Raw genomic sequence first — 57671 nt, forward strand, 5'->3', positions numbered from 1 at the left:
TGAGGATGTGCGTCTCTTTGTTTCTACCGCCCTCCCTTTTCCTTCCCCCCCCCCCCCCCCCCAGCCCGGGTAATCGCACTGGATTACGGCTTGGACCGGCCGCTCCACGACTTGCTCACGATCATCCACTTTCCATCGATCTTCGACAGCGCGAGGTAATCCAGACCTTCCCACCGGGGATAATCCAGCATCACCCTGACCATTGCCGCGCTCTCGGTCACTTCCAGAATCTCGTAGCTGCGTTTGCGCAGCGCCTCGTCGTCAGCGGGCTTGCCCGGGAAACCGCTCGCCCACTCTTCGGCGGTTTGGGTAACCACGGCGCCCCGGGCCGTCGAGTAGCCCACCACGACCCCATCCTTTCTCAGAATCTCGAAGATCAGCTTCGGGTCGCCTGCTTCAAAGCCGCGCATCATTTTCTGCATGACGGCATTTACCGCCTCGCGGTCACCGCTCTGCGCCAGAGCCCAGCCGGGCGCGAGGAGAAGCGTACCTGCCACAACAACGGATCGGATCAGTGTCTTCATGGGTCTTCCAGTGGTCATCAAGGGGGTGAATGTGGCCGGCGGTCGCCGTTCATCGGCGCGGCCCCCGGCGTGTGGAGCACGGGTACTGCCGGTGGCGCCTTATTTCCGGGCGATGTCGCCGAGCACGCGGACCACGGCCTCCGCGACGGGGGCGGCGGACGCGTAGTTCTGGCCTGTCACCACGCGGCCATCGACTTCGATGTACGGCGCGTTGCTGTCTATCGCCCGGAACGTGCCGCCGCGGGAGACCACCGTCTGGCGGATCAGGAACGGGAACTGCCTGAAGTACGCGGCATCCTGTTCTTCGTGTTCTTCCGGATAGCCGGTGATCCGCTTGCCCGCGAGCAGGCTCCGCCCGCCGGACAGGGTGAGGTTCACCATTCCGGCGGTGCCGTGGCAGACGGCAGAGACGACCCCGCCATTGCGCTCGTACACATGCATGGCGATGCGCTGCAGGGCCGGATTCTCCGCCACCCCGTACATGGCGTTGCTGCCGCCGACGTAGTAGACGGCACGGTAGCGGGCCGGATCGATCTGTGACGGGGTGGCGGTGTTGCGCAGCCCGCGCATGATGCGGTCGTCCGACAGCCGGGACGCCACGTCCTCGCTCACATAGGTGTCGAGGATGGGCACGTCGCCGCCATCGGGGGAGACGAAGTCCACCGCGTAGCCCGCGGCATGGAAGGTGTCCCAGGCATGCACCACCTCACCGAAGCTGATGCTGGCCGGAAGGGTGGAGGTGCCGTGGACCTTGCTGCTGGCCAGGATGAACAGGATGCGGTTCTGGCCGGCATCGGCGGGAGGGCTGGCGAACGTACTGGCCGGCCAGGCAATGAGCAGGAAGAGGAGGGTCAGCAGAGAGCGGAGGGATCGGAGTGGATGCATGAGCGCTGGCTCGCAGGAAGGAGCCAGCACACTAGCCAATACCCATCAAATCAATGTCTTGCGATAGCTTTCAGGAGTGCTGGAATCGCTTTTCGGAGTCGCCGCTGCCCGCCCGGAAGGCCGCAGGCGTGACGCCGGCCCACTTTTTGAAGGCGCTGTGGAAGGACGACATGGACTGGAAGCCCGCCTCGTCGGCCACCACCTCCAGCGGCTTGGGCGGCACCTGCTGGAGCAGCACCTTGGCTTCGCCCACCCGCAACTGGGCCAGGTACTGCTTGAACGAGGTCTGGTTGTTGTCGTTCAACACCTGCGACAGGCGCGTCTGGGGCACGCCCAGCCGACGGGCGAGGCGGGGCAGGGTCAGCGTGGGGTCCAGATGCAGCCGCTCGCGTTCCATCAGCTCGGCCAGCGCCTGCAGATGGGTGGCGGCTTCGGTCTCGGGTATCCGGCGGTCCTGGTACGGCTCGATCGGCGCCTGTCCGGCGCGCAGCCGCAGATGGACCACCGCGCTGGAGGCCAGCACGAACGTGAAGGACAGCGCCCCGACGATGTAGGAGGTGTAACCCGCCGTGTAGTAGGCGAACCAGATGACCCAGATGGCGGCCACCGTCCCGGTCAGCAACCGGCCCGAAGGCGTTCCCGACAGCCGGCGGCGCTGCAGAAGCAGCTGGGCACTGGCGAGCAGCAGGTAGCCCAGCCACACGTAGTTGATGCCCGGGGTGATCCACTGCCGCCACAGGTCGGGGTGGTCGACATACGGCAGGAACACGTTCACGGCGACGGTAAGCAACAGGACCCCGCCGATGTGCCAGCGGTCGGCCCGCCCGGGGCCGGACATGTCGCCCTGGCTGGAGCGCACCAGAAAGAACAGGCAGGGTCCGATCAGGAAGCAGGCGGTAAGCCCGATCTGCAGGGCGATCCGGGGAATGTCCGGCCAGAAGTAGAAGACCACGGACTTGCCCGTGCGCACCGCCACCATCAGGATCAGCAGCGCCAGCCACCGCGGCGTAGGTGCGCCCTTGGCCCGCCACCAGAGGAACGAGGCGGCGGCGATACCGGTGAAGGCACCGAGCATGGCGAAGAAGAACAGGAAGTGTTGGCCCAGCACGATCGATCCGTCGAAGTCAGCTGCGGGGAACGGTAGCAGGCTGGCCGGGGAGGTGGAATGTGCCAACGCTCACTGGTCCACCAGGAACCGGCACGCATTGGCCCAAGCGAGCTCATATCACAGGCACATGCGTTGGTATTGATTGAATATGTGACGAGCATGCTTCCATTTTCCGCGATTATGTGGAAACCGGTGGCCATGTTATACATGGGGCGCGACAAGGGGTACACGGATGTCGCATCCACAACACGCAAACAGCTTCACCAGCGCGGCCGCAGTGGGCACCTGGTCCGTTTCGGCTGCGTCACGCAATTGAACGAAACCCCGAGCAATGGTCACTTACCATGGAGCAAAGGTATGTTCTCGATATGGACACGGCCCCTCAGCATCGCATTGCTGGGCCTCGCCGCCGCCAGCGCAAACGCGGCAGCGCCAGGCCGACTCACCGTACAGGAAACAAATGATCTGCGGCAGCTGATCGACAGTGCGCCGCCACACGGCGCGCCCGCGTTGATGGATCTGTCAAACCCGGCGCACGAACGCGCCTACTACGCCCTGCTGCGGCTGAACGGCATGACGCCCGAGCGGCGGCCGAACCTCTACCGTACGCTGGCCAAGGTCAAACAGACGCATGTTGGCCTGCGTGCAGACGGCGCCCCGTTGCCGGCACTGTCGCTGCAGAGCAGCGCCTTTGCGGGTACCGATGCACCCCGTAACGACTATGCCGTGTTGAACATCGGCACCAGCGACTGGAAGAAGATCGATTCGACAGCGTTCAGCACCATGTTCAACGGCTCCCACTACTCCAACACGATGGTGACCGTCACCGATTCCAGCGGTGATGTCATCAAGAGCAATGCGGCCGAGGAATGGGATGGCGGCCGCGATATGGCCGTTGACAGTGGCGAGGGCGAAAACAAGACCGGCGGCCTTATCGACGCCGTCGGAATCTATTATGGCGAGGACAAGTCGGGCGCGCCCTACGGCCCGGTCTACGCCGCCATCTCGGGCGGGTATTTCCCCAAGCAGGTGAACAACGACAGGCCGACCATCACCACGACCAACACCAACATCGTGGTCTGTCTCAATCGTGCCAACGCCGATCCAACCGCACCCACCGCCTGCGACTATGGCCCGACTGATCCAGGCCGGATGCCGCCCGACATAAAATTCCCGTTCAAGGGCTCGGTCCAGTACCACGACCCCATCGACATCGACCCGGCGACGGGAAAGCCACCCAAGGGTCTCTACAGCGTCACACTGTCGCTCACCGGCCGCAGCACGGGCGGCAACTGCAAGATGGTGGACATCGCCGAAAAGTTCATGAACGATCCGAACACGAAGATCAAGGGGGACACGATCACCTGGGATCTGGAACCGGCGAACTTCAGTACCGTGTGCTGGCAGAACAACGAGTTCTACACGTTGACGCTTGCGTTGATGCTCGGCGTCAAGAGCGTCCCGGTGTGGGCCACCATCACCAACGCGCCCAACGCCAAGCCCACGATCTCCACCCTCATCACCAAGCAGCTGCAACTGCAGTACGGCTGCATGCTGGAAGGCACGCCCATCCTGATGGCCGATGGCAGCACCAAGCCGGTCGAGAAGGTCGATAAAGGTGACCGGCTGCGCGGCAGGGATGGGACGGAGGTCATCGTGGAGTGGCGCACGACGGGCTGGGATACACATTCGGTGGAGCTCACCGACAAGGCAGGCGGGCGGGTGGAACTGACGCCGCTGCATCCGGTGGCCACGCAACGGGGCATGGTGCAGGCGCGCGATCTGAAGAAGGGCGATGTCGTGTACGGCCCACGTGGCCGCACGACGCTGGCAACAGTGACCCCGCGCGAGGCCCCGAAGGCGTTCAACGTCTTCAACCTCGGCGTGGTCAGCGCGACGGGTACAGCCATCACCCGGCGCGACGATGCCGCGTTCTTCGCCGGCGCACTGCTGGTGGGCGATGCCGCCGTGCAGGGCGAGCTGGCCGCTCGCCAGGCACTCCGCAGCGGGCGCAGCCCCGCGCAGCTGCGCGCTCGGGTTCCGAATGCCTGGCGTGCGGATTTCGACAACTGGACCCGGGAGCAGTCCGCACGGGGGACGCCATGAATGCCACCGCCCAGGGCGACCCGGCCACGCCGATGGAAATCATCTCTGCAACCTACGATGGTCTATCGCTGACCGTGAAGTGGAAGCCCTTCTCGGCGACCGGCCTCACCGGCTACGTGGTGTCCCTGCTGCATGACGGGGAGGGCATGAACAACGTGATGGTCGAGAACCCTGCGGCGGTTTCCTCGATGTTCGGCGTGCTGCTCAAGGCTGGCGACGTTTACAAGGTCTGGCTGACGCCCGTCCTGCGTCCAGGCCGGCCGGACACCGATAGCCAGAGCAACGTGGTCGAGATCCCGTATCCGGCTGCTACGGCGGCAACAGGAGGTGTTGCATGACGATCTGGACACTGCGTCTCTGGGCGTTGCCGCTGATCGCCGCATCGCTGACAGCGGGGGGCAGCCCGCCCGTTGCTGCCGCCCCTGGGGCCCAGGGTACGGCGGGCCTCACGCCGGCACCCGTTGCGCGTCGGCTGAACCTGGAGGATCCCGAGGAGAGGCGGCTCTACCAGGACGTGCTGCGGCGCGCGGGCGTGGCACAGGGCAATCCCCTCTATGGATGGGGCACCACGCCCACGACGGGCAAAAAGAGCAAGGCGAAAGGCGCAGCCCCCCAGCAGGTGTTCACGCTGCTGGGTTTCGGCAGCGACGATGCCGGTCGCCATGTGTCCAGTGGCGCCCTGTATGCAACGGATGCCGACGTCTACAAGATCACGCTGACGCTGGTGGTTACCGACGCTGACGACAATGTGGTCACCCGAGGGCTGATCGACGTAACCGACCGTCAGTCGGTCGTAGTGAACACCCCCACCGGTCCCAACCCCGAGGGCGGGGAGATCAACGCGGTGGCCGTGGCCAGCGTGCTGTACAGGGACGGCACTCCGGAGGTCTTCTACGTCAACGGCGAGGCGGCGAGCTATCCAACCAAGGTGACCCAGCAGGCACCCGCCCGTGACGCCGGCGGCTCGACCCGCAATGACGTACAGATCTGCATCAATCGCGCCACCGCCAAAGATGCACCGGAACCGCGGTGCACTGCCGTGCTCGCTTCGGCGGAGCAAGTGCCGTCGCTGCAGTTGCCGGTCATCGGTTCGGCGGTGTTCGGAGGCGACATCGACGTCGATGCCCAGGGCAGGCCGGACAAGGCCAGTGCGTCCCTGGTGATGGTCGCGGCGGACGGAACGCCAGCGTGCCATATCGCTGCATTGGGCGATGCGTTCTTCGCCGACCCGGAGACGAAGGTGGCGGGCAACACGCTCAGTTGGGCGTTCAATCCGCTGCACTTCGAGGGTTGCCCCATCGCAGCCGGGCCGTACAGCTTTTCACTGGCGCTACAGGTCAATGTCCAGGGCAAGCCTGCCTGGGTATCGGCCAGTAGTGCGATCGAGCACAGTACGGTAACGGCCCGTGCAGTTCCTCCCGTACAGGTGACCGCAGGCTGCCTGGCCAAGGGCACCGCCGTGGCTCTGGCCAAGGGTGGCACCGTGCCGGTGGAGGAGGTGAAAGCGGGTGACACGCTTGCAGGGGAGTCCGGCGGTCTGGTCGTGGCCGCCGTCGCATCGGGAACACGCACGCAATCGCTGACGCTCACCTTGGCCACCGGTCAGCGCATCGAGATGAGCATGATCCATCCGGTGGCAACCCATCGCGGCATCGTCCAGGCGCAGGACCTGAAACTGGGAGACGAGGTGACCACCCGCGAGGGTCGCTCGCGGGTCGCCAGTATCCTGGCCCAGGAGCTGCCTGCACCGTTGCAGGTCTACGACCTGGTCTTGACCCCCGCACGCGGATCAAAAACGCAGGGCTCGACCTTCTACGCGGGAGGCATCCTGGTGGGTGACGCGGCGTTGAAGGCCGGTCTGGTCAATGCAGGTTCCCCCGCCCAGGAGCAACGTCCATGAGCGACCATGACACGCAACACACTGCCAGCCACACGGCAGACGCCCACGCCGCCGCCGACACCCCGATGGTGGTGACGACCACTGCGTCCAAGGCCAACGTCGTGCACGTTCAATGGGCGCCGGCGAGCTACAAGAACTGTGACGGGTACGTCATCGGGATCATCACCGGTGCCACCCGGCTGACCAACTTCCAGGTGCTCGACCCCAAGGCGACCGACGACCAGGTGCAGTTCACCTGCGAGCCGGATGGCGTCTACTCGGTGGTGGTGGAACCCATCATCCGCGGTCGACCCAGGGACGCCCTGAGCTCGGCGCCCGTTGGCATCCCGTACCCCTGAGCAACAGCGTGCTCCGCCCTCCCTGGGGAGGGCGGAGCACGGCACTCAGCCCAGCGTGCCGGCAAAGGTCAGGACCAGGTGGATGCCCACCAGCTTGGCTGGGTCAAGACGGTCTCCGTCTCTCAACTCCCGTGGAATGTCCGCACGCGTGATCTGCAGCATCCAGGTGGCGCCCGGATCGAGATCCACGGCAAGTGATGTGGCCACCGACGTGCTGCCGGTGAACCCCAGCGCGATGGGGTCGGCCATGCCGGGAACGGTGAATGCCACCGGCATCGGGCCCACAAACAGCGTATCCGCAAGCTCCAGCTGCAGGTAGGCGCCGGACAGCGCCACCGGCCCGTTGAGGTTGAACGGGAACAGACTGCGCGGAACCGGGAACTGCAGTGTCTGCACGGCAGCATCCGCGGCCGGGTGCATGAACGCGTACCACGCACTGCTGTACTGGCTCAGCTCCAGCAGGCGCGCCCCCGCGACCTCGTTTGGCACCAGCTCGCCAACTGCCTTCTGGAACGCTGCGCCGCCGGCAAGAGCGGTGTAGTCGATCTGGAGGATGACATCGGAAATAGCGGCAAGGTTGAAGGCGTTGGTCCGCTGCGGCATGTCCAGCGTCCATTGCGAGACGGCCCCCGTTCCCTCGAACGGCACGTAGCGGTCATCGCCATTGTCGGCAGCGCTGCCATCGTCGTCGATCGCGCGTGAGATCGCGATCTGCTGCTGATTGCGCCAGTTCAGCCGCAGCACACTGTCCGCCGGCGCCGTGGCATCCACCCCCAGCAGGAACGCGACCGCAGCGGGATCGTCTTTCATCAGGATGGCGTTCGAGGTCTGGGTCAGCATGCCGTGCAGGTCCTGGTACGGACCCACCACGGAGGGGATGGTGACCCGCAGGCGCTGGATCCTGCGGCAGTAGTGCCCGGGGAAGTCCATGTCGAACAGCAGCTCGCTCAGGCCGAACGTGCACGCCCCGGTGCTCTGCAGGTCCAGCAGCGCCTTGGGGTCCATGTCGCGCAGCGAGAGGGTCTTGCTGATGCTCAGCCTGCGGGCGTTTCCTCCCAGGTAGCTGCGCTCCATCTGCCCCAGCCCCAGCAGCAGGCCCTCGCCTGCAAGGAGGCCCCTGCGCCCGCTGTCCCAGTAACGGAAATCGATGAACGTCGCCGCGCTGTCCATTTCATACTGGTAGGCCCGCTGTGCGGACATGGCCAGGTCGAAGGCGAGCTTGTAGGTCTGGAAGTACAGTGCCGACAGCCGCGTGGACATCCACGCATACAGTTCGGCACTGGTGAACTTGTCGAGCAGGAATCGTCCGGTGTCCTCCGCCTGGGCAACCTGCACAGTGTTGAGCTGCAGGTCGCGACGCGCCATCTCCACCCGGGCCTGCGCCGCCGCGATCTGGCTCTGCTGCTGGCTCACCTCGTAGCCGGCCAGCTGCGCCTGCAGCGACCACTCCTGGCTGCGCCGCTGATAGCCCGCCAGCACCGAACTCAGCGAGGCGGCAAAGTCGAAGTTGCGCGACACCGTGTCGTAGATCGCAGACGCTGCATCGAATGCGAACCCGACCTGGATACCGCCATAGGTCATGGCGAATGGCGACCCGACGTTGGGCACCAGGTGCGCCGCACTGGACATCGCCCGCATGACGCCGGACTGTGTCTGGAACACATTGGCCAACGCCATCATGGCGATGTTCACCTCTTCGGCCGGCGATAGCCCATCGTCCACCAGCGTGGCGTAGTACGTCTGCCGGTACGCCGCCGACGCCTGGGAGGTCTTCAGGCCCGCCAGTGACTGTTCGGCATCAATGATCTGCTGCTGCTTCATCTGCGTGGTCAGGTCCATCACCGCGCTTTCCTGGGCGTTCTGCAGCTGCGCCAGCGCCTCCGCGTCCTTCTTCTCAAGGGCAGACAGCAACGCACCGCCAAAGGCGATGAGCGTCTGGGTGAGCGATGCCGCCCGGTCATGCAGGGTACGGAACCGGTAGGCCGGTGTCGCCGCAGGGCTGTGGTCGAGCACGTCAGGCAGTTGCCCTCCGTTGCGGGCCACCGCGCTGACCAGCGCATTGGGGTCGATGGGCGGCTGGTAGAAGGGCAGCTGACGCACCAGCCCTGCCAGGTTCATGCAGTTGCGCAGCTTGTACAGCCGGTCCTCGATACGGGTCCAGTACGCCACCAGGTCAGCGTTCTCGCCGACACCGAAGTAGGTATGCAACAGGTTGAATGGCGCCGGGTTGTACTGGAAGGTCGCTCCGACGGGTCCCGGCAACACGGTTTCGAGGTCGATCAGGAACTGCGGAATGTGCCCGCCGTAGCTGTCGAGGATGTCCTGGAACGTCATGGGCGCCGGGGTAGGCATCGTGCCGCGGTCGCGCGGCCGGGGGCCCAGCAGGTCGTACGCCATCAGGTACAGCAGCAGCGCCTGGTTCAACGACTCGCGGGTGTCCAGGGAGAACTGCGCATCGCCCCAGTCCAGCAGGTTGTCGATGTAGTGCATCACCACCGTCTTCCGGAAGGCGCCGGGGCGCAGCGCCGCCACCGAGTAGGGGTCGAAGGGATGCTTGTTCCAGCGCAGGATGGCCGTGTTGTCCGCCAGTTCCTCTGCGATCGACGGCAACGAGGTGTCCTCGCGGAAGGGCTGGAACTGCCAGAACACGGCCGGCTCGGCGGTATCGGGGTCCTGCACCGCCGCCGTCGGATTGAAGATGAAGTCGTACCAGCGCTGCGCCTCGGCGAAGCGCTGGTTGGCGTTGAGCAGGGACGCAAGCAGGAACGGAATGTGGAAGAAGACCTCCTCGAAGTAGGGCCTGTACGCCCCCTTGAAGTCGACCTGGCCTCCGCAGAGCACGTCCGGCGGAATGGTGTTCGGCGGCGGCGGAATCCCGTCGCCGGCTGGGTCGCATGCCGCGGTGATGGTGGAGATCGGGCTGTAGAAGCGCGAGAAACACAGTGCGCCGGCGCCATGCGCGGTCTGCGTGCGATTGGACAGCAGCGCCTCGATGCCGCCACCAAACAGGACACGGCTCATTCGGCTTACCGCGCCGGCACTGAGTCGCGTGAACTGCACCACGGCGTCCTGGACGTTGATGGGGTCATCGGTATACGCGCCGCAGCGCAGGATCACCTCATCGGCGTCACCGCTCAACGTGGCGCTGCCGGCGGCCATGCTGACAATCGACTCGATCTGCCGGAACGAGGTGTCGGTGGTGACCGCCAGGAAGCTCTCGTCGCCGTTGTCGAACACCCACCAACCCGGCAGGTTGGCGACACCGATCACCTGCGCCTGCCGGGCAAGGCTGTACAGGCAGGTGGTGGTTACTCCGCCGGCGTACACGCGCTCGTAGTAGTCGGATCCGGCGGAAAGCATGTTGTCGACAAGCACGTTCCGGCTGGGAATCAGTCGGAACGTGCCCTCAAACGAGGTGGCGCCGAACGGTTGTACTCCCTGCGTCGGATTCTCGAAGAACGCCCACGCTTCGGTGGCCTCCAGTGTGTCGTCCAGCACCGCAACCGGCAGCAGCTGGACCGAGCCGGCGCTGCCGGCCGGCATGGCGTTGGCAGCAAGCGATGCGTTGTACACGCTGCGATTGAGCTGCGCGCGATCCTCCGCGCGATCCGCGGTGGCAGGCTTCAGATTCGAGGTGGCGCGTGCGGCATAGGCGTTGCCGAACCCCACCACCAGACGGTCTGACATTCCCTTCACACCCGGCACCACCGTGATGTAGGGGCGATACCAATAGGGCTGGCTGACATCGATGCCCTTCAACGCATCGTCGCTGGCGGTATCCACCAGCGTGGTGGCATACGTGTCGGGCGTCGCGTCGAAGACGACGCCCGACAGCGCCGGCTGTGGTGCAGTCCATGTCCTGTCCAGGCGCTGGTATGCGTAACGGACGGAGCCGCGCAGGCTGTCGACGTTGTTCTGCGTGGTCCCATCCAGCAGGCCGATGCTGGCCTCCTCGGTCTCGACCCAGAACAGGAACAGGCGGCCGAACGCATGCACCGGGGTGACACTGGGGGCTGGAATTTTCAGGTCGACCTTGTTCCATGCCGACCAGATCTCGCCGTCCTGCAGGGTCCGCAGGTAGTACACGAACGGCTCGCCCGCCGACCGGCCAACCATGACCAGCTGATCCACCTGCTCACCGGTGTCCGGATCCGGGGCGGTGCAGTACACCGACCCGACCGTGCGCAGGCTGGCCAGTTCGTCCAACGTTGCCAGGTAGGTCGTGAACGCATTGGTGACCACCGCATCGGTGATCTCGCCCTGCTGGAGCTGGTCGAGCAGGGTGGCAAACAGGGGGGTGCGCGACCGCATCAAGGTCGGGTCGATGTAGCTTTCCGGATAGAGGAATATCTTGCGGTTGGCTTCCCACAGGCGGTAGCTCGACAGCCAGCTCCAGGTCAGATCGGAGATCTCCGCCCTGGTTATTCCTGGCTCCAGTGCCATCCTGCAGCGCTGCAGGTACATCTGCGCCGCCAGGGTGAGTTCGAGGATGGGCGTGGTCATGTTGCAGCTGCAGGACTCCACGTCCATCAGCAGGTACTCGCTCAGCCCACGGGGCGAGTCGACCATGCGCACCTCCGGCCGCAGCACCAGCACCGCAAGCGCTACCAGCGCCCTGCGGCGGCTCTCGGCCACTGCATCGCGCGCCGGCCGCGACATCTCTCCCCAGGTGGCATCGCCGTACCTGGCCTTCAGCACATCCAGCGCCGCCTGCGCCACTTGCTGCCATTGCACCCAGGCGGCCGCATCACCGCCAGGCAGCGTGGGCAGCGGAAGCCGCGCGTAGCCGGCACTGCGGGCGAGCGCGAGCATCGAATCCACCTGCAGACCGGACTGGCTAGCCCGTTGGCCACAGAGCCGCATACGCTCAAGGCCGGGCAGGCTGCTGAACGCCTCGCTGTCTCCCCACACTGCCTGGATCAGTGCCGCGGACTGCGCGACCGGCCATCCGGTGAGTGCCTGCAGCGCAGTGAGCTTCAGCTCCGGCGGCTGCATCGGTGCAAGTAGATAGCCGGCAATCGTGAAGCCGCTGGTGGCAAAGGCCTTGAGCAGGCGGGCGTACAGGGACAACAGCCACAAGTCGTACAGCCGGGGGTGAGCCAGGTCGCGGAAGTCGAACGCACCGGGAATCACGCAGGCGATGTTCATGTCCCGTGCGCCGATACCCAGCCGGGCCGCAGCGAAGGCGAGGCGGTCTGCGTTGAGCAGCGCCTCGACCAGCGGCACGGGATCGGCCGGCGGCGTCAGCAGCAGCTGCTGCGGCAGCCCCAGCTCACCGACCGTGAGGGTGGCCACACCGCGTGCCATTTCCACCTCGGTGTCGAACAGCAGGGCCAGCTGCGTGTGAATGCCCAGCAGCTGTTCATCCAGTGCATTGCCGAGCACGGCGGCCACATGGGCAATGCCCCCACTGATCTCGATCAGACGGCGCTGTACCGCATCGATCAACCAGCCTCGATCCGGCAGATCCGGGAACAGGAAGGACAGATCGGTAGCGGACGTCACTTCCGTGGTGAGCGTGTCGCCGTCGAGCAGGCCCGCGGCAGTGAGTTGGGCGTGCGCCTGCGCGGCATTGTCGCCGGTCAGGGGACGCACCGCTAGCCGCGTCACGGTAACGGGCAGCAACGGCGCCACCACCGGCAGGCCGGGCGGTTCGGGAAGCAGCACGACGCCGGCGGCATCCAGATCACCGCGCTGGACCAGCGCCTTGAACAGCGCCTCGGAGGTATCCGCGTCGATGCTGTCGAACACGAATGCCTGGGGACCCAGCAGCCAGCCCTTGCCGAGCGCGCGCAGCGTCGCGAGGAACGCCGGCATGTTCTGCGGATCGAGCACGCCCGGCACCCGGCCGAGCACGGGTCCATCGACGATGTAGCCGATCTCATCCAGCGACAGGCCGCCCAGGTCGGCAGCGTCCTTGAACGCCACCAGCGCCAGGATGCCCTCAAGATCTGCCGGCATCCCATCGCCCAGCAGATCAATGGCCTGAAGAAGCGCGGGCAATTTCAGTTTGAGCGCACGGGCAAGCCGGGCCATGCCATACAGGCGCGAAAGCGTGGGCACATCCAGCGTGACAGACGGCCCTGCAGTGAGGCGGGCGACCAGCAGGCGCAGATCGGCCTCGTTGAGGCGCAGCGAGCCGGTCAGCCACGCCAGGATGCGCCGGTTGTCGGCATCCTCGTTTGCGGGTGACCAGACGATGGGCACGGACGTGAACAGCGGATTGCCCGCGAACGTCGGCCGGTAGGGCGTGCCACTGTCCAACACGCGCGTGCTGTTGAAGGTCCGGTCAAACAGATCCTGCGGACGGGCATCGGTGCCGCGCCCGAAGGTCTTCACCACGGAGAACAGCGCGCAGGCCTCGTCCACGGGCAGCGCGAGCCGGTCCTTGAGCTGTGACAGCAGGGCAAGCTTCTGCAGCGTGGTCTCGCCGAGCGCACCGTCCCCGCAGCAGGCGATGGCCCAGTCGAGATCGGCGAACGACCAGCCACACGCGGCGGCCAGCCTGAGGAAGCGGTTGATGCGGCCCAGCCGCACGCTGCTCAGTCCTACCAGCAGGTCCAGGCTGTAGTTGGCATCGGTCAGGTCGCTCGCCACCGTGATCGGCGCACCGTCGTCACCTGCATTGATGAAGAACCGGCCGGGCAGTCCCTTCTCGACCTCAAGTGGGCTCAGGTCCTGCTGCAGCAGCGTATAGACCGCAGGCGTGTCAAGACCGGTGACCTGCGAGAACACGGCCAGCTGGGCGACGCTCTGCGGCGGGCTGGCCTGGGCAGGAGCATCTGTCAGCGTCGCGGGCCAGGGCGTGTCCACGGTAAGCGTGCTGCTGTCGTCGACCCGGGTGATGACGCGCAGGGTGCCGCCAGCGTTCACCACCCAGCCGGTGATCGCGTCGCTGAACGAGGTCCCGGTCAACGCGTTCTTGCCGGCTACCGCCGATACGTTGCCCAGCGCGACCGGCAACGCAATGGGCGAGGGAGCGGACGACTGCGCCGGCAGACCGTAATACTGGGACAGGTGTGCGTCGGCGGTGTCGTCCGTGCACACGATGGCCGCCTGTTCGCGGCTGAGGCCCAGCGTCTCCCGCGCCACATCGATGGGCCCAGGCATGCCGGCGGCGCCGCCCTCCTGGGCCAGGAATGTGGTGTAAACCGTGGCGAGCGACTGTCCATCGATCCCCAGCGTGGCCCGCAGGCCGAGCAGGTGCAGGTTCTGCGGAAGGAAGAACGGAAAGACACGGGTGGCGATCGCCAGGTCCGCGTCATCGCCCAGCGCCGCGGCCAAGCGCGTGGCGATTACCCGGTTGGCCACCTCGACCTTGGACACCGGGTCCAGGGTATTGGCACAGGTAAGCCCGGTGCTGAACATGTCCGGCCGCCGCGCGGCGAGCGCGTAGGGCGGGGCTACGTCGGGGTTTCCGGCGACGATGGTTTCTTCGATCACCCGCATCAAGTCGACGTAGTACGCCGACGGCCCGAGTACCGACTGGCACTCGGGGACCTTCATGTAGTCCAGCGTACCGAACAGATCGGTGTAGCTGGGGAGGTCCGCGACAGCGGCCAGCAGGGCATCGTCGGGCCGCAGGTAGCGGTTTCCGCGCACATGCGGCGAGAACTGGTCGCGCAGCCGCGCCCAGGTATGGGTCACGCGCGACTGCACGCTGCAGGCCTCATCGTGCACCTGCGCCGCGATCCCGGCCGACCCGAGTGCGTCGCCATACCGGGCAACGAACCGGGCGCGGGGAACCGCTGCGATGTGGTGCGCGCTGTTCAACCCCTCGGCGTGCAGAACATCGGCAACAGACGGGGCCAGGCCCAGCTGGGCCATGCGCTGGTAACGATGCAGCGAGGTGCGCACGCCGTCTTGGTCATCGCCCTCCAGTCCCAGCGTAGCCAGTGTGTCGGGGCGCCACAGATCCAGCGTCAGCAGGTCAAGGTCGCCATTGGCCGCCGACAGTACGGCAAGCCGGGGATGGGCGTGGGCGGCGTCGGCCAGCGTGACGCGGGCGCCACGGCGCCCGGAGGGCCGCCGCGCGGAGAGGGGACTGCCGGGAACAGAGGAGTCGAGCATTGCCAACCTCGTTGCGCGAAGCAGAAAGACACGGTGGGTGACGCTGGAAAGCGGTCTACTAGGGGAACGTGGTACCGCCCTGCGAGTGAGTCGGGGTGTTCTGGGGAGGGAACGAATGCGTGTAGTTCAGCGGTTGCAGCACTGACGTGGGAACGTAGCTCTGCACCACCGACGGCGAAAAACCGAATGTGCCGTTCGAGCCGAACGGCGACGAGACGCTCGCATACGGCTGGAACGAAATCACCGGAGTTGGCTGCGGCGGCGGTGGTTTGAACGCGTCCATCGGGTCGGGACCGGGCAGCGACCTCAATCCCTGCCAATGCAGCATGAGCCCGGTGTAGGCGGCCAGCTCGTTGGTGTAGATATTCCCGAACTTGGCCGCCCCAACGGTGTGGAACGCGCCCTCATGCTGGCCGACGACGCCGTAGCTGCTGCCGCCGCGCGAAACCGCCCACAGGTTGTTGGCGTTGGTGGCATATTCGGGAAGGAACTGCTTCTTTGCACCGTGGTGCAGCTCCACGGTCCGGAAGTAGTCATCGGAGGCGACGATGTCGCCCATGTCTGTATCGTTCATTGCCCGGGTGAAGTAGGGCGAACGCATTTTCGTGTAGGACGATGTTCCACCCGTGTCATCATCCACCCCCGCGTTGGCCTGCGCGGTACGAAAGACAGCCAGCAACTCGGGATTTGACCCGATGTGCAGTGGCTTGAACGTTTCGAACATCGACAGTACCCGATACTCGAGCGAGGACGAGAGCCGCGAATCGTAGTACTGGGTTGCGCTGGTGTTGAACTTGTAGACGTAATCGTTGATGTCCTGGGCCAGTTGCTGGTACGACTGCGCCTCAGAGGCGGTCAAATAGCGATAGTTCGCTTCGAAGGTGGCAAACGTCGTTGTCGACGTGGTTGACGGCAACGTGATCTTGGCCTTGCACCCACCTGTCGGATCCACCCACGACAACGGGTTGCAGCCCACGTACTGGTAGAGGTTGGGGCTGTCGACCGGACCGTTGGGGTCGGCGCAGAGCCAGCGGGCCAGCCACGTCACGTAATAGCGGTCACCGAAGAAATACAGGCCGGTGACGTCATCGCACTCCTTGCCGCAGAACCGGTAGTCCTTCAGCTGGACGTCCGCCTGGGCATGGCCAGCAATGATGGCCGTGCCGCCATAGGGGAAGTACTCCTCGTAGCTGATCACCGCGCCATCGGCTTCCACCTCCAGCGCCGAGGAGCCGGTGACCGTGGCCAGCTGGAAGCGCCATTGCGATGCGCGCCCATCGCTATCGGGCCAGTAGCAGGCCATCAGCAGCCGGGCACCGGCGTCTTCGACGGAGATGCTGGTGCGCGTCACCTCCGGCGTGCCGGTGGCGGGCAGGGTGCGGACAAACTCGCATCCATCCAGGTAGACCTTGTCTTCCACCTGCAGCCCGCCTGCGGTCAGCCGCTGGGTCACGCGCCGGACCCGTTGCCCGGCACTGTTGTAGATGTAGAACTGCGCATCGTCATCCGCCCCGGACCGGGCTACCGTCACCGCACGGCGCGGGCGGTTGCACCAGTCCCACTCCATCGCGCGCAGGTGGTCGAACACCACCATGTTTCCATTGGCGTCATAGGCAGCATCCGCGTCGGCAGCAGGCCCGTCCTGCGGGTCGAGAACAACCCGGTTGGAGCACTGCGACACCGTGTACCGGCGTGTCCACGACAGCGTGGACTGTGGGGTTGCATGCTCGAGCTGCATCAGATTGCCGGCGTCGTCGTAGACGTAGCGTTCTGTGTAAGGCGTCAGCCGGGCAGCATCGAAGGCGTTCTGCGGGCACAACGGCGTATACACGCTCTGCTTGAATCCGGTGCGGTAGGTGCTCGCGCCGATCCCCGGGTTTTCGCGCCCGGTGGCCTGCAGCAGGCGGTAGATGGCATCGTAGGTGTATGACTGGCGCGGTTCGATGCGCGCCTGGTCGCAGAACACCAGCGGCACGGTTGCGTCCTCGGCGCAGGTGATGTTGCCCACCGGGTCGTATACATAGCGGATCTGCTGCAGCGCCTTGCCATCTCCGATGCGCGACGTCGCCACGGTCAGCAGGCGCCCGGTAGTTTCCTCGTAGCTGCGCTGGGCCAGCACCCCGCCGCCCAGCTGGGCCGAGACACGACGGCCCTCGGCGGAGTACGTCGCCCTGCTGACCACTGGCGTGGCCAATGGCGCCCCGGCCAGCGTCAAGGTGGTCCACGCCAGCCAGCCTGCGGCGTAGTAGTCGCTCTGCTGTCTGCTGCCGTCCACGCACACCTTGTCGATCAGCTGCTCGAAGGCGTTGCGGGTGGTCAGCGTGGTTCGCGCAGGTTCGAGCGCCACTGTCCTGCCCGGTGACCAGTCGACTTCTCCGCTGTAATCGACGCGGAGTTCGAAGCGGCTGCACGTGGGCTTGCCGCCCAGATCGAACGGCCCCTCATGCAGCACACCCGAGGCATCACGCAGTTCCACCCGGCGTCCAATCGTGTTGCTGGTGGCATCGGTCCCATAACACAGCTGTTCAACGCGCTGTTGGAGCCCAAGGGCACCATCCACGTCAACGTGGACAAGCCGGCTCATCGCATCATAGGCACGGCGGGAATGTACCCCGCGGCCGTCCCATTGATGCACCAGGCGCCCGAGCGCATCGCTGAACGCGACACGGGTACCGGCATCCACGCTGTCCAGCGTCATCGGGTTGCCCGCGAGGTCGTAGCGCGTGGTGATGTTCCAGGTCGCGCTACCCCCTTCGATGGAGCGGCGGCTGAAACGAGGATCAGCCAACGCGAGCGAGCGGCCGTCGATATCGAGCAGACTGGACGTCACCAGGGACACGACGCCGGGCGCGTCGGCCGTGCAGTTGCGTTGTTCAAGATCGACCGCGCGTCCAAGCGGGTCGAGCCAGCGCGTCAGGTACGTGCCCGCAAACAGCGCCGCCTGCTCAAGCGCCCGGCGCTCGTCCGCGAACCCGGGCGAGGTATCGCCGATATGGGCAAGGTAATAGGGCGAGGTTGTCACCGTGTCGTCCAGATCCCATTCGTCGCTGGACCAGGCACGGTAAACGGTGCGGGCGATGAAGCCCTTGGCCGTCAGCGTCTCCACCACACGGCCCTGTGCATCGAGCCAGTCGGTCTCGAACGGCCCGTCGGGGCGTGCGCTGTACTCCACTCCGTCGGTGAAACAGGCCGACCAGCGCCTGACCGCCGTGCCCTGGATGTCCAGTGCCACGTGGTCCTTGGACAACCAGGCGCCCTGCAGACGCCCACAGGCCTCGGCCTCGACCCACGTCTTGTTCTGCAATGCACGCTGGAGCGCATCGCTGTAGGTCGCCACCACCACCAGGCGCGACGACTGCCCCGGGGCCAGCTGGCTGACATGCAGCTGGCGCGCGACGCTGAGCACCACCGGCGGAAGGCCCGAGCCCGGCCGCTCCTGGTAAAGGAAGTAGGCACTGGCCTGTTGCAGGTACGCCGCCGGGTCGGCCAGCACCTCGGCCATGCTCCCGGCGGGCAAGGGCACGTAGTCGTCAATGCTGGCATCGCCCTGGCGAACGCCATTGGCCGGTGCGTGGAAGCGGGTGGCCACAACCACCCGCCCCAGCGCATCGGTCAGCACCTGGTCGACCACCCCGTTCACGTCGACCAGTGCCGCCGTCTGCAGCGTCTGGTAGTCCGGCACCGCGCGGGCGGTGCCGTCGGCATTGGTCATCGCCAGTGGCAGCAGCGCGTAGTCATCGTAGGTGATGGACACGGTGCTTCCCGCCGCATCCGTGGTGCTGATCGGACGGTGGAACCGGGCTGCATCGGAAAAACGGGTCACCGCATCGGACGCCCACCAGTAGCCGTCTTTAAACTGAAGCAGGCCCTCGTCCTGGATCTGCTGCGAGGTCAGCCGGCCGTCATACACCTGCGCCGCCATGCCCGCACTCAACCGGGTGCTGCCTGCGTGATGGCGCAGCGCCGGCCATGCCACCGCACCGTAGGGCAGGGCGGCGCCGCCCTCGGCATTCCAGTAGAAAAGCCGTGTATCCAGGCGACAATCCGGCTGCACCGCAATCTCCTAAAACTGATGCCCGGGGGGGCGCAGGCGCGCCTGCGCCGACGTGCCCGAGAACGGCTGCTCGGGCGGAATCACGTTCTGCAGCGCGAGCTGCGTGCCGGCCAGCATCGCATCGAAGTCCAGCCAACTGCCGGGGGCAGGGCCCACCCCGGCCAGCGCGTACGCTGCCTCGCCGAGTGCCGGCACCATGAAGGCGCCGGCCTGTTCCAGCGGCGCGGCAAAGCGGGCATGCGTGGCCGTTGCCAGCGCATTCGTCTGATACGCCGGCACAGGCGTGGGGGATGTAGGCGGTGTCGGCGCGCCCCAGCCCCGGGCATTGGCGATGTCGGCTGCCAGGATTACATGGCCGCAGTCGTCTACCTGGAGAGTGAACTGCTGGCTCACGCGCGGATCCAGCGCGTCGCGCTCGTAAACGGCAGTGACGGTCTCGCGGCCGGCCACCTGGAACGCAGATTCGTCCTCGCCCCGTCCAGGCTGCACTTCACGCACTGTGTAGCTGCTGCTCACCACCGTGCAGGGCACGTCCTGCAGCGCCCCGCCATCAAGCGCATAGGTTTCCCTGCGCAGCACCTGCCCCTTCAGCGCACGGTGCGCAACCCGCAGCAGCGCGGCATCGGGCAGGGCGGAAAGGGTGATGAAGCGACTGTCGGGCGCCGGCGGCTGGCGCCCCGCGACGCCCGGCCAATATTGGCCGGCATACTGCAGCGTTGCCACATCGGCGTTGATGAATGCACCGGTGTCGTACCACGTCCGCGTGTACGCCGGTGGCGCGTAGGACTCCTCCTGCACCACGCCTTCGGTCCATCGCTCCACGTAGCCGAATCCACGGAACGCACTGGCGACCGGGTCGTAGTACCCGTCGTGGTAGGCGATGCGCAGCGTCTGGCTGGCACCCGAGAATGGTTCGGTGCTGGTGATCCGGGTAACGGCGTGAACCGGGAAGGGCAACGCACATGGCCACGGACGGCCGGCCAGACTGTCTGCGAGGGCGAACTGGCTGGAAGTGCCGTATTCCAGCGTCGTCGTTGCCCCGAGATCGTTTCGTACCGCAGCCAGCAGCCCCGGCCTGCGTCCTCCGGTCAGATCGATGAGCCACTGCCCCTCGGTCGCCGTGCCGAGCAGAAGGTTCTGGCTGCCACCGCCCAGAAGGTCGCCGCTGCCTGCATAGCTGAGCTGTGTGTAGGCCACCGGTAGGTCGATCACGACCGCCGGGGCGAAACCCCCGCCGGTCTGGTTGAAGTAGAGATGGACCTGCCGTTCCCCGAAGTAGACCAGATCCACGCCGCCGCTACCGCTCAGATCCGCGAGCCGCAGCCGTGCTGCATCGAACCCGCCGGGGAACACGGGCGCGCCATCGAACAGGATGCGCTGGGCAAAATGCCCATAACCCAGGCTTGGCCAGCACTCCACGCTGCCGTCGCGGATGCGCACGATGTGCGCGCCCCCATCGCCGATCGGGTCGGCAAACGCGATGAAGTCGCGCTGCGATGCCATGCGTGGATCGGGCACGCCGGTGGGCAATGCCAACGCAATGGGATCACCATAGCCGTCGGTACCCTTGCCGGGGTACCAGCGCACCGAGTCCGGCCCCATGACCAGTAGATCCGCCACGCCACTTCCCGTCACGTCCACGTACTGCGCAGCCGCCGCGGCCGCTTCCGGCGCCCAGTGCGGGAACGACTGGAACGCGCTCCATCCTGCACCGCGCGTGTAGCGGTAGTACCCAGCCTGCGTGCCTTCGGCAACGACGCAGTCGAGTTGCCCGTTGGCCTCGAGGCTGGTCAGCAGCTGGCGGCCGGCAGACACGTCACGCTGCAGCGGCATGGCCTGTGGTGTGAGCGCCTCGGCGAACCGTCCGTCGCCGAGGTTGCGCCAGAACAGGCATGCCGATGGCGTGCTGAACAGCAGGCCAGGCAGCCCTTCGCCCAGAAGGTCTGCCACCACCAGCCCACCTTCCGAGAGCGGCGCAGGGAACGCGCCGCGCGCCGGCGTGACGGCACGGAACACCTGCCGCGCTGGAGTGAACGCCTGGTAATCCAGACTCAGGCCAGGCCGCTCAAGCATGGCGCGCGAGCCATCCGGCAACCGCCGGTACCCGCGCTGCACCGCGCGGCACAGCATCGACAGGCCGTCCTGCGGCAGGTAGTCGAGCACCGTGGCCGCCACCAGGCTGGGACGCGGCCCCAGCTCCGGCAGCGCATGGAACATAAGCACGCCGCGGCAGAGGCGATAGGTGCGCACCTCGAAGCCGCTGCGGTAGCTCGAAAACGCGTCCGGCCGCGCCGGCCAGGTGCGTACCGGGCGGTATGGGTCCGGGTTGCCCGGCCCGATGTCGTACTCGCCGTAGTCGAACACCATCCGCATCGCATACCCGGCGTCCGCATCGCTGCCCGGGTAGGCGCCATAGCGGATCTCGGCAATATAGCGGTTGGCGGTGTGGTCACGACCGGCATTGCAGGGCAGTGCCGGGATGTTCTCGGCGTCTTCAGGCTTGTAGATGTACTCGACGCGATCGCCCGAGGCATTCACCGACCGCTGGATCAACCAGGCAAGCACGCGCGCCGGACACGCCGGGTCGGCGATCCGCGACGCGGCATCGCTGCCAAGCACGGCGACGCTGCCGTCGGTACTGGCGATTCTCCAGTGTTCGTCGCCCCCATCCAGCCGCCGCCAGCGCTCGAAACGCGTCCCATCACCATCCGAGCGGCGACGGTATCGCCAGACCTCATAGTCCACGCCGTCGTCGGAACAACGGGCACGGATCGGCTGCCAGTCGCCATCCACCGCCTGCAACGTGGGCACCAGCACCTCGCCGCTGGCCATGAAAACGTCGGTGTCGTCGTAGCGCGGAATGCATGCGTCGGTGCGGCGCGCGATGCGCGGCAGGGCAAGATCAAACCCGAGGCCAAAGGCCCCGTTGCTGCCACCGCTTGCGTAACCCAGCACCAACGACGGCGTTACGTCACGGCAGGTTGATGTCGGAAGCGGAACCTGAAACGACGCCGCGCCGGTGAAGTCGTCGGCAGAGAAGCTTTCGCCCATCCCACGAACGACACCGCCACCGGCAGGCAGGGATAACTTGGGTAGTTCGACTGCGCTTGTCATGAGGCATTCCTTGCCTGGCAACAATCACGTCACAGAGTCCTTCGCAGGGAAGGTTCCCGAGCTGCTTGAATCATCGACTGCGGATCGAACCATACCACGGGATCTTCGGCGCGCAGATCCGCACCGGGGCCATGTGCACCGCTTTGCGTCCGACAACCTCATAAACCGTTGATGCGGAAGGACTTCGCTCAAGATCAGGGTTGGACCACCGCGATCAAGGCCAGTGGGAACGTGAAGGACGGCGCCGCTCAGGCGTCCACCCGGAACCGGCACGCGTCGAAGGGAATGATATGGACCTTGCCGTCATCCGTTGCACTGGGCGTACCGGTAGCGCCCCCTGCAGCTGTCCCATTGAAACCGATCCACCTGTTCCAGCGTAACGCCAACTTCCGGCCTATGTCGCCCACCGCGGACACCATGCTAGGTTGCGCTGGCCTTCGCTACCGGGGGCACTACTCCAGGGGTCTGTCGTGCGTATCCGTCGCTCCACCTTCCCGTTGGCGCTCATCGCCGCTGCCTGGGTTTCGCCGCCCTCGATCGCACACCCCCGATCCGCCGATCCCGTGCCAGCCGACCGCCATGCGCAGGTGGACGCGATCTTCGCGCCGTGGAGCAGCACCACCACGCCGGGCTGCGCGGTAGGCATCGCCCGCGACGGCGCCGTCGACTACATGCGCGGCTACGGCATGGCCAATCTCGAGTACGACATTCCGATTGCCCCGGATTCGGTCTTTCTCTCCGGGTCCATCTCCAAGCAGTTCACCGCGGCCTCCGTCGCGCTGCTGGCGCAGGACGGCAAACTGTCGTTGGACGATGACATCCGCCTCCATCTGCCTGAGATGCCGGACGTCGGCAGAACGATCACCATCGCCCACCTGATCCACCACAGCAGTGGCCTGCGCGAGCAGGGGCAGCTGCTGTACCTCGCCGGCTGGCGCAGCGACGATGAGATGACCCAGGCTGACATGCTGGCCATCGCGGTAAAGCAGCGCGGCCTGAACTTCCCGCCGGGGAGCGAAACGCTCTACAACAACCTCGGCTACACACTGCTGGCGTTGATCGTGGAGCGCGTCTCCGGAATGCCCCTGCGTTCCTTCGCCGACGCGCGGATATTCAAGCCGTTGGGCATGACCAGCACGCACTTCCAGGACGACCACACCGGGATCGTTCGCCGGCGCGCGGCCGGCTATCAGGCACACGTCGATGGCAGCTGGCGGGTCAGCAACCCGGCATCCGACTACTACGGCCCCACCGGCGTCTTCACCACCGTGGGCGACCTGCTGAAGTGGCAGGACAACATCATCCATGCACGGGTGGGGGGAACGGGCCTGGCGGCCTTCACGCAGACGTCGGCACGGACCCCGAGCGGCGAGGCGAGCGGCTACGGTGGCGGGGTGTTCGTCGGCACCTACCGCGGCCTGCCGACCATCGGGCACGACGGTGTGCACGCGGGTTATCGCGCGGACGCAGTGACCTTTCCCGATCAGCGCCTGTCCATCGTGACGCTGTGCAATGGCGCGTCGATTGCACCCCAGGCGCTCACGCAGCGCATCGCTGCGGTGTATCTGGGGGATCTCCTGGCGCCGCCACTGCCGTCCGTCACTACGCCGGAGGCGGAACTGGCCGCACTGGCGGGCATCTACTGGAGCCCGCTGACCGACGAGGTGGTTCGCGTCGAGATGAAGGATGGGTCGCTTCGACCGACAGGCGCGTCGTCGCCGCTGGAATCCCTTGGCAGTGGCGTGTTCCGGTCGGGCGAGACGGCGCGCTGGCAGTTCAGTCCCGCCAGCAACGGCACGCCGGACACGCGCGAACTGCGGATCTGGGATGCCTGGCCCACGCCCAGGGCATTCACCCGCGTCAACGCGCCGATGCCCGCAGCTGCGGCCCTGGCCGAGTTCGCGGGAACGTACCGCATCGACGAGGTCGGCATGCGCTACACAGTGCTCATGGCGGACGGAACGCTGCGGGTGCGGTGGCCTCGCCAGAGCGATCTGGTGCTGGAACCGGTGGGCGGCGACCGCTTTGTAAGTGGCCCGTGGACAGTGACGTTCACGCGATCGGCCCAGGGCACGGTGGATGGCCTGACCTTCACTGCACGCCGGCTGCGCCGCATGCGGGCCGAGCGGATGGAAGGCGACGGCTGACGACATCGCCCACCCGCGTCATCCTGGTGCCTGCCTCGATCCAGCCCGGTGTGGGTTGCGCGGGCCCTTGACATCACCAGAGGTATAGTCGAGCCATCCTCACCACAAGGATCGACGCGATGCAGAAGGGCTCGGATCTACTGGTCAAGGCGCTCGAAAACGAAGGCGTAGACCGCATCTTTGGTGTGCCGGGCGAGGAGAACCTGGACTTCCTGGAATCGCTGCGGAACTCCCGTATCGAACTGGTCCTCACGCGCCACGAGCAGGCAGCCGCCTTCATGGCCGCCACCCACGGCCGGCTCACCGGCAGGCCGGGCGTGTGCCTGGCCACGCTCGGCCCCGGTGCATTGAACTTCTCGACGGGCGCGGCGTACGCCCACCTCGGCGCGTGGCCGATGATCCTCATCACCGGCCAGAAGGCAGTGATGAGCGCCAAACAGGCCCGGTTCCAGATCGTGGATATCGTGGCGTCGATGAAGCCGCTCACGAAAATGACGCGCCAGATCGTCAGCCCGGCGTCTATTCCGGCAATGGTGCGTGACGCCTTCCGCGTGGCGATGGAAGACCGCCCCGGGCCAGTGCATCTGGAGCTGCCGGAGGACATCGCCGGTGAGGAGGTGGAGGATGTCGCGGTCATACCGGTCCACCCGCTGGAGCGTCCCATCGCGCCGCCGGCCGCGCTCGACCGCGCCGAAGCGGCCATTCTCGCGGCCAAGCGGCCACTGGTGATGATCGGCGCGGCGGGAAGCCGGCCGTGGCTGGCCGAGGCGTTGTCCGCCTTCGTGGCGCGCACGCGCCTGCCGTTCTTCAACACGCAGATGGGCAAGGGGGCCGTCACCGGCGGCTCCAACCTGTACGTGGGAACGGCCGCCCTCTCGGAGGGTGACTATGTGCACGAGGCCATCGCCCGCGCCGACCTGATCATCGCCATCGGCCACGACACCGTCGAGAAGCCGCCGTTCCTGATGAAGAGCAGCGGGGGGCCCAAGGTCATCCATATCAGCTTCCAGTCCGCCACGGTCGAGCAGGTCTACCACCCGGATATCGAGGTGCTGGGCGACATCGGCGCCTCCGTTGACGCACTGGCCGAGCGGCTGGAAGGCCGCCTGCCTGCCGATGAAGGCATGGTCGACCTGCGGCAGAAGATCCTCGCCCGTCTAAACGACCGCGCCGAGGAGAATCGCTTCCCGGTCACCCCGCAACGCCTGGTGCATGACGTGCGCCAGTCCATGCCGGACGACGGCATCGTCTGCCTCGACAACGGCATGTACAAGATCTGGTTCGCCCGCAATTACCGCACGCATGTGGCCAACACGCTGCTGCTCGACAATGCGCTCGCCACGATGGGGGCCGGGCTGCCGTCGGCGATGATGGCGGCGATGCTGTACCCGCAGCGCCGCGTCATGGCGGTGTGTGGCGACGGCGGCTTCATGATGAATTCGCAGGAGATGGAAACCGCCGTGCGGCTGGGGCTCAACCTGGTGGTGGTGATCCTCAACGACAGCGCCTACGGCATGATCCGCTGGAAGCAGGCGGTGGATGGCTTCGAGGATTTCGGCATGCGTTTTGGCAATCCGGATTTTGTGAAGTACGCCGAAGCCTACGGTGCCAAGGGCTCCCGCGTAACGACCGTCGACCAGCTGGTGCCGATGATCGAGGCCGCCTTCGTCGGCGGCGGCGTTCACCTGCTGGATGTGCCGATCGACTATTCCGAAAACACCCGCGTACTGGTGGATGAGCTGCGCAATCGCACGCCGGATGTAGGCTGCGCGTAAGCCCGCTCTCCCTCTGGCAAGGAATTCAACATGCTGACCGTCGTACAGGCTTTCGACCGCGCGCCCATCGCAGAGATCGGCTTCGATACCGCCACCGCCCTGGAGCACAAGCTCAGCGCCGCCGAGCGGGTCTTCAAGGACCGCGACGGCTGGCTCCACCCACACCAGCGCATCGCGATCCTGCGCAAGCTCGCCGCGCTGATGGACGCAAAACGCGACCACCTGGCCCTGCAGATCGCCCGCGAGGGAGGCAAGCCGCTGCCGGATGCCATCATCGAGACCACCCGCGCCATCGACGGCGTCCACAATGCCGCCGACGAACTGCGCAACTTCGCCGGCCGCGAAATTCCGATGGGCCTGTCGGCGGCGGCTGAGAACCGCTGGGCGTTCACCACCCGCGAGCCCATCGGCATCGTGGCCGCGATCTCGGCGTTCAATCATCCGCTGAACCTGATCGTCCACCAGGTTGCACCGGCCATCGCCGTCGGTTGCCCGGTCATCATCAAGCCGGCCTCCACAACGCCACTGTCGTGCCTGGAGTTCGTGGCGATGGTGCACGAGGCGGGTCTGCCCGAACCGTGGTGCCAGAGCTTTGTACCGGAAGGCAACGACCTCGCCGAGGCGCTGGCCACCGACAAACGGATCGCCTTCCTGAGCTTCATCGGCTCGGCGAGGGTAGGGTGGTCACTGCATGCCAAGCTTGCCCACGGCGCACGCGCGGCGCTGGAGCACGGCGGTGTGGCGCCCGCCATTGTGGACCGCGGCGCGGATCTGGGCAGGATCATCGAACCGATGGTCAAGGGCGGTTACTACCACGCCGGCCAGGTGTGCGTGTCCACCCAGCGCATCTTCGTCCACGACGCCATCGCCGAGGACTTCACCCAGGCCCTGATCGCCCGGGTGGAACGCCTGCGCACCGGCGACCCGACCCTGCAGACCACCGAGGTGGGCCCGCTGATCCAGCCACGTGAGGCCGACCGGGTGGCCGAGTGGATCGACGAAGCCGTGCGCGGCGGCGCGCAGCTGGCCACCGGCGGCACGCGGCTCTCGGACACCACCCTGCAGCCCACCGTGCTGCTCAATCCGCCCGGCGACGCGCGGATCACCACGCAGGAGGTGTTCGGCCCGGTGGTGGCGGTGTACCGCTATACCGAGCTGGACGAGGCGATCGCGCGCGCCAACGCGCTGCCCACCGCCTTCCAGGCCAGTGTGTTCGCGCAGGATATCGACATCGCCCTGCGCGCCGCGAACCGGTTGGATGCCTCGGCCGTGATGATCAACGACCCCACCGCATTCCGCACCGACTGGATGCCCTTCGCGGGCCGCCGCGAGTCGGGCTACGGCACAGGTGGCATCCCGTACACCATGCGGGACATGTCGCAGGAGAAGATGATCCTCATGCGCAGGGGCTGAGGGGGAGGGGGAGGGGGGGCGCCACCGGCGCCCTTGACGCGCCCGGCCCGTGCCCCGAAGATCGGCGCATTCAGCCCGTCGTTCAAGGATCGACCATGTCTGGCCTCATCGGGGATCTGCTGGAAGGCATTGCAGGTTTCGTGACCGATGTATGGGTGCTCCGCCGGCAGCGCGCCGCACGAAACCGGGCGCAGAACGGCTGGGCCAGGGATGCCACGGACGTCGCCTTCTTCGACGCCTGGGTGATCGGCGTATCGATTCTGACCCTGACGGCAACCGCAATCCTGTTGTTCGGGCTCAACCTACCGCTATGGATCAGCCTGGCCCCCGTGGTCGCCGGCGCGGTCTACGTCGGCTACCGGTGGATGGCGCTCGCGCGCGCGTAGGGTATGTAGACGCCTGAGCCTGGCTGGGGGGCTGGGGGGGGCGGGGCGACCGATGTGGATAGACAGATTGCCCCCGAGCACAGGGAGGAGCTGGCCGCACGCTTGACTGGAAGGGGATTCCACGCGATCACGACTGGCTACCAACCTGGTACTGCCAGCGAATCTGTCCTGGCAATTGAAATGGTGTTCGCCATCACAAGGAGGACGTATGCGAGCCACTGTTGCTGTCCTTGTCTTCTGGATTTGTCTTCTGCTGCCAGCCGAACCCGGGCAGGCGACCGAACTCAAGCTTCCCTTGCTGCTGTGCGACAAGGCAGCTCAAGGGGATGTCTGCGTTGAGCCGCTCGATGTCGTGTTCTCGGCCACGCCAACTCCAGCAACGCAGATGCACGTCATTGAACGCTTTCGATCCGAGCCGTGGGCCGCAGACGGGGAGCTCCCTGAGATAGGGCTGGCGCTGTCAGGCGGAGGCAGCAAGGCGGCGCCATTTGCGATGGGGGTGCTCAAGAGATTCGCAGATCGGGACTGGCTTGATCGCACAGACCTTCTGTCGTCTGTATCGGGGGGCGGGTATGCGGCGTACTACCTGTACTCGCATGCCTGGATGCGAGCCACCTACCCCGAGACGATGATGGAGAGGCGGACGCTCAATGCCACATCGGATACGTTGCCACGGATAAAAGACTTCTTTGCCGATGCCCGCCAGGAGCAGTATGGGGATTGGATCGAGGTGAACGGAGAGGACAGCGGATTCAGGCGCATGGTGGTATGGACACCGGACGAGCTTCGTTATGGGAGGCTGCGGGGCCCGAAGGACTGTTATTCCTACGAGAACAACAGCAGGCGACACCAGGCGTTTGTCGAGTGTTACCAGGACATACTTTCGAGAGATCCGGGCGGCCTGTCCACCAACCTTGACCGCCCGCCCTACGGGGCATACACGAGCACCGCACTGCAGACGATCGGGCTCTGGCCCGCTCATCACGTTGCGAACTCTTTGTTCGACTGGAAGGTGGGACTGGCGCCGTCGAGATGGGCTTATCGCACGGGCATAGCAAGAACCTATGGGACACTGCCCGTCGGTGATGCCGCAACGCCAGATATCGAATCCAAAGACGATTTCACATTCTCCGGACTGCGTGATCTCTACCAGGATAAAGAGACGCCTGTTCCGTGGTGGATCATAAATTCCACCAATGACGTCTCGGGAAGTGAAGATAAGACTCGGCTCGGGCTTACCGTCTTCGAGATGACGCCGACGTCCTTTGGCTCGGGCACCTACGGCTTTGTCAGTGGCGCGGGCATAGATTCGATCAAGCCCTTGACCCCACTCGACGCAGTCGCGGCGGCCGGAGCATTTTTTGATTCCCTTAGTGCTCGCCAGCCTGGCGGAGCGCCGGAGTGGCTGATCTTTGGGGGCTTGCACATGTTGAATGCCCGTTGGGGCTACGAGCTTCCGAATTATCAAGTATCGGATGCCCAGCGCCGATTGCATGCATTCCTGCCCTGGCCCCTTTACTACGCGCATGGATTTGCGAGAACGGCGAAAAGCAACCACATTCGCATCGCCGATGGCGGGATGAGCGGAGACAATCTTGGCGTCTACTCATTGCTCCGCAGAGGCACGCGCCACATTGTTGTGGCCGATGGCGCCTTGGATCTGGACAAGGAAAGCCGCACCTCCAGCATCCCGGAACTGTGCGTGCTGAGTCGGACATTGGTGGAAGCCGGATTCGATATCCACTTTGATAAATGGCCCGACGGTACGGTCATGCAAGCTCCTCAGCCCCTGCATGCGATCTGCGATACAGAAACATCCCAGGTCAGAGACGATTACCGACCTCACTTCAATCCGTACGCGTGGAAGCTGCCGGTCTGGACAGGCGTGGTATCCGCGTTATCCCACGACGTCCCGGAATCGGTTCTGTCCGGTATCCGCGTCTACTACCTGAAGGCCGCAATCGACGTCGATGCCATGCAGAAGGCAATCGCCGACTGGAGGGACGACCCCTTGGTGTGCAACGGGTCCAACGGCCAGCTGGGAAGCAACTACGCAGCTTACGGACTTCCCTGCGGATTGGTCGGCTACGCGATAGACGCAGGCCCGTACAGAGAACCTGGCGCTTGGGTGTGGCCTCAGACCAATACGGTGGGTGATACGGCGAACAGCAGCTCCAACAAATTCAAGGCGTACCGGGATCTTGGGTGGTACGCGGCCGGCCTGCTTTCCTGTGAAACGCAAAGCCCATTCCATGATGCTTCGGCATGCGCCGAGGCAAGTGGCAGGCAAGTGCCCACTCCATCTGAACGGTGATTCCAAATGACAATCCAGACATCAACTGCAACGCTGTCTGTCATGACGCTGGCACTGGCACTCTGGAGTGCCGGTGCCAGTTGGGGAGCGAGCGCCAGCCCAGTCATCTATGATCCTGCATCCCGCTCCGTGACAAACTGGTCAACCGAGATGGCTGTCCATCTTGATGCCGGCGCGGTCGATATTGCCAAGCACCGCAGCTTACGATGCGTCAAGTTGAACAACTATTGGTGCCTGAAAGACATGGGCTGGCGCGGCCGCGTTGGTCGCGATCTGGACGCCCACACCGCATTCGCGGACGGTTACTTCGCCGCGAGGGCTGCCGTTCGCAACATGCGAACGGCCTATGTGAAACATGGGCGGTCGTCGGCCCTGCAGATCATGCAGGCATATGCACCATCTGACGACTGCGTTGGCAGCACGGCAGGCAGGCGGGCCGATGGCACCTGTAAATGGGGATACAACCCAACAGAGAAGTACGCCCTTCTTGTAAGCAAGGGCGTTGCTGACGCTGCGAACAGCGATCTGCGGCTGTTTGACTCAAGCGGCAAGGCCAATGAGGCGGCGCTGGTTCGATTTCTCCAGAACATGTCGGCCTTCGAGACGGGCGGTCTGGTGGTGAAGGCGGACACGATCAGACGTGGCATATGCCTGGAGGACGAGACGTGCATGCCTGAGCCCAGGTAGCTGTCTTCGCCGTGGATGCCCAGCCCATGAGGACACGCTCGTCATGCAGCGCCGGCCTCAGCCGGCGTCCGTGGCAGCCGCCGCGTCATGCAGGCTGCGCAGCATCTTCTTGTTGATCTTGCCCACGCTGGTGCGCTCGATGGCGTCAACGAAGCGGACGCGGTCCGGGATCGCGTAGCGTGAGATGTCGCCCGAGCGGCTGCGTGCGGCGACCAGCTCGATGATCTCCGCTTCGCTCACCTCGCTGCCGGCGTGCCGGACCACCAGCGGCAGCGGGCGTTCGCCCCATTTCGTGTCGCTGATGCCGATCACGGCCACCTCGTTCACCGCCGGGTGCATCGCAATGATGTCTTCCAGGGCAAGCGAGGAGATCCATTCGCCGCCCGTCTTGATCACATCCTTGATGCGGTCGGACACGCGCAGGTAGCCGCCGGCATCGATGTTGCCGATGTCCCCGGTGTGCAGGTAGCCACCGGCCCACAACGCTGCCGACGCGTCCGGATTGTGCAGGTAGCCCTCGGTGAGCCAGGGCGCGCGCACCACCACTTCGCCGGTGGCGATGCCATCGTGGGCAACGTCGTGCATGTCTTCATCGACGATGCGCAGGTCCACCAGCGGCACCGGGATGCCCGCCTTGGTGCGCAGCGACAGTTCCTCGTCCGCATCGGTCAGGGCATCGACGTCGATCTGGGCGAGGGTGAGCAGGGGGCAGGTCTCGGACATGCCGTAGCCGCCGAAAATGTCGATGCCAACGGCCAGCGCCTGTTGCGCCAGTGCCCGTGGCAGTGCGGCGCCGCCGATCACCACTTTCCAGCTCCGCAGGTCGGTCGTCGCGGCAGCGGGGTGGCCCAGCAGCATGTGCAGAATGGTCGGCACGCAATGCGAGAACGTCACCTTCTCGCGCGCGATCAACCCCAGCAGCCGCTCCGGCAGATAACGGCCGGGATACACCTGCTTGATGCCCATCAGCGTGGCCACGTACGGCAGGCCCCATGCGTGCACATGGAACATCGGCGTGATCGGCATGTACACGTCGTCGCGGTGCAGGCGCCCCTGGCTGGCCGCACTGCCCAGCGCGGCCATCCCCGCCAGCGAATGCAGCACCAGTTGCCGGTGGCTGAAGTACACACCCTTGGGCAGGCCGGTGGTGCCGGTCGTATAGAACGTGGTGGCGCGGGTGTTCTCGTCGAAATCCGGAAAGGCGGTGACCGGCGTGGCCTCGCGCAGCCCGGCTTCATACTCGGTCACGAAACCTGCCGGCAGCGGGCCATCGGCATCGTCCAGCAGAATCCGCGTGCGCAGGTCCGGCAGCTGTTCCTCGATACCCGCCAGCATCGGCAGGAACTCGCGGTTGACCAGCAGCACCCGCGCGCCGCTGTGATTGAGCGTATAGGCGATCTGTTCGGGGGCAAGGCGGATGTTCACCATCATCAGCACTGCACCGATCATCGGGACGGCGAAGTAGCTTTCCAGATAGCGGTTGCTGTCCCAGTCCATCACCGCCACGGTATCGCCGTGCTTTACCCCCAGCGATGTCAGCAGCCCGGCCAGTTGGCCGATGCGTGCCTGCAGGGTGCGGTAGTCGAAGCGCACCGTGTCGCCGTAGACGATCTCCTGCGCCGGATGCACCGCCAGCGGCGTGTGCAGCAGCTGCTTGATCAGCAGCGGATAGGCATGGGCGTCGGGGGCGGATGCAGGTGCGGCGGTGGTAAGGGACATGGAGTCTTCCTGGTGGGCAACGTGTCAGCGGCTGGCGGCGGCGGGGATGGACAGGTGGTCACGCCGCAGCGGCGCGTCGGCACGGGGCGTCGGCCGGATGAGCGCATCCTGCGGCAGGGCGCGGGCGGCATCCTCAAGGTGAGCCCACACCTGGTCCATCGCGGCGAACACGTAGGGCAGCAGTGGCACATAGCGCTTCCGGTAGTCCGGGAAGGCCAGCAGCGAGTCGAAGTGCTGTGCGTTGTTCACCCGCCAATAGGCGATCTGCGCCCCGGCGTCGCGGGCAAGCGGAACGTAGCGGTCACTGGTCATGTGGATGGGCACCAGCCCGTCGTCAACGCCGTGGATGACCACGATCGGCAGCCCGCGACGCGGGGCCTTCGCGGCCGCTTCGGCGATACCGGCGCGCACCCGGCGGGCATCGGCGCTGTCGCCGCTGCCTAGCGCACGCAGGCACGCCAGGCCACGCAACGGCTCCTCCGCCGACGATGCCGCGTTGCCGTCCACCAGCACCACGCCACTGCCCGGCGGAATGCCGCTGCCCTCGCTCCACCAGGTGGCACGCAGTTCGGCCGGCGCAGGGCCAGGCCTGCCGTCAGCGCCGGCAGCCGAGAAGCTGTAGCCGCAGGGATGCGCGCCGGCACCGTAACGTCCATAAGCCGACGCGTAAGTGACCGCGATGGCGCGCCACAGATCGAACCCGGCCGAAAACGCGCCGGCACGCAGGGCGCCGTCGCTCAGGCCCGCCTCGGCAAGCTGCTGCCGCGCCGAGCGTGCCTGTGCCGCGGTGTCTTCACCCTGCACGTAGCCGGCGGCGTGCAGCTGTGCGCAGCGCGTGGTGCCGGCCTGCGTTGCCTGTGCCTGCAGCGGCGGTTGGGGCAGATCCTCCAGTGCGAGCAGCGCGCAGGGCATCAGCAGCGCGGACTGGGTCACCACGTCGTACAGCGGCGGGGCACCGGCCACCGAGACATTGGGCTCACCGGCGACCATCGCATCGAAGGCATCCACGTCGAGTTCCGCCGCGCGCAGCACGGCGCCGCCGCCATTGGAGACGCCCACGCCCAGCGTGCGGGTGTTGGCCGCGGTGAAGGGTGCGGCGCGGGGGTAGGCGCGGTCCAGCGCCTGCAGGCCGAACTGCAGCGCCTGCAGCAGGTGCCGGCCCCAATCCGCTTCCGGGTTGTCGCCCGAATGGGCGTGCTTGACGGCGATGCCGTGCGTGGCCGTTGCATCGGTGGGTACGAAGGCCAACGCGCCGTCGGTGGCGGGCGTGCCATCGGCCAGGAAGCCGGCGTGTGCGTCCAGATCGTAATAGTCGCTGCCCGTGCCCTTGTCGGTGTAGGCGACGGCGCAGCCGTGCGCCAGCCCCCAGCTGCCGGCCACCGCAATGGCGCCATAGATGCCCCGCGAACCGGAGGAGGCGGCCACCACCAGGCAGCGCCGCGCGACGTCGAAGTCGTCGGGCACCTGCACCAGCACGCGGTGCGGGTGGCGCGCGCCGGGAACCCGCGCATACGCCGAGAACTCGCGGCCGGGTGCCGCCTGCACCGTGCCATACACCTCGCCAAAGCCGCCGCCAGGGGTGAGGTCGGCGATGCCGCGCCAACTGCTCCAGATCGCGCGGCGACGGGCCTCGTCCGCCGTCGGCTGGGCCGCAGTGGCGAACGGCGGCGCGGTGGTCGAACGCAGGGCGTCGATGCCCAGCCCTGCAGTCAGCAGATCATCGCTGCCCCGATGCAGCGTTTCCCGCCACTGCTCGAACACGGGCGATGCCGCGAGGGGGCGGGGCGTGGCGGCATCGGCAACAGAAACGCAGGCCGACAACAGCGGCAGCGCGGCGCACAGCAGGGTCGCAGGACGGAGAGGGCTCATTGCGCCACCCTAGCAAGACCGGCAGGTTCTGCCAGCGTACCTAGGTACCCGTGCCGCGCTGCGGGCGATTTGCTAACCTCAGCCGGACATGCCGACCCTGCTGATCGCCGACGACCATCCCCTGTTCCGCGCTGCGCTGCACCGTGCGGCCGAGGAGGCGGTGGCCGATCTGCAGATCAGCGAGACCGACTCACTGCACGGGGTGCTCGAAGCGATCGAGGCGCAGGAGATCGACCTGATGCTGCTGGACCTGCACATGCCCGGCAATCACGGCCTGGCCGGGTTGGCGACCATTCGTGCACTGCAGCCCGGCCTGGCGATCATCATCGTCTCGGCCAACGAAGAACCGCACGTGATCCGCCGTGCCATCGACCTCGGTGCAGCCGGCTATCTCCCCAAGAGTTCCGGGCTGACCGACCTGCAGGCCGCGTTGCAGACCGTGCTCGATGGCGAGCGCTGGATCCCGGCGATGCTGCGCGAGCCGGTGGCGCGGGTGGCGCCGTTCAGCAAGGACATCGACCTGGCCGCGCGCCTGTCCAGCCTGTCCGCGCATCAGTACAAGGTGTTGAGCCTGGTGGCCGAAGGGCTGCTCAACAAACAGATCGCCGACCGGTTGGGCGTGCAGCTGCGCACGGTCAAGGCGCATATGACCCGGATCATGGGCCGGCTCGGGGTGCGCAATCGTGCGCAGGCCATCCGTGTGCTGCACGAAATGGGCCTGGCCGATCCGTCCCGGCATATCGACGAGGCGCAGGACGCCTGAGCCGTCGCGCGGGCAGGGTGCCCGCTCAGGCCTTGGCCGTGCCGGGCGTTGCCAGCAGGTGGTTGATCGCCCAGCGCAGCGCCAGCGGCTTGAACGGTTTGTTCAGCAGCGACAGCCCCGCCTCGCGCACGGCATCGCGCGTGTCGCTGCCGGTATCGGCACTGAGGATCACCGTTGGCCGCGGCCCATGCGCGGCCACCAGACGCTTCCAGAGCGCCACACCGGTATCGCCCTCGTCAAGGTGGTAGTCGAACAACCACAGGGCAGCCTCATGTGCCGAGGCATCCATCGCCCCGGCATCGCGCACCGCAACGACATCGCAGCCCCACGCAAGCAGCATCTGCCGCATCGCCTCCAGCGCGTCCGGATCGTTGTCGACCACCAGCACGCGGGCGCCCTTGAGTGTGCCGGTGCCGCCGGCGGCAACGTCGGCGCGTGGCGCGGCCGCCGGTGCTGCCCGCGCCACGGCAATGGAGAAGGCCGCGCCACGGTCGAGCACGCTGTGCAGTTCCAACGGCGCATGCAACAGGTCGGCAATCCGGTGTGCGATGGTCAGCCCCAGCCCCAGGCCCTGGCCATTGCTGCGGTCGCCACGGTGGAACTCCTCGAACACCACCGCCTGCTGCTCCGGCGCGATGCCGGGGCCGCTGTCATGCACCCCGATCGACAGCGTCTGGCCCTGGCGACGCACGCCCAGCAGCACGCCGCCACGGCGGGTGTAGCGGATGGCGTTGGCCAGGAAGTTCTGCAGCACCCGGCGCAGCAGCAGCGGGTCGCTGTGCACCCAGGCGCGGGTGCGCACGTAACGGAACTGCAGGCCACGCGCCGCGGCCAGCACCGCAAACTCCTGCGCGAGCGGGTCCAGCACCGACGACAGCGCGAACGGGCGCGGATCGGCCACCAGCCCGCCCGCTTCCAAGCGCGAAATATCCAGCAGCCCCGACAGCAGGTCGTCGGTGGAATCCAGCGCCCCCCGGATCTGGCGCAGGAAGCTGTCCAGGAACTCGGAGTGGATGTGCTGCGACATCGCGTCGGTCAGCAGCTGCGCCGCATGCAGCGGCTGGATCAGGTCGTGCCCCACCGCCGTCAGGAAGCGGGTCTTGGCAACGTTGGCCCGTTCCGCTTCATGCACGGCCTCCTCCAACCGGGCGGTGCGGTCCTGCACGCGGCGCTCCAGCGTTTCGTTGCTGCGCTTGAGGGCATCTTCGGCGCGGCGGAACGCGGTGACATCGGTAAAGGTGGCCACGTAGCCGCCGCCCGGCATCGGGTTGCCTCGGATTTCGACGATGGTGTTGTCCGGGAAGATGCGTTCGGCCAGGTGCGGGGTGCCGCGCCGCATGTGCGCCACGCGGCGCAGCAGGGCCTTGTCCGGCGTATCGCCGGGAGCATCGCCGATCTTCAGCTGCCCCACCGCCCATGCCGTGAGGTGGGCCACCGGCTGGCCCACCTGCAGCAGTTCCGGAGGAAATTTGAACAGCGCGGCATAGCGGCTGTTCCAGGCCACCAGCTGCAGCTGGGCATCGACCACGCTGATGCCCTGGCTCATGTTCTCCAACGCGGCTTCCAGCAGGCGCTGGTTGAAGCGCAGCGCCTGGGTGGCTTCGCCTACCGCACGGGTGACAACATCCAGCGGGGCCGCGCCGCCGTCGCGTGCCGCCTCGACCAGCAGCCGCGCCATGCCCGCGCCGACCACAGCGGTCAGTTCGCGTTCGATGGCGGTGACGCGGTCGTCATCGAGCATCTGCCCGGCGTGCCCATCCATCAGCTGCCGTGCGCGTTCCTGGCCGAGGAAGCGGCCGGCCGTCTTGCGCATCGCCGCTGCCGCCACCGCGTCACGCTGCAGCGGCATCGAAGGGCGTATCGCGCGCGACACCAGCACCACCGTCGCCAGATTCACCGCCAGGCTCGCGCCCATGCTGATGGCGATATGGCCCGGCTGCATGCGCAGCGAGAACATCGCCAGCCAGTGCAGCCCGTCGGGGCCGGCCGACGGCGGCGGGGCAGGGATCACCATCGGCAGCAGCACCAGCCACAGCCAGACCAGCGAGCCCAGCACGATGCCGGCGATGATGGCCGGGGAGGGCGTGCGCGGGCGATACACCGCCAGCAGCACCGCCGGCGCCAGCTGCGACAACGCCGTGAACGACATCAACCCGAAATCGCTGAGTGCCTCGGTGCCGCTCATCGCGCGGCTGTACAGCCACGACATCAGGAACACCGCCAGGATGCCCGCGCGACGGAACGCCAGCACACGCGGCCGCAGGTCGGCGCCGGTATCGCCGCCCTCGATGCCGCCCAGCAGGCGTGAGCCCACACCGTGGTTGCCGAGCATGATCGACAGCGTCAGGCCCGACAGGATCATCATGCCGGTGGCCGCACTCAGGCTGCCCAGGTAGGCCAGCAGCGCCAACAGGTGATGGCCGCGCGCCTGCGGCAGGGCCAGCACATACAGGTCCGGCGACATCGACGCCGGCAGCTGCGCCGCACCGGACAGGGCCATCGGCACCGACGGCAGCCCGATCAGCAGCAGGTACAGCGGAAACAGCCAGCGCGCCGTCTTCAGGTGCGATGACTGGCGCAGCTCCACCACGCCCACATGGAACTGATGCGGCAGGGTGAACGCCGCCATTGCACCGAGCGCCACCATCGTCAGGAAGTCCGGGATGACCGCCGGCGGCGGCAGATGCACCATCTTGTCCAGCAGCGGCGTGCCGGCCTGGTGCACCGATACCGCGGCATACAGGCCGATGGCCAGCAGCGCCGCCAGTTTCAGCAGCGATTCCAGCCCCAGCGCGACCACGATGCCGCGGTTGTGCTCGGTGGCCGACGCCTTGCGTGCACCGAACAGCATGGTGAACGCCGCCATCGTCAGCGCGAACCAGAACGACATGTCCAGCTGCCAGCCACTGGCCGCGAAATGATCGCCAAGCAAGGCGCCCAGCCCCTGGCTGACGGCTTTGAGCTGCAGCGCGATGTACGGAATGATGCCGAACAGCGCGACCAGGGTGATGGTGACACCCAGCCCCTGATCGGTGCGCAGCCGTGCCACTACCAGGTCGGCGATGGTGGCGCTGTTGTGCTGCTTGGCCAGCCGCCCGAGCCGCGCCAGGAAGGGCAGGCCGAGGCCGAAGATCAGCGCCATGCCGATCAGCGTCGGCGGGATCGGGAAGCCCCATTGCACACCCTGCGAGGCCGCCCCGTAGTACGTCCACGCGGTGCAGTGCACGCCCAGCGACAGTGCATAGATGGCCGGCCACACTTTCGTGAGCCGGTGCCCCTGGCGCTCTCCCCACAGGGCGACGCCAAACAGCAGCACGGTCCACGCAATGCAGGCGAACAGGACGATGGAGGGCGTCAACATCGCTCCAGTGTAGAGAGAACCCTGGCCGGCGTGCAGTAGGCCGGCCCTGCGCTGCAGGGTAGGGCAGGGCCGCTAGGGAGAGGCGACGATCAGCGACAGCTGCTCGGCCACCAGAGCCACCGCATCGCCGGGCACCACCTCCACCGTCTTGTGCTGGGTCAGCAGCCACTGCCCCGGCTGGCGCGCGTCCAGGGACACCAGCCGCGACCGCACCCGCACCTCTGCGCCGCTCGGCACCGGCGCAAGGAAACGCACCTTGTTCAAACCATAATTGAGTACGTGGGCAATGCCGGGGAAACCCGCCAGCGCGGCCACATCGTCTTCAACGGTCAGCGAGAGCAGCAGGAACCCATGCGCGATGGTCTGCCCACCCGGCAAGCCGGTCTGCGCCCGGGCCGGGTCGACATGGATCCAGTTGTGGTCGCCGGTGGCGTCGGCAAACGCATCGATGCGCGACTGCGCAATGTGCGTAACCCGGCCCAGCCGCTCGCGATCGGCCCAGTCGCGAAGCGCCTGCAGCGCCACGGGCAATGCGTCAACCGGCGCGGTCGTACTCATCGCACGCGCTCCAGCAGGGCGAGGATCGCGTCGCGCGCCTCCGGTTCGGACAGCATGGGTGCATGACCCACGTCGGGCACTTCAACCAGCCGCGCGTTCGGCGAGGTGGCCGCCATCTGCCGTGCGACATCGGCGGGCAGAATGTCCGACAACGCCCCGCGTACCACCAGTACCGGCACCCGCGCCGTCAGCCCACGCACCGCGCGCCACAGCACCGGACGCAGCAGCCACAGCACCCACGGCCGGGTGGTGCGGATCACCGCCGGGTCGTAGTCCAGTTCCAGCAGCCCGTCGTCGCGCGGGCGGAACGTGCGCGCGGCCATCGCCCGCCAATCCTCGGCGGTGAAGCGCGGAAACGCCGTCCTGCCGATGGATTCCACATAGGCGGCCGCCTGATCCAGATCCATCGGCGGCACCGGCTTGCCGGCGTACTTGCCGATACGCGCCAGAGCCTCGCGCGGCACCTTGGGACCGGCATCGTTGAGCACTGCGCCCGCGATCAGGCCGGGCGCGCGCGAGGCGAGGGTGATGGTGACCAGCACGCCCAGCGAGGTGCCGACGAACACTGCCTTGTCGATGTGCTGGGAGCGCAGCAGCGCCACCATGTCGTCGGAGTAGGTGCGCGGGTTGTAGCTGGCCGGGTCCGGTGCACGCGCCGATCCGGCCCGCCCGCGCAGGTCCACCGCGAGCACGCGCCAACCGGCGGCGGTCAGCGTGCCGGCAAGGGCGTCGAAGTCGGCCGCGTTGCGGGTCAACCCCGGAATGCACACCACCGTGCCGCGGGGCGTCTGCCCCGCCGCCGGTGCATGGTCGCGCGCATGCAGGCGCAGGCCATCGTCGCTGTTCCAGTACAGATCATCGTAGGACTGCGTCATGCGGAAACCTTCTAGAAATCGTAACGGACGCTGAGACTGTACTGGCGCGGCGGCCCATAGAAACCAATCAGCGTGCCGACCGCCGGAATGTTGTAGCCGGTGGTGCGGTATTCCTTGTCGGCCAGGTTGTCGCCCTGCAGCGAGAAGGTCCACGCGTCATCAAGCCGCCAGATCACCCCGGCACTGACCAGCCCGTAGCCCTCCTGGCGGATAACCGGGCTCAGGTCCGTGGTCGGCCACACCTCGCTCTGGTAGCTGTAGCCCACCCGGGCGGACAGGTTGCCGCCGCTGGCCAGGTCGGTGCGGTACTCCACGTTCAAGGCGCCCGAGTACTTCGGTGCATTGGTGAATTTCATCTGGTCGGCAACGTTGACGCCGCGGTCCATGTACTCGTCGTACTTCGTGTCCAGCCAGGCCAGGTTGCCGGTGATCAACCAGTGCTGGGTCGGCAGATACTGGTACTCCACTTCCAGCCCGTTGACGGTGCCGGCGCCGGCGTTGGTGAAGTCACCGAAGAAGGCGTCGTCCACGCCATCGCCATTGGTATCGATGCCGGTGAACACCGACAGCTGGATGTCCTTGTACTTGTTGTGGAACGCCGACAGGTTCAGGAACAGCCGCTGGTCGAGGAAGGCCATCTTGCTGCCGATCTCGAGGCTGTCCACGGTCTCGTCATCGAACGGTTCGGCCGAACGTGGCACTGCAACAGCGTTGGCGCGGATGTTGTAGCCGCCGGACTTGAAGCCACGCGTGGCCAGCCCATAGACCATGATGTCCGGGGTGATCTGGTAATCCAGCGACACCTTGGGCGAGACGTTCTTGAAGTTGGTGGTCTTGTCAAAATCGGCGGCCACCGCAATGGGTCTGCTGAAGGTCGCGTCGGCGTAGAAGCGGTTCAACACGATCGCGCGCTTGTCCTCATCGGTGTAGCGGGCGCCGAGGTCGAGCTTGAGCTTGTTGGTCAGGTCGAACGTCCAATCGGCATACAGCGCGATGCTGTCGGTCAGTACCTTGCCGCGGGTATCGCCAAACTGCAGGTTGAAGAAGTTGTTGCGGATCTGCCCGCCGGCTTCGCCACTGAACTGGTACAGGCCGACCACGCCGCGCACCCGGCCGCCCGCGTCGTAGTTGAGCTGCAGCTCGTTGCTGACCTGGTTGTCGTTGTAGGTACCGCCAACGTCGGCCAGCTTCACCGGCGTGCTGTCGAAGTCGATGTTGGCCTCGCTGTCGGACTCGCGCTTGGCCACCACGTACTTCAGCGCCACATCCTCAGTGGGCCGCCAGTTCACCGTGGCCGAGGCACCCTTGGTTTCCACGCTGTTGAGGTTGCGCATGCCCGAGCGGATGTCGTAGCGGTCGTCCATCGGCGGGTAGGCGGGGGTGAACGGGTTGGGCGCCAGCATCTTGGAGCCGCGCATGCCGGATTGGTCGTCAATCCAGTCCAACGCGAACTGCACGTCGAAATCGTCACCCGCATACGCGCCCAGGTTCAGGCGTGCCGCATTGATCTGCTTGTCGCTGACCGGCTGGCCGTTGTAGGTGTTCTCACCGAAGCCGTCATTGTTCATGCTGGCCACTGCCACGCGCGCACGCAGGCCGCTGTCGGCACCGCCCAGCGGGCCACCGATGGCCGCCTTGGCATCGAGCTGGCTGTAGTTGCCCACGGTGATCTGGGCAAACCCTTCGGTCTCGGTGGGCAGGCCACGCGAGATGTACTTGATCGCGCCGCCGATGGTGTTCTTGCCATACAGCGTGCCCTGCGGGCCACGCAGCACCTCGATGCGCGAAACGTCGAACACGTCCAGCAGCGCTCCCTGCGGGCGTGCGATGTATACGTCGTCCAGGTAGATGCCCACGCCAGGATCGGCGCCCCAGGTGGGGTCGGACTGGCCAATGCCGCGGATGTACGCGGTGACCGTGCTGCTCGCGCCGCGTGCGGCGTAGATGGTCAGGTTGGGCACCAGCGCGTCCAGGTCGCTGATGTCCTGCACGTTCATTTTGTCCAGCGCCTCGGAGGTAAAGGCGGTGACCGCCACCGGCACCTCCTGCAGGGTTTCCTCGCGCTTGCGGGCCGTGACGGTGATGCTGTCCAGGTTGGTGGGCGTAACGGACTTGCCTGCCGTCGATGCCGCCTGTGGCGCCTCCTGTGCCAGTACCGGCCCGGAGGCCAACAGCGCGCCGATCATAAGACTCAGACAATTCCGCTTCATTCGGTCCTCCCCCAAGGCATGTACGTTGCAGATGGCCCTATGCCACCCATGACGCCTAGGCTAACGGCGCCGTGGTGCACCCGCGAGTGGACCTAGGTCCAGTCGGCAGCGGCCGTCAGATCCGGATACTGGGCGCCTCCTCATCTGGAAGCGCCGCATGTCGTTACTGATCGTACTTGCAGCGTTGGCCTTCCTCATGCTGGTGGCCTACCGCGGCTACAGCGTGATTCTGTTTGCTCCCATCGCCGCACTCGGCGCGGTGCTGCTGACCGACCCGTCGCTGGTGGCACCGATGTTCACCGGCCTGTTCATGGACAAGATGGTCGGCTTCCTCAAGCTGTACTTCCCGGTGTTCCTGCTGGGCGCGGTGTTCGGCAAGCTGATCGAACTGTCCGGCTTCTCCCGCTCCATCGTCGGCGCGGCCATCCGGCTGTTCGGCCCGCAGCGGGCGATGCTGTCCATCGTGCTGGTGTCGGGCCTGCTCACCTACGGGGGCGTGTCGCTGTTCGTGGTGGTGTTCGCGGTGTATCCGTTCGCCGCCGAGATGTTCCGCCAGAGCAACATCCCCAAGCGCCTGATTCCGGCCACGCTGGCGGTAGGTGGCTTCAGCTTCACGATGGACGCGCTGCCCGGCACCCCGCAGATCCAGAACATCATCCCGACCACCTTCTTCGGCACCGATACCTGGGCCGCACCGGTACTGGGCATTCTCGGCAGCGTGTTCGTACTTGCCGTGGGCATGGCGTACCTGGAGTGGCGCCGCCGCGCTGCGCTGCGCACGGGAGAGGGCTACGGCGACCCGGCCACCCTGGTGAACGAGCCGGCGCCCTTTGCCGGCACCCACCTGGCGCATGCCGGCATTGCCATCCTGCCGCTGGTACTGGTGTTCGTCTCCAACAAACTGTTCACCCTGGGCATACCGCAGTGGTATGGCAGCGAGCACAGCTTCATCCCGTCGATCATGGGCAGCGCCGCGCCGCTGGTGCAGGACGTGCAGAAGATCGGCGCGATCTGGGCCGTGGTGGGTGCGCTGCTGGTGGGCATTCTCTCCGTGCTGGCGCTGGCCTGGCGCCCGGTGGTGGCCCAGTTCGCCGACGGCACGCGTACCGCGATCAGCGGCGCGGTACTGGCGGCCATGAATACCGCCTCGGAATATGGCTTCGGCGCGGTGATTGCCGCCTTGCCGGGCTTCATGGTGGTGGCCAATGCACTGGGCTCGATCAAGGACCCGCTGCTGCACGAAGCGGTCACGGTCACCGGCCTGGCCGGCGTCACCGGCTCGGCCTCCGGCGGCATGAGCATCGCGCTGGCGGCGATGTCGGAGACCTTCATCGCCAACGCGCAGGCCGCGGGCATTCCGATGGAGGTGCTGCACCGCGTGGCCTCGATGGCGTCCGGCGGCATGGACAGCCTGCCGCACAACGGGGCGGTGATCACCCTGCTGATGGTGACCGGGCTGACCCATCGCCAGGCCTACAAGGACATCTTCGCCGTCACGATCATCAAGACCCTCGCGGTGTTCGTGGTGATCGGCATCTATTACGCCACCGGCTGGGTTTGATGGCGGCAACGCACCACCCTCTGGAAGGCTGGTCCACGAGGAGTTCCGGTACCACTTCATCCACGACTCACGCATGAGGATCTGGTCATGAAATCTGGAATCGATTCGATCAAGGCCGCACTGCTGGTGCTGTGCACCTGGCTGGCCACGGCGGGCACTGCCGCTGCCGCCGGCCCCGCCGGGCATTGGGATATTGGCCTGTACGGCAACCTGTTCGGCAGCCGCGAGTACCAGGTATGGGTGCCCGCGAACTATCAGGCAACGCAGCCCATGCCCATGCCCCTGCTGCTGGTGCTGCACGGCTGCGTGACCGGCCCCAACCTGATGGGCGAGGCCTCCGGCTTCAACGAGGTGGCCGACACCGAAGGCTTCATCGTGGTCTACCCGCGCCAGAACGTCACCGCCAACCCGGCACGCTGCTGGAACTGGCAGTTGCCGATCAACCAGGCACGCGGCAGTGGCGAGGCCTCCATCCTGGCCGGCATCGTGGAGAACGTGAAGGCCGATTACAGCGTGGACCCGCGCCGGGTCTACGTAACCGGCATCTCCGCCGGCGGGGCGATGACCTCGATCATGCTCGCCTGCTATTCCGACGTGTTCGCGGCCGGCGCGGTGCATGCCGGCGGCATGTACAAGGGCGCCACCACCGTCTCCGGCAGCGCCTACGCGCTGTTGGCCGGCAGCATCTACTCGCCCGACAGCAACGGCCGGCTGGCCTGGCAATGCTCGGGCTCGCCGCAGCCGCGCCCGCTCCCGGTGCTGGTGTTCCACGGCAGCGCCGATGCCACGGTGAACCCGGTGAACGGGCAGCAGGCCGTGCGCCAGTTCCTGCAGACCAACGACCTGGCCGACGATGGCGTGGACAACGACTCGGTGAAGTACGTGCCGACCAGCACCTTCAATGGCCAGGTGCCGGGTGGCCGCGCCTACACGGTGGACACCTATACCTACGGCGGCAGGACGCTGGTGCAGCACTACGTGGTGCACGGGATGGGCCATGCCTGGAGCGGCAGCCAGTCCGGCCTGCCGTTCACCGACCCGAACGGGCCGGACGCCACCTTGATCACGTGGGTGTTCCTGAAGGATCACCTGCGCTGAGCAGGGCGCCAAATGCGTCATCCATTTCCGCCGGTACTCGCCTGCCAACGCGGGAAGGCCAACACGAATCCCGTGACGGCCTTCCTGCTTGAAAAGCGCTGTGCCTCACGAAATTCTGCATGGCGAGGGGTGATGGACGCTCCGGATAGCCCACCCCAATCGGATATCGAGGGACGGATGTTTGAAACAACTTCCGTTACCCTCATTCCCGCGACAGGGTTGCGCCCCGGAGCGTAAGAACTCCTGTAGATGCACAGCACGCTGTACGCAACATGTCGGGAGGGTGGCGAAATACAACACCTTCGCGGAAATACGTCGCGCCGGATCTACACGGTTCTTAACCTCCCGACTCCCTCGCCATTCCGGCGAGGGAGGTTTCCCATCGGAGGCCCACCATGTCCAGTCGTACCAACGATGCATCCCCCAGCGAAGCGGCCAGGCAGAAGCTCTGGTGGCGCACCCCCAGAAGCATCCTCACCAACGCACTCCACCACGACGGCCTGGAAACCTACCCAGGCTGCCCGCCCATCCCGTGCCTGAAGCTGCGGGGGTTGTGGATACACGCGCTGGGCATCGAGCCCGGCACCCGGCTGTATGTACAGACCAGACCCGGCGGGATCATGCTCACCGTAAATGCGCCTGCGGCAGCCGATGCCCCCGTGGTTGCGTACCGCGCGCCGCCGCGCAGCTTCTCCGCCTCGATGGAGGTCTATCGGGGGTAGGGGAGGGCGGCCACGCTACCCTCAGCCGGGCAGCTCACATTTCATCCTGCCGTCCACGTAGTACGGCTTGGGCACGTTCGGGTTGTCGCTGGTCTTCTCGAAGACCACCTCGAACGATGCCGCGTCGGGCGAGCCCTTGCGCTCGGTGCACGCGTCCTGCAGCTTCTTCTTTACCGCCGTGATGCCGGCATCGCGGTTGGCGCCGTCGGCGCTGTTGGTGAGATTCACGGTTTCAGCCGACGCAACCGCGCTGAACCCGATCAGGCAACCCGCAATCAATAGGGTGTGGAGCTTGGTCATGAAGCACGTCCTTGCAGAATGGAATGGGCGTCCAGCATAGGGCGGGCGGGTGAAGAGCCCGTGGTCGGCGGGCGGAGAAACGGCAGGCGCAGGCGCGACTGGCCATCACTCTCCTGACGTCCCCGGCGGCGGGCGGTCGTCACGCTCATGCCAGGGCGGAAGCCGCAGCGCATGGCGTTCCAGCATGGCGTTGATGCAGGCGCGCGCATGGTCGTTCTCCGCGTGCTCGCATTGGTCCAGAATTTCACCGCTCAGCCGTTCAAACTGCGGCCAGAACTGCGCCGGATGCCGCACACGCGCCACCCAGTGGGCCAGCATGTCATCCAGCGCATCCAGCTGTCCCTGTATTTCGGGGCGCACGCTCATCCCGGGGGCCCACCCAGTTCAAGCGCCACACGGTAGTGATGACCGTCGTCGCGGAGCCGGACGGTCAGGTCCGGCTGCAGGATGCCATCCACATGCAGCGTGGGCTGCGCGCGTTCAGTGCGGGTCACCACGAACTCATAGCGGCTGCGGCCGAAGCGGTAGCTCAATTCGAACGACGGCCAGTGATCGGGCAGGCACGGGGCAAGCGACAGACGATCGCCCTGGCGGCGAATGCCCAGCAGGGATTCGACCAGCAGGCGATACATCCACCCTGCCGACCCGGTGTACCACGTCCAGCCACCTCGCCCGACGTGGGGCGACACGGCGTATACATCGGCGGCCAGCACGTAGGGTTCAACGCGGTAGGTCTGCACCGCCTCCGGGTCCAGCGCGTGGTTGAGCGGGTTGATCATGCCGGCCAGCTCCCAGGCACGCATTGCGTCTCCCTGCTGTGCGAATGCCATCGCCGCCCACACTGCGGCGTGGGTGTACTGGCCACCATTCTCACGCACGCCCGGTACGTAACCTCGAATGTAGCCAGGGTCTTCCGTGGTCTGGTCGAAGGGAGGATCGAGGAGCTGGATGAGTTTGGCGTCCTTCTGCACCAGATGCGTATAGAGCGATTCCAGTGCCTGCTGGGCACGCTCAGGCGCGGCAACGCCCGACAGCACCGACCAGCTCTGGGAGATCGAGTCGATGCGGCATTCCTGGTTCTGTGACGAGCCCAACGGGGTGCCGTTGTCGAACCAGGCGCGGCGATACCACGCCCCGTCCCAGGCATGCTGTTCCAGGTTGTGAGACAGGCGCTCGGCCTGCTGCTGGCACCACTGCGCACGCGGCGCATCGCCTCGCGCGTTGGCCAGCGCGACGAAGCGGCGAAGCGTGTCATGGAGGAAGAAGCCGAGCCACACACTTTCACCGCGCTGCTGGTCGCCGACGCGGTTCATGCCGTCGTTCCAGTCGCCGCTCCCCATCAACGGAATCCCGCGTTCGCCGAGCAACCGGCAACCGCGTTCGAGCGCCAGGACGCAGTGGGCATACAGGGTGCCGCGCTGTGCCGACGGGGTCGGCATGTCGTAGTAGCCTTCCTCTTCCGGCGTCACCGCGCGCCCCTCGATGTAGCCAACCGCTTCGTCCAGCACGCTGGCGTCGCCGGTGACCTCGAAGTAGCGGCAGGCGCCATGCGGCAACCACAGGTAGTCGTCCGAGCAGCGGGTGCGCACGCCGCGACCCTGCGGCGGGTGCCACCAATGCATCACGTCGCCTTCGGTGAACTGATGTGCCGCGCACAGCAGCAGGTGTTCACGGGTCAGGTCCGGGCGCGCGTGCACGAGCGCGAGCGCGTCCTGCAGCTGGTCGCGGAAGCCAAACGCGCCACCCGACTGATAGTAGCCACTGCGCGCCAGGTAGCGGCAGCCCAGGGTCTGGTAGACCAGCCAGCCATTGGCCAGTGCATCCAGCGCGGGGTCTGGCGTACGCACCTGCACCGCAGCCAGCACATTGCGCCAGTGGATGCGCACGGCGTCCAGCGCATCGATGGCTTCCTGATTGCCCTTGCGGCTGCGTGCCAACGCGAGCGTCTCCTCACGGTCGCGCCCCGCGCCAAGGCGGAACGTGGTTTCGCTGCGGTCGCCCGGCGCCAGCTCCAGTGGCACCTGGATCGCCGCGCAGGGGTCCAGGCCTGCACCCGCCCGACCATCCAGCCGTTCGCGTCGCAATGCCGCCGGTGCGTGCAGGCCGCCGTTGCGGCCGATGAACTCCAGGCGGTCACAGGTCCAGCCGCCGTCATCGGCATCGGTGTCGAAGAAGGCCATCCGGCCGCCGAACTCGGTGCTGTAGCTGTTGCGCGCCAGCAGCGCCCCGGTCTGCGGGTCGCGCTCGGTAACCACGTGCATGCGCGATTTCGGCCGCAGGTCACCCATGACCCATTCAACGTAGCCGATGGCCAACAGCCGGCGTGACCTGCCCGACAGGTTGTGCAGCCGCAGGACCGAGAACTTCAGCGCGGCGGCGACGTCGACGAAGACCCACAGCTCGCTGACGATGCCGTCCTCGATATGCTCGTAGACCGTGTAGCCGAATCCATGACGCGTGCGGTACGCCCCGGTGCCCCTGCACGGCAGCGGCATCGGCGACCAGACACGGCCAGTGTCCTCGTCGCGCACATAGAACGCCTCGCCGCCGGTGTCCGACACCGGATCATTGAGCCAGGGCGTCAAGCGGAATTCGTGTGCGTTCTCGAACCACGTGTAGCCCGGCGCACTCTCGCTGACGACCGTGCCCAGATGGGCGTTCGCGATCACGTTGGCCCAGGGCGCCGGCGTCGGCGCACCCTCGCGCACCACCACGACATACTCGCGGCCGTCTTCGCTGAAACTGCCGGTGCCGTTGTCGAATTGGCCGGCGCCGCGATACGGAAGGAACGGCCACGGATCGTCCACGTCTTCGTCGTGCTCGGCGCCCGGGGGCAAACCGGGTTCGGGGCCCGGGTCGGCGACGACGGGCAGCTCGGTCGACGCCTCCATCGCCAGTGCCAGTTCCTGCTGCTCGCCCTGCGGCACCAGGGCCGGAATGCGGCGCGCATGCAGGGGCTGGCGTCCCACCTGCGCAGCCAACGTGCCGTCCTCGTCGCTGATCACCACGCGTGCCACCGCCTGCAACAGAATGCGGTCCTCGTGGCTCATGTTCTGCACCGGCCGCACGAAAATACCGCCAGGGCGATCAAGCAGCCCCGTCTCCGAGCTGGCGGCCACCATCCCCAGGATCTGGTCCTGCAGTTCCTGCCGATAGCCGGCCTTGCTGTCGTTCCAGATGACCAGGTCGGTGTTGAGTCCTTTCTGGCGCCAATACGCATGCGCCTGCACCAGTTGCCGGACCAGTTCCACGTTCTCCGCGTCGGTCACTTTGAGAAGGACGATGGGCAGGTCGCCCGAGATGGCATGGCCCCACAGCCCCGATTGCCCCCGCTGGTTCTGCTGCAGCACGACGTCGCCTGCGCGCAGCAGCGGATTGGCGTACAACACGTGGCTGGCCAGCCGCTCGTACAGCGACGCCTCGGCCTGGCTGGCGTTGATCTGCCTGCGCACCACCTGGCTGTGTGTCCAGGAGAGGTCGAAGACGCGGTCAGCCAGGCGGCGATCACGGTATTTGTCCACCAGTGCCTCGCAACCGGGGCGGTCGGTGCCGATGCCGTACACCATGTCCAGCTGCACGGTCTGTTCGGGCTCCAGCACCACCCGGACGCGGATGGCCACGATCGGGTCGAGCACCGAACCGTCCGTGCCGGAGAGCTCGCCGTCGGTGGCCAGCGCCTGCGGTGTCCGCGGCGTGTTGCCACGGCCGAGGAAGCGCGCACGGTCGGTTTCGTAAGAGATCGCCACCACCTCGGCGTCGTGCACCGCGACCAGATGGAACATCCACGGTGGCACTTCGTCGTGCGAACGCGGCCGGCGCGTGCACAGCACGGCCTGCTTGGCGGCCAGGATCTCGCTCTGCACGAAGAGGTTGCTGAAGGCAGGATGCGCATCGTCGGACGCGGCCGGTGCCAGCACCACTTCGGCATAGGTGGTGATCTCCACCGTGCGTTGGCGACGGCTGCGGTTGGTCAGGCGCAGGCGCCGCAGCTCGATATCGTCCTCGGCCGAGATGGCCACCTGCAGGTGGCTCTCGCAGTTGCGGCGCACACCACGGAACTCCGCCTTGGCGTCCGAGAAGATCGCCTCGTAGTTGTCCAGCGCCACGCAGGTGGGCTGGTAGGCGGCAGACCAGAACTCGCCGCTGTCCACGTCGCGCAGGTAGCAGAACGTACCCCAGGCATCGGTGGTGCCGTCCTCACGCCAGCGGGTGAGCGACAGGTCGCCGAGGCGGCTGTAGCCGCCGCCGGCATGGGTGAGCATGCCGTGGTAACGCCCGTTGGAGAGCAGCTGCACTTCCGGGCGCGGGCCACCCGGGTCGCGCAGCACGCGCAGCGAGGTCTCGTGCTCGGCCATTGCGGCGTGCTCGCCGAGCGCTTCGACCTCATGGGGATGGAAGACGCCGATGCGCGGAATGCGCTCCTGCAACAGCAGCAAGGTCGCCTGGAACTCGACATCGGCAACAAAACGACGCTGCATCGGCTGGTCGCGCAACAGGTAATCCAGCGACAGCAGCCCCATGCCCTGGTGGTGGGCCATGAACGACCGCAATAGAACATGATCCTGCCCCGGCGGCACCCGGGCAGGGGTGTAGTCGATGGCCTCGTACATGCCAAAGCGCCCGGAGAACCCCAAACTATCGAGCGCCTGCAGGTTCTGGCAGGCCGCTTCCGGCGCCACCATCAGCGCCATCATGCTGGCATAGGGTGCGATGACGCGATCCTGCCCAAGGCCGCGCTTCAGCCCCAGCCCCGGCACGCCGAACGCACGGTACTGGTAGTTGAGGCGGGCATCGACGGCGTTGTAGCCCGATTCGGACACGCCCCACGGCAGGTTCAGCGTACGGCCGTAGACGATCTGCGCCTCGACCGCATGCCGCGCGGTCTGGTCGAGCAGCGTATCCGGATAGCTCGGCATCACCAGCTGCGGCATGAGGTACTCGAACATCGAGCCACTCCATGACAACAGTGTGGGCGTGCCGTTGACCTCGGTGAGCATCCGGCCGAGCGCGAACCAGCTCTCCTGCGCCAACTGGCCCTGGGCAATGGCGACGAAGGCGCACAGCCGCGCTTCGGAGGCCAGCAGGTCGTAGAAGCTGTTGTCGAGGCGGTGGTCGTCGACGTTGTAGCCGATCGAGAGCAGGTTGCGGGTGCGGTAGAACAGGAATCCGTATTCCATCAGCGAGAACTGCCCGGCGCGGTGCGCCAGCGCCTGCAGGTGCACGATGCGCGCGCGCGCATCCGCGCCGGCCGTACCGGGCAGGGCGGCCAACTGGCGCAGGCTCGGCACCGGCGCCTCGGCGTCCGCGCCGGCATCGGCGGGGAGGTCGGCAAGTGAGGCCAGGGCGGCATGGCATTCGGCAGCGAACAGGGCCGGCCAGTGCAGTTCACCGTCCTCCGGCGTTGGCGGCGCCGGCCACTGCGCCAGCACGGCGTCGGCCAGACCGGCCAGCTCCTGCAGCCGGGCAAGCAGCTGCGCCAACCCGCGGGGGCGGTCGGTGCGCGTGGCGACCAGGCGCTGGCGAAGGTGGTTGAGCGCCTCCTCCAGACGCGGGTCGCCGGCGCGATGGCGCTGCCGTTCCTCTTCCAGCACGCCGAGCGTATCGGCGAGGCCGTTGAAGGTATGCGGCGCCAGCACCGGCGCATCCACCAGCGCGAGCAGGCCCTGCCGCAGCGTCAGCAGGTGGCCGGCGAGGTTGCCGCTGTCCACCGTGGAGACGTAGCGCGGTGGCAGCGGTGCGAGGGTTTCGGTGTCGTACCAGTTCAGGAAATGGCCGCGATGGCGCTGCAGCTGGTCCAGCGTATCGAACGCCAGGGCGGTACGTTGCGCTACAGCACCCTGCTGGAGATAGCCGAAATCCCATGCAGACAGATTGGCCAGCAGGGACAGGCCGATGTTGGTCGGCGAGGTGCGCCGCGCCACCACAAGCGTCGGGTGCTCCTGGATGTTGTCCGGCGGCAGCCAGTGATCCTGCTCGCGCACCCAGGCCTGGAAGAACGACCAGGTGCGCCGCGCCAGCCGGCCAAGGAACGCCCGCTGTGTCACGGAAAGCTCCGCCACGCTCGCAGCCGGCGGCCGGCCCAGCCACGCCATCAACGCCGGCGCGAAGGTCCACGCCAACAGCAGGGGCAGGGCGACAGGCAGCGCCTGCGGACGCACGCTGGCCACCACCGCCGCCAGCGCGAGCGCCAGCAGCGACGCCGGCGCCATCACCCGCCATTCCGCAGAGCGGTCGCTGCCGAGGCGGCGCTCGACTTCGCTGGAGGGGTTCCATTGCAGCAGGTGGCGGCGGGTGACGCCCATGCGCCAGAGCGTGCGCAGCACCGCGCCACAGGCCAGCAATGCCTCGTAGGGCAGGCAGGCTACCTGGGTGGCCGCGCGCAGCAACGACTGCAGCGTACCGCGCCCGACCATGATGTAGTGCGCTTCCAGCGGCGTGTCGTCCGGCACGCTCAGCGCATCGCGCAGCATGCCGATCAGCGGCGGCGCGAACCACAACGCCAACACCCATGCCGTCCAGGCCGCCGGGTGGTCGGCAGCCAGCCATCCCGCTACCAGCAGGGCCAGGGCACCGATCGGCACCAGGCTCCGGCGCAGGTTGTCCAGCAGCTTGCCGCGCGACAGCAGGCTGAGCCGGTTGCGTGCCCATCCGGCGCCCGGGCGCGGTGCCCACGGCAACAGCCAGGGCAACAGCTGCCAGTCGCCGCGGATCCAGCGCGACCGGCGCTTGGCGTCAGCGGCGTAGCGTTCGGGATAGTCTTCGTACAGGCGCACGTCGCTGACCAGCCCTGCGCGTGCATAGCAGCCTTCCAGCAGGTCGTGGCTGAGGATGCGGTTCTCGGGCAGGCGGCGCTCGAGCGCGTGCTCGAAGGCGTCGACGTCATAGATGCCCTTGCCGACGAACGAGCCTTCGTCGAACAGGTCCTGGTAGACGTCGGACACCATGCGGGTGTACGGATCGATGCCGGGCTCGCTGCCGAACATCCTGGCAAACCGCGAGGTACGCCGCGTGCCCAGGCTGGTGCCGACGCTGGGCTGCAGGATGCCGTAGCCCTCCACCACGCGTTGCAGCGTCGGATCGAAGCGCGGGCGGTTGAGCGGGTGCGCCAGCGTGGCGACGAATGCGCGGGCGGCATCCCGCGGAAGCTGCGTGTCCGAGTCCAGCGTGATGACGTAGCGGACGCCGACCAGGGCAGCCGCGTCACCGACGACGCGCATGAACGCGGCCGCATTGCCGTGGCGGAGCAGGGCATTGAGCGCGGCCAGCTTGCCGCGCTTGCGCTCGTGCCCCATCCACACCCCTTCGCCCGGGTTCCATTGCCTGGGGCGGTGCAGCAGATAGAAGCGGTCGCCGCGATCTGGCGCGTAACGTCGGTTCAATTCCTCGATCCGCTCCACGGCGTGCGCAAGCAGAGTGTCATCGGCCGGCGTCGTGGCTGCCGCGGCGTCGAGAAAGTCCGTCAGCAGCACGAAGCGCAGCTGCGGATCGCGGTTGGCCAGGAAGCGGACCTCGAGCGCCTCGGTCAGCACATCGATGCCGTCGTTGCTGGACAGCATGGACGGCACCGCGACCACGGTGGAACAGGCGGCAGGGATCCCTTCGCTGAAATCGAGCTTGGGCAGCGGCCGGGGCGTGACCAGTACCGTCGCGGTCCAGTTCACCAGGACGATGCCCAGCTCGCTGAACACCAGCAGCCCCAACAGGGCGGCCAGCCAGACGGGCACCGCACCACTGCCCGATGCCAGCAGGCCAGCGGTGGCCACCACCGCCAGCAGGGCGATCGGCAGCAGGTACAGCGCCAGCGGCACGCGATGCGCCAGTCGCCGTGCCTTGCGGCGGCGTGGCGCCGCCTCCGCCACCGCTCCAACGGTGGCGTTCACCCCTTCGCCGACGAGCCAATAGCCCACGTGCGTGCGTGGCCCATCAAGCGATGCGGCCGCCCGCGCCAGGTCCAGCGCGATGGTCGCAACGCGCTCCTCCGCCACGCGGCTGCCACGGGCGATCTTCTCCACCACGTGGCGATACGCATCGCGGGTGCCGAAATCCATCTGCGCATAGACGGCCATCGGGTCTTCCCGCAGCCGCTGCTCGACCACACTCATGTCTTCGACAAAGGTGCGCCAATCCATCGTGGAGAGAAAGCGCAGGCTGCCGATGCTGTTGCCGATGGAGACCTGGTCGGCGGCCTGCTGCTGCCCCTCGGCGGCGACCAGTTCGTCGATGCGCTGCCCAGCCGCGGCTGCCCACTGCTCCAGCCAGGCGACAGGCATGGCCCATGCGCCGCCGCGTCCCTGCAGCGACCGGGTGAGCTCGGCGATGAACGCGCCGGTCAGCGGCGGTGCGGAGCGCGCCATGTCGGCAACCACCAGGACCACATCGGTAGGGGTATCGGACGCCGCGCGGTTGAGGTTGTCTGCCCATTGCGCCGCCAGGCGACGGTCGGTGCCATCGCGCATCACCCGCGCCGCCATACGGCGCAGATTCTCCAGCAGGGCCAGGCGCAGCATGATGGGAACGGCCCACAGTTCGCCCAGGCTCAGCGGCGCGAGCGACTGGTACGAGGCGATGAAACGGCCCAGCGTATCGGCGTCAATTCGCCCATCGCCGTGCGCGATGGCCTGCATCGACAGCTCATACACGCGCGGCAGCCCGGCCGATGGGCCGGAGGCAAGCGAAGGCAACTGCCGGCTGTAGCCGCGCGGCAGGTGGCGCCGCGCGGTCTGGATCTGTTCTTCGATCAGGTAGTAGTTGTCGAGCAGCCATTCGCCCGCCGGGGTCACCGGCCGCTGCTCGCGCACCACGCTGCTGAGCAGGGTGTTGGCGTCTTCGAGGACACGCTCGTTGGCCTGCAGGCGGTCGAGCAGGCGCTCAGGGCTCGGCCGCGTCCGCACGCGATGCTGCCGCGCCAGTGCGCGGCCGTACACCTCCATCTGTTCCACGCTGTACAGTGCGGCCCGCAGCGGCCCCTCGGTGGCCTCGATGGCTGGAACCGCAGCCTGGCGCTCACGCCAACGCCAACGCACCAGACGACGCAGGCGCAGCCAGCGGCCAAAAAGACGGGGGAGGTGGGGCATGGGGTACCGGGGGAGGGAGGCAGATCGCCTCCTGCATAGTTGCATTCGGGGTGCCGTGGTAGCCGTGAAGGCGAAGTTCAGCGGCCGCCGCCGGCGCTCGGCGGGCTCCGACGAACTGCCTTGACCGCATCGGGGCCGGCGGGCTTCACGGTCAGGAGCCGGCCGTGAAACGCCGCGCACGCTTTCTGGGCGTTCCGGAACAGGGCGCGTGCCGACCGCTGGCTAGAGTGAAATCGCCGCTGACAGACAGGCGCCCGAGGCGACAGGAGGGGCCGCAGCGCGCCGGTACCGGCAGGTCAACACGCTACGGCGCTGCCGGAAGACAGACTACTCACACGAATCGAGGGACATCACAATGAAATCGATCATCCTGGTCGCGGTACTGCTGTGGGCATCCATCGCGACCGCCCACGCGAAGCAGTGTTACGAGGGCCAAGCAACCGTGAAGCAGGCGGCGCCGGCAAACATGTGCACGCAGACGGAAAAGGGGTATGCCAACACCGGCAAGGGGCCGCTCACGCACGCTGGCTGCACGGCCGCCAAGAACCAGGCGGCGACCAAGCTGAGGGCTCGAGTTCAGGAATCGTGCCGGGCCTATGTCCAGACCTATGACTCGTGCACGGTCATCGACGTCCAATCCTGCAGCTGACGCGCGAGCCACTACCAGGCTTCCCGGGCCTCAGTGCCTGGGAAGCCTGCGCATGACCCCTGCAAGGCCCTGCGATCGCCCTGACGCGCTGGCATCAGCCAGCGGTTGCGCCACCTTTCATCACCGCCTTGGCCCGCTCAAGCCAAGCGGCGTGATGGCTCCGCGTAAAACGCGACCAATGACCGGAATCGTCGATGATGCTGGCAAACAAGCCGTGCGCGCGTTGCCGGTCGTCCGCATCTGGCTGGGCCAACAGCCACTCCGCATAACGGCAGCGCGCAGCCACGTCATTGCCGCACTCTACAGCGCGCTCGAATGCCGCACGGGCTCCCGGCGAATTACCTGCCGCCAGCGCCTCGGCGTACAGCAGCATCTGCTCGGGCTGCCGGCGGGTCTCCGGATGCCGCTCGAACATGCCTTCCAGGGCTTCCACGGCGAGCGCGGCCTCCCCTGATTCAAGGCGTGCGCGGGCAAGCCCAGCAAGGATGTGCGGCTCATCGCCGAGCGGTGAGCTGGCGGCCTTCTCAAAGAGGGGGAGGGCTTCGTGCACATTGCCTGCGTCCAGCAGCACCGAGGCCAAGCGAACCCGGTTCTGCAGGGTCGGCGCATGCGCCAGCTCAGCCCGCGCGTTGTGCAGATCCTGTCCCGGGTTGATCAGCCGGTTGGCCGCGCGCAGGGTCTGCCGCGCGCCGCGCGAGTGGCGGATCTCGGGAAAGTAGATCGCCAGGAAGTAGACAACGCTGCCCAGCAACGGGAACGAGAAAAGGAGAATGAGCCAGTAGAGGCTCTGGCCAGAGCGGATGGCGTGGACCGCGAAGAAGATGGCGGCCAGTACATGGAGTCCGATTCCGAGGAAAGGCATTTCATTCCGCCGCGTCCGTTGGGGAGGCGAACTATAGTATTTCTCGGGGTCGGGGGGACAGAGGCGGGGGGAGCGGGGGATGCCGGGGAGGGGGCAGGCCGCGGGTTCGCCTTCGCCTGCGTCCCACCGGCAGCAGGCGGTTCACGGCCAGAGCCGCCAGGCAGGCTCTGGCCGCCACCGCTGCCTCCAACGTCGGCAGTGCATTTCCGATGTCGCTGCAGCACAATCGACCTGGAAGCGCTTGGCTCCGGCAGAAGCTTCAAAGATTGCGTACTCACATTCGTGCAAGGAAGCGCTCATGACACGACAAATCACAAAACTCGTCATCGGCACGGGCATCATGGCCATCGCGACGCACGTCGGGGCCAGCGAATTTCTGATCGACATGCAAGGTGCAGTCGGAAATCGTGTCAATGTCTACGCCAATGACGCGACGATCGACCGCACACCGATCAGTGATGTCATGAATCCTGGCCCAAATTGGATCCGTCAGATTGATTTGACAATGGTCTATGAAGCGGTCGACCAACCCCTATGGTTGGAATATAAACTCCAGTTCAAATGCCCCAAGCCGAGTCAGCGCGGCCGTGGCGCAGCCAAGCGCAAGGCTGATTCAACCGGCATGTTGGACACGCCGGAATCCGTGGAATTCCGGGTGGCCAGCGGCACAAAGTCCATGAAACAGGATCCGGCGATCATCGATCTCCAGCCCACCGATTGGCAAAGTACCACCAGCTACACGATGCGACAGGCATGGAATGTAGCCTGCAACAGTGACAGCATTATCGCCGCCAAAGAAGCTGTGGCGGTCAATCGTGTATTCAAGGCCGACACATTGCGATCAAAACTGGCAGCCATTGGTTTGAATGGACTGGAACTGGTCCCCGATGGACTGTCGATGAGCTTGCTCGCCGACTTTACCTGGGAAAAGCTGTGGTCCGATGTACCGAAGCCCGCGATCAATAACGGCCGCAAGCTGACGCCAGCAGAAACGGCAGCGCTCAGGGCAAAATTGGCCCAGATGCAGCAACAAGTAACCGACGCGCAAGGGAAGGTGCAGGGCAATCTGGCGGCGATGAAGACCGATCTGGATTTTACTCAGACCGCCGCTGACTACCGGGGAAAAAGGCGTTTAAAGCGCAGTGAATCGATCCTGATCCAGGTGTGGGCGGGCAAGACTGAGCAAGAGGTCGTCGCGGCGAACGGCAACCCGGTTGTCCGTCAGGCCG

32 protein-coding genes (1 of these 32 running past the window's edge) are annotated in these 57671 nt (G+C 66.5%); 16 read left to right on the plus strand and 16 right to left on the minus strand.

Going from position 1 to position 57671, the window contains the following annotated elements; translation table 11 throughout:
* Positions 1-83 precede the first annotated feature (83 nt).
* From ACO6VK_RS06645 to ACO6VK_RS06655, 3 genes are all read right to left on the minus strand, one after another.
* A complete protein-coding gene (locus ACO6VK_RS06645) occupies positions 84-524 on the minus strand; it encodes a nuclear transport factor 2 family protein (RefSeq protein ID WP_422506115.1) in 441 nt (146 codons plus the stop codon).
* Positions 525-623: 99 nt separating this feature from the next.
* Entirely contained in the window at positions 624-1409 is a 786-nt protein-coding gene (locus tag ACO6VK_RS06650) for a type 1 glutamine amidotransferase domain-containing protein (RefSeq protein WP_422506116.1), read from the minus strand.
* A gap of 70 nt (positions 1410-1479) precedes the next feature.
* A complete protein-coding gene (locus ACO6VK_RS06655) occupies positions 1480-2517 on the minus strand; it encodes a helix-turn-helix domain-containing protein (RefSeq protein WP_422506117.1) in 1038 nt (345 codons plus the stop codon).
* Between the two features lie 132 nt (positions 2518-2649).
* Here ACO6VK_RS06655 and ACO6VK_RS06660 point away from each other — a divergent pair, with 132 nt between their 5' ends.
* The 4 genes from ACO6VK_RS06660 to ACO6VK_RS06675 are packed head-to-tail and all read left to right on the plus strand — an operon-like array spanning position 2650 to position 6861.
* Entirely contained in the window at positions 2650-4623 is a 1974-nt protein-coding gene (locus ACO6VK_RS06660; protein ID WP_422506118.1) for a hypothetical protein, read from the plus strand.
* Positions 4620-4961, plus strand: coding sequence for a hypothetical protein (locus ACO6VK_RS06665; RefSeq protein ID WP_422506119.1), 342 nt, complete (start codon positions 4620-4622; stop codon positions 4959-4961). Before ACO6VK_RS06660 ends, ACO6VK_RS06665 begins: the two co-directional genes overlap by 4 nt.
* On the plus strand, positions 4958-6523 hold the full coding sequence (locus tag ACO6VK_RS06670; RefSeq protein ID WP_422506120.1) for a hypothetical protein: 1566 nt from the start codon (positions 4958-4960) through the stop codon (positions 6521-6523). Before ACO6VK_RS06665 ends, ACO6VK_RS06670 begins: the two co-directional genes overlap by 4 nt.
* Positions 6520-6861 carry a hypothetical protein gene (locus ACO6VK_RS06675; protein ID WP_422506121.1) on the plus strand — a complete coding sequence of 114 codons (342 nt, stop codon included), beginning with the start codon at positions 6520-6522 and terminating at the stop codon, positions 6859-6861. The genes ACO6VK_RS06670 and ACO6VK_RS06675 overlap by 4 nt, the downstream gene beginning before the upstream one ends.
* Positions 6862-6906: 45 nt before the next feature.
* Here ACO6VK_RS06675 and ACO6VK_RS06680 read toward each other — a convergent pair whose 3' ends face one another.
* The 3 genes from ACO6VK_RS06680 to ACO6VK_RS06690 form a co-directional block, all read right to left on the minus strand.
* On the minus strand, positions 6907-14931 hold the full coding sequence (locus ACO6VK_RS06680) for a neuraminidase-like domain-containing protein (RefSeq protein WP_422506122.1): 8025 nt from the start codon (positions 14929-14931) through the stop codon (positions 6907-6909).
* A gap of 58 nt (positions 14932-14989) precedes the next feature.
* Complete coding sequence (locus ACO6VK_RS06685) at positions 14990-18853, minus strand: RHS repeat-associated core domain-containing protein (RefSeq protein WP_422506123.1); 3864 nt, start codon at positions 18851-18853, stop codon at positions 14990-14992.
* Between the two features lie 141 nt (positions 18854-18994).
* Entirely contained in the window at positions 18995-22099 is a 3105-nt protein-coding gene (locus tag ACO6VK_RS06690; protein ID WP_422506124.1) for a SpvB/TcaC N-terminal domain-containing protein, read from the minus strand.
* 470 nt (positions 22100-22569) lie between these two features.
* On the opposite strand from ACO6VK_RS06690, the gene ACO6VK_RS06695 reads away from it, so the two are divergent.
* From ACO6VK_RS06695 to ACO6VK_RS06720, 6 genes are all read left to right on the plus strand, one after another.
* Positions 22570-24246, plus strand: coding sequence for a serine hydrolase domain-containing protein (locus ACO6VK_RS06695; RefSeq protein WP_422506125.1), 1677 nt, complete (start codon positions 22570-22572; stop codon positions 24244-24246).
* Positions 24247-24365: 119 nt separating this feature from the next.
* A complete protein-coding gene (locus ACO6VK_RS06700) occupies positions 24366-26021 on the plus strand; it encodes an acetolactate synthase large subunit (protein ID WP_422506126.1) in 1656 nt (551 codons plus the stop codon).
* 30 nt (positions 26022-26051) lie between these two features.
* On the plus strand, positions 26052-27434 hold the full coding sequence (locus ACO6VK_RS06705; RefSeq protein ID WP_422506127.1) for an aldehyde dehydrogenase family protein: 1383 nt from the start codon (positions 26052-26054) through the stop codon (positions 27432-27434).
* A 95-nt stretch (positions 27435-27529) separates the two neighbouring features.
* A complete protein-coding gene (locus ACO6VK_RS06710) occupies positions 27530-27820 on the plus strand; it encodes a hypothetical protein (RefSeq protein WP_422506128.1) in 291 nt (96 codons plus the stop codon).
* 208 nt (positions 27821-28028) lie between these two features.
* Positions 28029-30134: a patatin-like phospholipase family protein gene (locus tag ACO6VK_RS06715; protein WP_422506129.1), complete on the plus strand. Its 2106-nt coding sequence runs from the start codon at positions 28029-28031 to the stop codon at positions 30132-30134.
* A gap of 42 nt (positions 30135-30176) precedes the next feature.
* Positions 30177-30821, plus strand: a complete 645-nt coding sequence (locus ACO6VK_RS06720) for a hypothetical protein (protein WP_422506130.1) — start codon at positions 30177-30179, stop codon at positions 30819-30821.
* 57 nt (positions 30822-30878) lie between these two features.
* On the opposite strand, the gene ACO6VK_RS06725 is transcribed toward ACO6VK_RS06720, so the two are convergent.
* The gene (locus ACO6VK_RS06725) at positions 30879-32540 is read right to left on the minus strand and encodes a fatty acid--CoA ligase (RefSeq protein ID WP_422506131.1); all 1662 of its coding nucleotides are present in this window, start codon (positions 32538-32540) and stop codon (positions 30879-30881) included.
* Between the two features lie 24 nt (positions 32541-32564).
* Positions 32565-34409, minus strand: coding sequence for a 3-hydroxybutyrate oligomer hydrolase family protein (locus tag ACO6VK_RS06730; RefSeq protein WP_422506132.1), 1845 nt, complete (start codon positions 34407-34409; stop codon positions 32565-32567).
* An 88-nt stretch (positions 34410-34497) separates the two neighbouring features.
* Here ACO6VK_RS06730 and ACO6VK_RS06735 point away from each other — a divergent pair, with 88 nt between their 5' ends.
* On the plus strand, positions 34498-35172 hold the full coding sequence (locus ACO6VK_RS06735; RefSeq protein WP_422506133.1) for a response regulator: 675 nt from the start codon (positions 34498-34500) through the stop codon (positions 35170-35172).
* Between the two features lie 25 nt (positions 35173-35197).
* Here the strand turns inward: ACO6VK_RS06735 and ACO6VK_RS06740 are convergent, their stop codons facing one another.
* From ACO6VK_RS06740 to ACO6VK_RS06755, 4 genes are all read right to left on the minus strand, one after another.
* Entirely contained in the window at positions 35198-38533 is a 3336-nt protein-coding gene (locus ACO6VK_RS06740) for a PAS-domain containing protein (protein ID WP_422506134.1), read from the minus strand.
* A gap of 72 nt (positions 38534-38605) precedes the next feature.
* A complete protein-coding gene (locus ACO6VK_RS06745; RefSeq protein ID WP_422506135.1) occupies positions 38606-39091 on the minus strand; it encodes a MaoC family dehydratase in 486 nt (161 codons plus the stop codon).
* The gene (locus tag ACO6VK_RS06750; RefSeq protein ID WP_422506136.1) at positions 39088-39966 is read right to left on the minus strand and encodes an alpha/beta fold hydrolase; all 879 of its coding nucleotides are present in this window, start codon (positions 39964-39966) and stop codon (positions 39088-39090) included. Before ACO6VK_RS06750 ends, ACO6VK_RS06745 begins: the two co-directional genes overlap by 4 nt.
* Positions 39967-39977: 11 nt before the next feature.
* Complete coding sequence (locus ACO6VK_RS06755; RefSeq protein WP_422506137.1) at positions 39978-42176, minus strand: TonB-dependent receptor; 2199 nt, start codon at positions 42174-42176, stop codon at positions 39978-39980.
* Positions 42177-42333: 157 nt separating this feature from the next.
* Between ACO6VK_RS06755 and ACO6VK_RS06760 the strand changes: the two genes are divergently transcribed.
* The 3 genes from ACO6VK_RS06760 to ACO6VK_RS06770 all read left to right on the plus strand — a co-directional run bounded on the left by ACO6VK_RS06760 (position 42334) and on the right by ACO6VK_RS06770 (position 45557).
* Positions 42334-43737: a GntP family permease gene (locus ACO6VK_RS06760; RefSeq protein ID WP_411851030.1), complete on the plus strand. Its 1404-nt coding sequence runs from the start codon at positions 42334-42336 to the stop codon at positions 43735-43737.
* A gap of 87 nt (positions 43738-43824) precedes the next feature.
* Complete coding sequence (locus ACO6VK_RS06765) at positions 43825-44835, plus strand: alpha/beta hydrolase family esterase (protein WP_422506138.1); 1011 nt, start codon at positions 43825-43827, stop codon at positions 44833-44835.
* A 395-nt stretch (positions 44836-45230) separates the two neighbouring features.
* Positions 45231-45557, plus strand: a complete 327-nt coding sequence (locus ACO6VK_RS06770; RefSeq protein WP_422506139.1) for a hypothetical protein — start codon at positions 45231-45233, stop codon at positions 45555-45557.
* A 21-nt stretch (positions 45558-45578) separates the two neighbouring features.
* On the opposite strand, the gene ACO6VK_RS06775 is transcribed toward ACO6VK_RS06770, so the two are convergent.
* The 3 genes from ACO6VK_RS06775 to ACO6VK_RS06785 form a co-directional block, all read right to left on the minus strand.
* Complete coding sequence (locus tag ACO6VK_RS06775; RefSeq protein ID WP_422506140.1) at positions 45579-45857, minus strand: hypothetical protein; 279 nt, start codon at positions 45855-45857, stop codon at positions 45579-45581.
* Between the two features lie 105 nt (positions 45858-45962).
* Positions 45963-46223, minus strand: coding sequence for a hypothetical protein (locus ACO6VK_RS06780; protein WP_422506141.1), 261 nt, complete (start codon positions 46221-46223; stop codon positions 45963-45965).
* On the minus strand, positions 46220-54931 hold the full coding sequence (locus tag ACO6VK_RS06785) for a GH36-type glycosyl hydrolase domain-containing protein (protein ID WP_422506142.1): 8712 nt from the start codon (positions 54929-54931) through the stop codon (positions 46220-46222). The genes ACO6VK_RS06780 and ACO6VK_RS06785 overlap by 4 nt, the downstream gene beginning before the upstream one ends.
* A gap of 355 nt (positions 54932-55286) precedes the next feature.
* Between ACO6VK_RS06785 and ACO6VK_RS06790 the strand changes: the two genes are divergently transcribed.
* Positions 55287-55580, plus strand: a complete 294-nt coding sequence (locus tag ACO6VK_RS06790; protein ID WP_422506143.1) for a hypothetical protein — start codon at positions 55287-55289, stop codon at positions 55578-55580.
* A 94-nt stretch (positions 55581-55674) separates the two neighbouring features.
* Here ACO6VK_RS06790 and ACO6VK_RS06795 read toward each other — a convergent pair whose 3' ends face one another.
* Entirely contained in the window at positions 55675-56442 is a 768-nt protein-coding gene (locus ACO6VK_RS06795) for a hypothetical protein (protein ID WP_422506144.1), read from the minus strand.
* A gap of 337 nt (positions 56443-56779) precedes the next feature.
* Between ACO6VK_RS06795 and ACO6VK_RS06800 the strand changes: the two genes are divergently transcribed.
* Positions 56780-57671, plus strand: the 5' portion of a protein-coding gene (locus ACO6VK_RS06800; protein ID WP_422506179.1) for a hypothetical protein. The gene runs 242 nt beyond the window's last position; only the first 892 of its 1134 coding nucleotides appear in the window; the start codon lies at positions 56780-56782; its stop codon lies off the right edge, out of view.

It is taken from the genome of Stenotrophomonas sp. GZD-301 (assembly GCF_049310345.1).
In the GTDB taxonomy this organism is placed as follows: Bacteria; Pseudomonadota; Gammaproteobacteria; order Xanthomonadales; family Xanthomonadaceae; genus Stenotrophomonas.

Excerpts from the sequence above, each read along its gene's own strand:
- ACO6VK_RS06645 (WP_422506115.1), bottom strand. The coding sequence starts at position 524 with ATGAAGACACTGATCCGATCCGTTGTTGTGGCAGGTACGCTTCTCCTC.
- ACO6VK_RS06650 (WP_422506116.1), bottom strand. The coding sequence starts at position 1,409 with ATGCATCCACTCCGATCCCTCCGCTCTCTGCTGACCCTCCTCTTCCTG.
- ACO6VK_RS06665 (WP_422506119.1), top strand. The coding sequence starts at position 4,620 with ATGAATGCCACCGCCCAGGGCGACCCGGCCACGCCGATGGAAATCATC.
- ACO6VK_RS06670 (WP_422506120.1), top strand. The coding sequence starts at position 4,958 with ATGACGATCTGGACACTGCGTCTCTGGGCGTTGCCGCTGATCGCCGCA.
- ACO6VK_RS06675 (WP_422506121.1), top strand. The coding sequence starts at position 6,520 with ATGAGCGACCATGACACGCAACACACTGCCAGCCACACGGCAGACGCC.
- ACO6VK_RS06680 (WP_422506122.1), bottom strand. The coding sequence starts at position 14,931 with ATGCTCGACTCCTCTGTTCCCGGCAGTCCCCTCTCCGCGCGGCGGCCC.
- ACO6VK_RS06685 (WP_422506123.1), bottom strand. The coding sequence starts at position 18,853 with ATGGCGGCGCAGGTGTATGACGGCCGGCTGACCTCGCAGCAGATCCAG.
- ACO6VK_RS06690 (WP_422506124.1), bottom strand. The coding sequence starts at position 22,099 with ATGACAAGCGCAGTCGAACTACCCAAGTTATCCCTGCCTGCCGGTGGC.
- ACO6VK_RS06700 (WP_422506126.1), top strand. The coding sequence starts at position 24,366 with ATGCAGAAGGGCTCGGATCTACTGGTCAAGGCGCTCGAAAACGAAGGC.
- ACO6VK_RS06705 (WP_422506127.1), top strand. The coding sequence starts at position 26,052 with ATGCTGACCGTCGTACAGGCTTTCGACCGCGCGCCCATCGCAGAGATC.
- ACO6VK_RS06710 (WP_422506128.1), top strand. The coding sequence starts at position 27,530 with ATGTCTGGCCTCATCGGGGATCTGCTGGAAGGCATTGCAGGTTTCGTG.
- ACO6VK_RS06715 (WP_422506129.1), top strand. The coding sequence starts at position 28,029 with ATGCGAGCCACTGTTGCTGTCCTTGTCTTCTGGATTTGTCTTCTGCTG.
- ACO6VK_RS06720 (WP_422506130.1), top strand. The coding sequence starts at position 30,177 with ATGACGCTGGCACTGGCACTCTGGAGTGCCGGTGCCAGTTGGGGAGCG.
- ACO6VK_RS06725 (WP_422506131.1), bottom strand. The coding sequence starts at position 32,540 with ATGTCCCTTACCACCGCCGCACCTGCATCCGCCCCCGACGCCCATGCC.
- ACO6VK_RS06730 (WP_422506132.1), bottom strand. The coding sequence starts at position 34,409 with ATGAGCCCTCTCCGTCCTGCGACCCTGCTGTGCGCCGCGCTGCCGCTG.
- ACO6VK_RS06735 (WP_422506133.1), top strand. The coding sequence starts at position 34,498 with ATGCCGACCCTGCTGATCGCCGACGACCATCCCCTGTTCCGCGCTGCG.
- ACO6VK_RS06740 (WP_422506134.1), bottom strand. The coding sequence starts at position 38,533 with ATGTTGACGCCCTCCATCGTCCTGTTCGCCTGCATTGCGTGGACCGTG.
- ACO6VK_RS06745 (WP_422506135.1), bottom strand. The coding sequence starts at position 39,091 with ATGAGTACGACCGCGCCGGTTGACGCATTGCCCGTGGCGCTGCAGGCG.
- ACO6VK_RS06750 (WP_422506136.1), bottom strand. The coding sequence starts at position 39,966 with ATGACGCAGTCCTACGATGATCTGTACTGGAACAGCGACGATGGCCTG.
- ACO6VK_RS06755 (WP_422506137.1), bottom strand. The coding sequence starts at position 42,176 with ATGAAGCGGAATTGTCTGAGTCTTATGATCGGCGCGCTGTTGGCCTCC.
- ACO6VK_RS06760 (WP_411851030.1), top strand. The coding sequence starts at position 42,334 with ATGTCGTTACTGATCGTACTTGCAGCGTTGGCCTTCCTCATGCTGGTG.
- ACO6VK_RS06765 (WP_422506138.1), top strand. The coding sequence starts at position 43,825 with ATGAAATCTGGAATCGATTCGATCAAGGCCGCACTGCTGGTGCTGTGC.
- ACO6VK_RS06770 (WP_422506139.1), top strand. The coding sequence starts at position 45,231 with ATGTCCAGTCGTACCAACGATGCATCCCCCAGCGAAGCGGCCAGGCAG.
- ACO6VK_RS06775 (WP_422506140.1), bottom strand. The coding sequence starts at position 45,857 with ATGACCAAGCTCCACACCCTATTGATTGCGGGTTGCCTGATCGGGTTC.
- ACO6VK_RS06780 (WP_422506141.1), bottom strand. The coding sequence starts at position 46,223 with ATGAGCGTGCGCCCCGAAATACAGGGACAGCTGGATGCGCTGGATGAC.
- ACO6VK_RS06785 (WP_422506142.1), bottom strand. The coding sequence starts at position 54,931 with ATGCCCCACCTCCCCCGTCTTTTTGGCCGCTGGCTGCGCCTGCGTCGT.
- ACO6VK_RS06790 (WP_422506143.1), top strand. The coding sequence starts at position 55,287 with ATGAAATCGATCATCCTGGTCGCGGTACTGCTGTGGGCATCCATCGCG.
- ACO6VK_RS06795 (WP_422506144.1), bottom strand. The coding sequence starts at position 56,442 with ATGCCTTTCCTCGGAATCGGACTCCATGTACTGGCCGCCATCTTCTTC.